At 66.2% G+C, this 52584-nt stretch carries 59 protein-coding genes, 1 tRNA gene, 1 rRNA gene and 1 pseudogene (1 of these 62 only partly in view); 31 read left to right on the forward strand and 31 right to left on the reverse strand.

The annotated features are described in order from the left end of the window. Positions 1-96 (forward strand): 5S ribosomal RNA (rrf, locus tag ACSBP4_RS14680); the annotation flags it as partial. A gap of 461 nt (positions 97-557) precedes the next feature. On the opposite strand, the gene coxB is transcribed toward rrf, so the two are convergent. Then, complete coding sequence (coxB, locus tag ACSBP4_RS14685) at positions 558-1325, reverse strand: cytochrome c oxidase subunit II (protein WP_049966876.1); 768 nt, start codon at positions 1323-1325, stop codon at positions 558-560. 219 nt (positions 1326-1544) lie between these two features. Between coxB and ACSBP4_RS14690 the strand changes: the two genes are divergently transcribed. After that, complete coding sequence (locus tag ACSBP4_RS14690; protein ID WP_435552631.1) at positions 1545-3827, forward strand: DUF6789 family protein; 2283 nt, start codon at positions 1545-1547, stop codon at positions 3825-3827. Next, a complete protein-coding gene (locus ACSBP4_RS14695; RefSeq protein ID WP_049966874.1) occupies positions 3824-4408 on the forward strand; it encodes a hypothetical protein in 585 nt (194 codons plus the stop codon). Before ACSBP4_RS14690 ends, ACSBP4_RS14695 begins: the two co-directional genes overlap by 4 nt. Positions 4409-4450: 42 nt before the next feature. Here the strand turns inward: ACSBP4_RS14695 and ACSBP4_RS14700 are convergent, their stop codons facing one another. After that, a complete protein-coding gene (locus ACSBP4_RS14700) occupies positions 4451-5275 on the reverse strand; it encodes a manganese catalase family protein (RefSeq protein WP_373632617.1) in 825 nt (274 codons plus the stop codon). 323 nt (positions 5276-5598) lie between these two features. Between ACSBP4_RS14700 and ACSBP4_RS14705 the strand changes: the two genes are divergently transcribed. Further along, positions 5599-5775, forward strand: coding sequence for a hypothetical protein (locus ACSBP4_RS14705; RefSeq protein WP_162834905.1), 177 nt, complete (start codon positions 5599-5601; stop codon positions 5773-5775). Between the two features lie 16 nt (positions 5776-5791). Here ACSBP4_RS14705 and ACSBP4_RS14710 read toward each other — a convergent pair whose 3' ends face one another. The 3 genes from ACSBP4_RS14710 to ACSBP4_RS14720 form a co-directional block, all read right to left on the reverse strand. Beyond that, the gene (locus tag ACSBP4_RS14710) at positions 5792-6700 is read right to left on the reverse strand and encodes a cytochrome c oxidase subunit 3 (RefSeq protein ID WP_435552632.1); all 909 of its coding nucleotides are present in this window, start codon (positions 6698-6700) and stop codon (positions 5792-5794) included. 78 nt (positions 6701-6778) lie between these two features. Further along, positions 6779-8170: an NAD(P)/FAD-dependent oxidoreductase gene (locus ACSBP4_RS14715; RefSeq protein ID WP_435552633.1), complete on the reverse strand. Its 1392-nt coding sequence runs from the start codon at positions 8168-8170 to the stop codon at positions 6779-6781. A 71-nt stretch (positions 8171-8241) separates the two neighbouring features. Next, positions 8242-8370: a hypothetical protein gene (locus ACSBP4_RS14720; protein ID WP_006180473.1), complete on the reverse strand. Its 129-nt coding sequence runs from the start codon at positions 8368-8370 to the stop codon at positions 8242-8244. A gap of 155 nt (positions 8371-8525) precedes the next feature. Here ACSBP4_RS14720 and ACSBP4_RS14725 point away from each other — a divergent pair, with 155 nt between their 5' ends. Next, positions 8526-9494 carry a D-2-hydroxyacid dehydrogenase gene (locus ACSBP4_RS14725; RefSeq protein WP_435552634.1) on the forward strand — a complete coding sequence of 323 codons (969 nt, stop codon included), beginning with the start codon at positions 8526-8528 and terminating at the stop codon, positions 9492-9494. A gap of 132 nt (positions 9495-9626) precedes the next feature. Further along, a complete protein-coding gene (locus ACSBP4_RS14730; RefSeq protein WP_006651272.1) occupies positions 9627-10058 on the forward strand; it encodes a universal stress protein in 432 nt (143 codons plus the stop codon). A gap of 18 nt (positions 10059-10076) precedes the next feature. Here ACSBP4_RS14730 and ACSBP4_RS14735 read toward each other — a convergent pair whose 3' ends face one another. The 3 genes from ACSBP4_RS14735 to asd form a co-directional block, all read right to left on the reverse strand. Beyond that, the gene (locus tag ACSBP4_RS14735; protein WP_435552635.1) at positions 10077-10385 is read right to left on the reverse strand and encodes a HalOD1 output domain-containing protein; all 309 of its coding nucleotides are present in this window, start codon (positions 10383-10385) and stop codon (positions 10077-10079) included. Between the two features lie 53 nt (positions 10386-10438). Next, positions 10439-11083, reverse strand: a complete 645-nt coding sequence (locus ACSBP4_RS14740; protein WP_435552636.1) for a helix-turn-helix domain-containing protein — start codon at positions 11081-11083, stop codon at positions 10439-10441. Between the two features lie 124 nt (positions 11084-11207). Further along, a complete protein-coding gene (gene asd, locus ACSBP4_RS14745; protein WP_006651269.1) occupies positions 11208-12242 on the reverse strand; it encodes an aspartate-semialdehyde dehydrogenase in 1035 nt (344 codons plus the stop codon). Between the two features lie 206 nt (positions 12243-12448). Here asd and ACSBP4_RS14750 point away from each other — a divergent pair, with 206 nt between their 5' ends. After that, positions 12449-12730, forward strand: coding sequence for a hypothetical protein (locus ACSBP4_RS14750; protein WP_006651268.1), 282 nt, complete (start codon positions 12449-12451; stop codon positions 12728-12730). A 153-nt stretch (positions 12731-12883) separates the two neighbouring features. Here ACSBP4_RS14750 and ACSBP4_RS14755 read toward each other — a convergent pair whose 3' ends face one another. The 3 genes from ACSBP4_RS14755 to ACSBP4_RS14765 form a co-directional block, all read right to left on the reverse strand. Next, positions 12884-13075, reverse strand: coding sequence for a 30S ribosomal protein S17e (locus ACSBP4_RS14755; RefSeq protein WP_006651267.1), 192 nt, complete (start codon positions 13073-13075; stop codon positions 12884-12886). 110 nt (positions 13076-13185) lie between these two features. Then, positions 13186-13782 (reverse strand): DUF447 domain-containing protein, encoded by a 597-nt coding sequence (locus ACSBP4_RS14760; protein WP_435552637.1) that lies wholly within the window; start codon positions 13780-13782, stop codon positions 13186-13188. Then, on the reverse strand, positions 13779-14630 hold the full coding sequence (locus ACSBP4_RS14765; RefSeq protein WP_435552638.1) for a triphosphoribosyl-dephospho-CoA synthase: 852 nt from the start codon (positions 14628-14630) through the stop codon (positions 13779-13781). Before ACSBP4_RS14765 ends, ACSBP4_RS14760 begins: the two co-directional genes overlap by 4 nt. 141 nt (positions 14631-14771) lie before the next feature. On the opposite strand from ACSBP4_RS14765, the gene ACSBP4_RS14770 reads away from it, so the two are divergent. Further along, positions 14772-15116 carry a cupin domain-containing protein gene (locus tag ACSBP4_RS14770; RefSeq protein ID WP_006180483.1) on the forward strand — a complete coding sequence of 115 codons (345 nt, stop codon included), beginning with the start codon at positions 14772-14774 and terminating at the stop codon, positions 15114-15116. Positions 15117-15122: 6 nt separating this feature from the next. On the opposite strand, the gene ACSBP4_RS14775 is transcribed toward ACSBP4_RS14770, so the two are convergent. From ACSBP4_RS14775 to ACSBP4_RS14790, 4 genes are all read right to left on the reverse strand, one after another. Further along, entirely contained in the window at positions 15123-16385 is a 1263-nt protein-coding gene (locus tag ACSBP4_RS14775) for an NRAMP family divalent metal transporter (RefSeq protein ID WP_049966865.1), read from the reverse strand. A gap of 338 nt (positions 16386-16723) precedes the next feature. Continuing rightward, positions 16724-17485: a tRNA-dihydrouridine synthase gene (locus ACSBP4_RS14780; protein WP_435552639.1), complete on the reverse strand. Its 762-nt coding sequence runs from the start codon at positions 17483-17485 to the stop codon at positions 16724-16726. Continuing rightward, positions 17482-18474, reverse strand: a complete 993-nt coding sequence (cofD, locus tag ACSBP4_RS14785; RefSeq protein WP_435552640.1) for a 2-phospho-L-lactate transferase — start codon at positions 18472-18474, stop codon at positions 17482-17484. The genes ACSBP4_RS14780 and cofD overlap by 4 nt, the downstream gene beginning before the upstream one ends. Before the next feature lie 99 nt (positions 18475-18573). After that, positions 18574-21027 carry a DUF5059 domain-containing protein gene (locus tag ACSBP4_RS14790; RefSeq protein WP_435552641.1) on the reverse strand — a complete coding sequence of 818 codons (2454 nt, stop codon included), beginning with the start codon at positions 21025-21027 and terminating at the stop codon, positions 18574-18576. 309 nt (positions 21028-21336) lie between these two features. Here ACSBP4_RS14790 and ACSBP4_RS14795 point away from each other — a divergent pair, with 309 nt between their 5' ends. After that, positions 21337-22734, forward strand: coding sequence for an FAD-binding oxidoreductase (locus ACSBP4_RS14795; RefSeq protein ID WP_435552642.1), 1398 nt, complete (start codon positions 21337-21339; stop codon positions 22732-22734). A gap of 34 nt (positions 22735-22768) precedes the next feature. Here the strand turns inward: ACSBP4_RS14795 and ACSBP4_RS14800 are convergent, their stop codons facing one another. Next, positions 22769-24322: a hypothetical protein gene (locus ACSBP4_RS14800; RefSeq protein WP_435552643.1), complete on the reverse strand. Its 1554-nt coding sequence runs from the start codon at positions 24320-24322 to the stop codon at positions 22769-22771. Positions 24323-24454: 132 nt separating this feature from the next. Here ACSBP4_RS14800 and ACSBP4_RS14805 point away from each other — a divergent pair, with 132 nt between their 5' ends. The 9 genes from ACSBP4_RS14805 to ACSBP4_RS14845 all read left to right on the forward strand — a co-directional run bounded on the left by ACSBP4_RS14805 (position 24455) and on the right by ACSBP4_RS14845 (position 32694). Next, on the forward strand, positions 24455-27211 hold the full coding sequence (locus ACSBP4_RS14805) for an ATP-dependent DNA ligase (RefSeq protein ID WP_435552644.1): 2757 nt from the start codon (positions 24455-24457) through the stop codon (positions 27209-27211). A 63-nt stretch (positions 27212-27274) separates the two neighbouring features. Further along, on the forward strand, positions 27275-27643 hold the full coding sequence (locus ACSBP4_RS14810; protein ID WP_435552645.1) for a rhodanese-like domain-containing protein: 369 nt from the start codon (positions 27275-27277) through the stop codon (positions 27641-27643). Between the two features lie 108 nt (positions 27644-27751). Beyond that, positions 27752-28897, forward strand: coding sequence for a histidinol-phosphate transaminase (gene hisC / locus ACSBP4_RS14815; RefSeq protein WP_435552646.1), 1146 nt, complete (start codon positions 27752-27754; stop codon positions 28895-28897). Further along, positions 28894-29466 (forward strand): adenylate kinase family protein, encoded by a 573-nt coding sequence (locus ACSBP4_RS14820; RefSeq protein ID WP_435552647.1) that lies wholly within the window; start codon positions 28894-28896, stop codon positions 29464-29466. Before hisC ends, ACSBP4_RS14820 begins: the two co-directional genes overlap by 4 nt. Next, entirely contained in the window at positions 29463-30077 is a 615-nt protein-coding gene (locus ACSBP4_RS14825) for a CDP-alcohol phosphatidyltransferase family protein (protein ID WP_006180493.1), read from the forward strand. Before ACSBP4_RS14820 ends, ACSBP4_RS14825 begins: the two co-directional genes overlap by 4 nt. 84 nt (positions 30078-30161) lie before the next feature. Then, positions 30162-30704, forward strand: a complete 543-nt coding sequence (locus ACSBP4_RS14830) for a multiprotein bridging factor aMBF1 (RefSeq protein WP_435552648.1) — start codon at positions 30162-30164, stop codon at positions 30702-30704. A 78-nt stretch (positions 30705-30782) separates the two neighbouring features. Beyond that, positions 30783-31427, forward strand: a complete 645-nt coding sequence (gene tpiA, locus ACSBP4_RS14835; protein ID WP_373632641.1) for a triose-phosphate isomerase — start codon at positions 30783-30785, stop codon at positions 31425-31427. A gap of 129 nt (positions 31428-31556) precedes the next feature. Continuing rightward, positions 31557-31997: a hypothetical protein gene (locus ACSBP4_RS14840; RefSeq protein WP_435552649.1), complete on the forward strand. Its 441-nt coding sequence runs from the start codon at positions 31557-31559 to the stop codon at positions 31995-31997. A gap of 58 nt (positions 31998-32055) precedes the next feature. Beyond that, positions 32056-32694 (forward strand): toll/interleukin-1 receptor domain-containing protein, encoded by a 639-nt coding sequence (locus ACSBP4_RS14845; protein ID WP_435552650.1) that lies wholly within the window; start codon positions 32056-32058, stop codon positions 32692-32694. On the opposite strand, the gene ACSBP4_RS14850 is transcribed toward ACSBP4_RS14845, so the two are convergent. Beyond that, complete coding sequence (locus ACSBP4_RS14850) at positions 32667-33347, reverse strand: J domain-containing protein (protein WP_435552651.1); 681 nt, start codon at positions 33345-33347, stop codon at positions 32667-32669. The two genes, ACSBP4_RS14845 and ACSBP4_RS14850, sit on opposite strands and share 28 nt — an antisense overlap. Positions 33348-33695: 348 nt before the next feature. Between ACSBP4_RS14850 and ACSBP4_RS14855 the strand changes: the two genes are divergently transcribed. The 3 genes from ACSBP4_RS14855 (at position 33696) to ACSBP4_RS14865 (ending at position 35685) form a co-directional block, all read left to right on the forward strand. Further along, positions 33696-34121, forward strand: a complete 426-nt coding sequence (locus ACSBP4_RS14855) for a DUF3054 domain-containing protein (protein WP_006651250.1) — start codon at positions 33696-33698, stop codon at positions 34119-34121. 296 nt (positions 34122-34417) lie between these two features. Beyond that, positions 34418-34633 carry a hypothetical protein gene (locus ACSBP4_RS14860; protein ID WP_049966852.1) on the forward strand — a complete coding sequence of 72 codons (216 nt, stop codon included), beginning with the start codon at positions 34418-34420 and terminating at the stop codon, positions 34631-34633. Between the two features lie 53 nt (positions 34634-34686). After that, a complete protein-coding gene (locus ACSBP4_RS14865; RefSeq protein ID WP_435552652.1) occupies positions 34687-35685 on the forward strand; it encodes an ornithine cyclodeaminase family protein in 999 nt (332 codons plus the stop codon). Between the two features lie 428 nt (positions 35686-36113). On the opposite strand, the gene ACSBP4_RS14870 is transcribed toward ACSBP4_RS14865, so the two are convergent. Next, positions 36114-36239 carry a hypothetical protein gene (locus ACSBP4_RS14870; protein ID WP_435552653.1) on the reverse strand — a complete coding sequence of 42 codons (126 nt, stop codon included), beginning with the start codon at positions 36237-36239 and terminating at the stop codon, positions 36114-36116. Between the two features lie 273 nt (positions 36240-36512). Between ACSBP4_RS14870 and ACSBP4_RS14875 the strand changes: the two are divergent. Next, positions 36513-37037: pseudogene (locus tag ACSBP4_RS14875) on the forward strand (ATPase); the annotation flags it as partial. 21 nt (positions 37038-37058) lie between these two features. On the opposite strand, the gene ACSBP4_RS14880 reads toward ACSBP4_RS14875, so the two are convergent. After that, positions 37059-37637 (reverse strand): MBL fold metallo-hydrolase, encoded by a 579-nt coding sequence (locus tag ACSBP4_RS14880; RefSeq protein ID WP_049966690.1) that lies wholly within the window; start codon positions 37635-37637, stop codon positions 37059-37061. A 158-nt stretch (positions 37638-37795) separates the two neighbouring features. Between ACSBP4_RS14880 and ACSBP4_RS14885 the strand changes: the two genes are divergently transcribed. Continuing rightward, complete coding sequence (locus ACSBP4_RS14885; protein WP_435552654.1) at positions 37796-39022, forward strand: helix-turn-helix transcriptional regulator; 1227 nt, start codon at positions 37796-37798, stop codon at positions 39020-39022. A 120-nt stretch (positions 39023-39142) separates the two neighbouring features. After that, positions 39143-39217, forward strand: a tRNA-Glu gene (locus ACSBP4_RS14890). A 118-nt stretch (positions 39218-39335) separates the two neighbouring features. Here ACSBP4_RS14890 and ACSBP4_RS14895 read toward each other — a convergent pair. The 6 genes from ACSBP4_RS14895 to ACSBP4_RS14920 all read right to left on the reverse strand — a co-directional run bounded on the left by ACSBP4_RS14895 (position 39336) and on the right by ACSBP4_RS14920 (position 43680). After that, positions 39336-40409 (reverse strand): CNNM domain-containing protein, encoded by a 1074-nt coding sequence (locus ACSBP4_RS14895; protein WP_006650736.1) that lies wholly within the window; start codon positions 40407-40409, stop codon positions 39336-39338. A 166-nt stretch (positions 40410-40575) separates the two neighbouring features. Continuing rightward, a complete protein-coding gene (locus ACSBP4_RS14900) occupies positions 40576-41004 on the reverse strand; it encodes a universal stress protein (protein WP_435552655.1) in 429 nt (142 codons plus the stop codon). Between the two features lie 152 nt (positions 41005-41156). Next, a complete protein-coding gene (locus tag ACSBP4_RS14905) occupies positions 41157-42071 on the reverse strand; it encodes a universal stress protein (protein WP_435552656.1) in 915 nt (304 codons plus the stop codon). Positions 42072-42129: 58 nt separating this feature from the next. Further along, positions 42130-42531 (reverse strand): universal stress protein, encoded by a 402-nt coding sequence (locus ACSBP4_RS14910; RefSeq protein WP_049966925.1) that lies wholly within the window; start codon positions 42529-42531, stop codon positions 42130-42132. 92 nt (positions 42532-42623) lie between these two features. Next, positions 42624-43085, reverse strand: a complete 462-nt coding sequence (locus ACSBP4_RS14915) for a DUF2267 domain-containing protein (protein WP_049966694.1) — start codon at positions 43083-43085, stop codon at positions 42624-42626. Between the two features lie 100 nt (positions 43086-43185). After that, complete coding sequence (locus ACSBP4_RS14920) at positions 43186-43680, reverse strand: universal stress protein (RefSeq protein ID WP_049966695.1); 495 nt, start codon at positions 43678-43680, stop codon at positions 43186-43188. 233 nt (positions 43681-43913) lie between these two features. On the opposite strand from ACSBP4_RS14920, the gene ACSBP4_RS14925 reads away from it, so the two are divergent. After that, the gene (locus tag ACSBP4_RS14925; protein ID WP_435552657.1) at positions 43914-45170 is read left to right on the forward strand and encodes a cytochrome D1 domain-containing protein; all 1257 of its coding nucleotides are present in this window, start codon (positions 43914-43916) and stop codon (positions 45168-45170) included. A 24-nt stretch (positions 45171-45194) separates the two neighbouring features. Here the strand turns inward: ACSBP4_RS14925 and ACSBP4_RS14930 are convergent, their stop codons facing one another. From ACSBP4_RS14930 to ACSBP4_RS14945, 4 genes are all read right to left on the reverse strand, one after another. Then, positions 45195-45695 (reverse strand): molybdopterin-dependent oxidoreductase, encoded by a 501-nt coding sequence (locus ACSBP4_RS14930; RefSeq protein WP_435552658.1) that lies wholly within the window; start codon positions 45693-45695, stop codon positions 45195-45197. Between the two features lie 81 nt (positions 45696-45776). Next, positions 45777-46301 carry a carboxymuconolactone decarboxylase family protein gene (locus ACSBP4_RS14935; RefSeq protein ID WP_049966698.1) on the reverse strand — a complete coding sequence of 175 codons (525 nt, stop codon included), beginning with the start codon at positions 46299-46301 and terminating at the stop codon, positions 45777-45779. Between the two features lie 2 nt (positions 46302-46303). Next, the gene (locus ACSBP4_RS14940; RefSeq protein WP_435552659.1) at positions 46304-46759 is read right to left on the reverse strand and encodes a MaoC family dehydratase; all 456 of its coding nucleotides are present in this window, start codon (positions 46757-46759) and stop codon (positions 46304-46306) included. Positions 46760-46839: 80 nt separating this feature from the next. Further along, positions 46840-48162 carry an MFS transporter gene (locus tag ACSBP4_RS14945; RefSeq protein ID WP_435552660.1) on the reverse strand — a complete coding sequence of 441 codons (1323 nt, stop codon included), beginning with the start codon at positions 48160-48162 and terminating at the stop codon, positions 46840-46842. Positions 48163-48347: 185 nt separating this feature from the next. Here ACSBP4_RS14945 and ACSBP4_RS14950 point away from each other — a divergent pair, with 185 nt between their 5' ends. Together ACSBP4_RS14950 and ACSBP4_RS14955 are read left to right on the forward strand one after the other, a co-directional pair. Next, positions 48348-49277 carry an NAD-dependent epimerase/dehydratase family protein gene (locus ACSBP4_RS14950; RefSeq protein ID WP_435552661.1) on the forward strand — a complete coding sequence of 310 codons (930 nt, stop codon included), beginning with the start codon at positions 48348-48350 and terminating at the stop codon, positions 49275-49277. A 296-nt stretch (positions 49278-49573) separates the two neighbouring features. Continuing rightward, complete coding sequence (locus tag ACSBP4_RS14955) at positions 49574-49705, forward strand: hypothetical protein (protein ID WP_435552662.1); 132 nt, start codon at positions 49574-49576, stop codon at positions 49703-49705. A 145-nt stretch (positions 49706-49850) separates the two neighbouring features. Here the strand turns inward: ACSBP4_RS14955 and ACSBP4_RS14960 are convergent, their stop codons facing one another. Next, positions 49851-50264, reverse strand: coding sequence for a hypothetical protein (locus ACSBP4_RS14960; protein WP_435552663.1), 414 nt, complete (start codon positions 50262-50264; stop codon positions 49851-49853). Between the two features lie 248 nt (positions 50265-50512). Here ACSBP4_RS14960 and ACSBP4_RS14965 point away from each other — a divergent pair, with 248 nt between their 5' ends. Both ACSBP4_RS14965 and ACSBP4_RS14970 read left to right on the forward strand, forming a co-directional pair. Then, positions 50513-50767 (forward strand): winged-helix domain-containing protein, encoded by a 255-nt coding sequence (locus ACSBP4_RS14965; protein ID WP_435552664.1) that lies wholly within the window; start codon positions 50513-50515, stop codon positions 50765-50767. A 116-nt stretch (positions 50768-50883) separates the two neighbouring features. After that, the gene (locus ACSBP4_RS14970; protein WP_435552665.1) at positions 50884-51009 is read left to right on the forward strand and encodes a hypothetical protein; all 126 of its coding nucleotides are present in this window, start codon (positions 50884-50886) and stop codon (positions 51007-51009) included. Between the two features lie 234 nt (positions 51010-51243). On the opposite strand, the gene ACSBP4_RS14975 is transcribed toward ACSBP4_RS14970, so the two are convergent. After that, positions 51244-51498 (reverse strand): hypothetical protein, encoded by a 255-nt coding sequence (locus tag ACSBP4_RS14975; protein WP_435552666.1) that lies wholly within the window; start codon positions 51496-51498, stop codon positions 51244-51246. 160 nt (positions 51499-51658) lie between these two features. Between ACSBP4_RS14975 and aglF the strand changes: the two genes are divergently transcribed. Next, complete coding sequence (gene aglF, locus ACSBP4_RS14980) at positions 51659-52408, forward strand: UTP--glucose-1-phosphate uridylyltransferase AglF (protein WP_435552709.1); 750 nt, start codon at positions 51659-51661, stop codon at positions 52406-52408. 59 nt (positions 52409-52467) lie between these two features. Continuing rightward, positions 52468-52584, forward strand: the start of a protein-coding gene (gene aglM, locus ACSBP4_RS14985) for a UDP-glucose 6-dehydrogenase AglM (RefSeq protein ID WP_435552667.1). Its footprint extends 1170 nt past the window's final position; only the first 117 of its 1287 coding nucleotides appear in the window; its start codon is at positions 52468-52470; its stop codon lies off the right edge, out of view.

Raw genomic sequence — 52584 nt, forward strand, 5'->3', positions numbered from 1 at the left:
TCCCGTACCCATCCCGAACACGGAAGATAAGCTCGCCTGCGTTTCGGTCAGTACTGGAGTGGGCGACCCTCTGGGAAATCTGATTCGCCGCCACCATTCATACTCACTTTCACCCCCGAGCAGCCACTGCTATCCAGTGGCCGTCGGGGGTTTCTGTATTTATCAGAAACCGAGACAGTTCCGATACTTCGATCGGTGCTATTAGAAATCGGGTAGCTACTGCACCGGACTGAGTACCGAAAATTGATTCCCGCCTATTACATGCCCGTTCTTTCCTGCAGTCGGTAGCGAAGGATCTCAGTAGTAGTGGAAATGTCGCCCGGAACACTAACGTCCAGCCTCATCCCGTGGCGGCGTGCCGCGTCGGCTGGCTAACCCTCGTGCCGGGCGGAAGGACTCGAGGAGCCCTCCAGTAACTGACTGTCGCGTGCCCGGGTTCGCCGTGCTGTCATCGCACCCGAAACGGGTTTGCTCGGACGGGGACTGAAGGCACGCACCGGACCTATGCGCGTGGCCCGTTTAACTCTTGTAGCTCAGTCCCGTCCGCGAACGGAGGGTCAACCGGGGTCGGGTGCGTCCGTGATGGTGCCCTCGTTCGCTGCCAGCCATTCGTCGTAGGTGTCGCGCTCGACGACGACGATGGAGCCGTCCATCCGGGAGTGACCGGCCCCACAGAACTCGGCACAGACGGCGTCGTAGCGGCCGGGTTCGGAGACGGTCGTGCGGGCGCGAGTGTAGTCGCCCGGGAAGGCGTCCTGTTTGACACCCAGATCGGGGACGAAAAGCGAGTGGACGACGTCGTCGCTGGTGAGCCAGAACGTGACGTCCGTGTCGGCAGGGATCACGATCTCGGATTCGGTCGTGACGTTGGCCTCTGGGTAGGTGGCCTGCCACTCCCACTGGTAGCCCCGGACGTGAACCTCTTCGTCGTCGGTGTCGGGGAGGTCCGCGAACGAGTCGAACCCGTCCTGACTTGTGTCCTCGCCCTCGAGGGCCTGCGACGGGGAGACGTAGGGGTTGACGAGGACGCTGTAGCCCGAGAGGCCGACGAACAGGAGGATGAGCGCGGTCGCGACGGTCCAGGTGATCTCGAGGGCGGGATCCTCGGTGGTCGGTTGGGGGTCGTCGTTGTCGTGGAACTTGACGGCCGCGTAGACGAGGATCAGGAGGACGAAGAGCGTGAGCGGCAGGGCGACGTAGAGCAGTTGGTACTCGAGGCCGTCGATGAGGTCACGGTTTTCGGACTGGGCGGCGACCGTGCCCATCGCGAGAAGCAGCGAGAGCGCCGCGACGACGAGCGCGACGAGCGTGCGTCGACGGTCCATTGACGGGGCTTCGACGACTGGCGGGATATACGGCCTTCGTGGTTCGGTAAACTGTCACGACCGCGTAGTGGTCGTAAGCGGTGAATACTCCCAAACGGCGTATTACGGGCGGTGACAGTCAGGGAAACGCCGGCCCATATTTATTGGAACCGATGGTGAGGCAACCGCTATGTGCGGCCGAGAGCGGGGCGCTCGAGCGATGGGGGGTGACCGGTGGCGATGAACCGTGCGCTCGCGGAGGTGTCGCTGTTCGGCCTCGTCCTCGCGGGCTGTCTGCTGACGGTCGCGCTCGCCAGCCGGTGGCGAGCGGAGACGTCGCCGGACGGCGGGTACGTCCGGGAGCAGCGGCGACGGATTTCGCTGGCCGACGCGAAGGCGGCGGCCGTTCGTTGGACGACGACGACGAATCATCGCGAGATCGGACTGCTCTACATCGCGCTCGGTACCGTCGCGGCGATCTGGGGCGGGATCGACGGGATGATGATCCGGACCCATCTGCTGACGCCCGAGGCGACTCTCTGGACGGAAGGGACGTACAACGAGCTGTTCACGATGCATGGGCTCACGATGTTGATCTTCTTCGTGACGCCGGTGTTCTTCGGGATCGGGAACTACTTCCTGCCGCTGTTGATCGGGGCAGACGACATGGCGTTTCCGCGGCTCAACGCCGTCGGGTTCTGGCTGTTGCCGCCGTCGCTGTTGCTCGCTCGGTTCGGTATCATCGCCGAGGTGACGGGGGCGCTACTCGCGGTCGTGGTCTCGGCGGATCGGTTGTCGGTCTTGTTCGCGTTCAAGGAGCCGGCGATCGGCTGGACGGTGTATCCGCCCTTGTCGCTGGCACCGAACCCGCAGACGAACTTCCTGCTGCTAGGACTGCATCTGAGCGGGATCGCAACCACGATCGGCGCGCTCAACTTCATCACGACGGTCGTCTACGAGCGCGACGAGTCGATCGGGTGGGCGAACCTCGATATCTTTTCGTGGAATATTCTCGTCACGAGTGCGATCATCATCTTCGCGTTCCCGTTGCTCGGCACCGCCCTGTTGATGCTGTTGTTCGATCGTAACTTCGGGACGACCTTCTTCGCGGTCGAGGGCGGGGGACCGATCCTCTGGCAACACCTATTCTGGTTCTGGGGTCATCCGGAGGTGTACATCATCTTCCTCCCGGCGACTGGGCTGATGAGTCTGATCTTGCCGAAGTTCGTCGGCCGCAAGCTGTTCGGGTTCAAGTTCATCGTCTACTCGACGATCGCCATCGGCGTCCTTTCCTTTGGTGTTTGGGCCCACCACATGTTCGTCACCGGCGTCGACCCTCGAGTCCGGGCGAGTTTCATGGCGACGTCGATCGCCATCGCCGTCCCCAGCGCGATCAAGGTCTTCAACTGGATTACGACGATGTGGAACGGTGACGTTCGACTGGCCGCGCCGACGATCCTCTGTGTCGGCTCGATCGGCCTGTTTATCGTCGGCGGCGTCACCGGTATCTTCCTCGCGGTGATCCCGATCGACGTGGTCTATCACGGCACCTACTACGTCGTCGGTCACTTCCATCTCATCCTCATGGGGATCATCCCGCTCATGATGTTCGCCGCCAGCTACTACTGGTATCCCCTGCTTACGGGTCGGATGTACGACCGCCGACTCGCAATCTTCCAGTCGTCGCTTTTGGTCGTCGGGTCCGCGCTCACGTTCATGACGCTGATGGCGCTCGGTTTCCTCGAGTTACCTCGCCGGTACGCAACCTATCCGGCCGAGTACTCGGGGCTGCAGGTCGTCGCGACGGTCGGTGCCTTCCTCATCGGCATCAGCGTCCTCATGTGGCTGTACAACATGCTCTGGTCGTACTTCCAGGGAACGCCGGTCGAGACGGCGGATCCCTGGGACCTGAAAGCGACCGAGCAGTTCACCCCCGAGTGGCAGTGGTTGGAGGACCGCCTCGAGCGCGAGCGCGGCGTCCCGCCCAGCGAACCCGAGGCGGTCCGGCCATCGTACGTTCCGGCACAGGGGGAGCGCCCGCTGTCGCTGTACGGCCGGATCGTCCCGGTGGCAAAGCGGGTGGCGAACGACGCCGGGACGGGCGCAGCCGGTGGGTTCGTCGGCACGATGTTGTTGACGGGTACCCTTCTCGTGGCAGTAGCCTTGGGATCGTTCGATCTCGAGGCGTTCGCGACGCTGGCGACGTTCGTCGGGCTGCCGGCGAACCTCGCGCTCGGCTACGGCCTGTTCCTCCTCGGGGGGATGACGGTCTGGCCGCTGCTCTTTCTCTCGCTGGGCGAGTACCTGCCCGGCGAGTTGACCCTGGTGACGGGGCTGTGGTACGCGACGGTCATTGCCTCGGGCTTCGCGCTTGCCTTCTACACCGGCCAGTCCGGCCTCGAGCTGGTGACCTACGTCCTGTTCGTGATCGTCGCCCACTGGGTCTACGGGCTGGGTCTGGCCGGGACGATCGCGGTCTTGGGCGGCCGCCAGCGCCGTCCGTCGACGGGGGACGACGGATGAGTGCGGACGACGAGCGGGCGGCCGACGGGACGGAGACCCCTGCCACCGACGAGACGGGGCCGCTCGAGCCCACGGCGGCCGCGGAGTCGCTGGTGTTGACCTACGCTGTGCCCTTTCTCGGTGTCGTCCTGATCGCAGTAGGACTGCCGCTGGCGATCGTCGGCGGCTACGTCGTGGTTCAGGACGGGATCGGACTCTGTGGCGAACCGACGATCTCGGCGACGTCGGTCGACGAACGCGAGGGCTCGCCCTCGACCGTCGAAGAACTGCCCGCCGCGGCGCTTTCAACGGCCGAGCAACGGGCCCTCGAGGAGGCGATCGACAGCCCGCTTCGGGAGGCGAAAGTCGACGGCGAGGTGAGAAACCGGGCGGCGCTGCTCGAGGGGGCGATCGTCGAGTACGAGGGGCAGCGCTACTACGTCCGGATCACGTCCCAAAACAGCTGTCTCGAGGTCGCGCCGCTTTTGTTCCCGATCGGGGCGATCGCGATCCTGATCGGGATCGTGAGCGTGTTGACGCCGCCGATCTATCGGAAGATGGCTGGCTTCGAGGAGCGGGTCGGCCGCGACCGGTCGGACTGAGATGACGCTCGCGTTCGGCGGCGGTCACTCGGCGGGGCGGCGCTACTGATCCGTCCGGTTCGGGTCGTCGTTTGTCATCGGATCCGGATCGGGGGCGGCGACGTCGCCGTCACCCGGCTGCTCGGCGGCATAGGAGAACTGGCCTTTCCCGTCGGGAGCCTCACCCTCCGTCCAGGGGTAGCCGGGGTCGGGCTGTTCCTCACGGCGGGTCGACATGAACGTGTAGTTGACGTCCTGATTCTCCTGTTCTTGCGGGAAGCTTGCGGGAACTGGAACCGGGTCGTCGAGGGTCTCGAGGGCCTGAAGCCACTGGTTCTGGTGCATCGTGTCCCGGGCGATGAGATAGGAGAGCATGTCCTTCATCCCGGGGTCGTCGGTGTAGTTCCAGAGCCGCGTCGCGAGGGTACGGCCGGTCGCCTCGGCCATCACGTTCGCGTAGAGGTCGCCGGCGAGGTTGCCGGAGGCGACGATGTAGTTGCCGGTAAAGGGTGCGCCGTTGCTGTCGACCGGCATCGCCGACTCGCCCGCCGAGAGGAACTGTCGCGGGCCCTGCGCGGTCATCGACTCGGCCATGTCTGCGGTCTCTCGGACTTCCTCGCTCATGCTCTTGGCGGACCCTCTGAGGTTCTTCGTGACTGCCGTCGCGAGCATCTCGATGTGGCCGAGTTCCTCCGCGGCGGTTTCCATCAGCAGGTTCCGATACTCCTCGTGCTGTTCCGGCACCGCCCACGCCTGGAACATGTACTGGAGCGCGACGCGCATCTCGCCTTCCTGTCCGCCGATCGCTTGCTGGAGGAGCTTCGCGAAGTGGGGGTCCGGTTCTTCGACGGTGACCTCGTACTGGAGTTCCGGTTCTTGGAAGAACATCCACTGGTCCTGCCCACGACTGAGGTGATAAACCACTGTTACGACCGGTGCTGAACGTGTAACCGACTGGTAACTAATCGATACGAACCACTCGGATGGCGTGGCAGACGGATCGAAGGCGGCAATCTCGAGCCACGCCTCGTCGCCGACTCGCCGCGGGGGGAGATCGCTCGAGCCTCAGTGTCGGGGGGCGACATGGCCGTGAACTCGCCGGGCCCGAGTCCCGATACGCGTTCCTCGAGACGACGCGGTCCCCCGTCACGGAACGGCGGCCGGGGTTTTTCAACGGTGGCTGTGGTACGGTTCGCCGCGAGGTGACCCCGGTGGCTAACACCGATGAGAAACACAGAGCCGCCGCGACGTGTCCGCGTTGCGGGGAGATCGGTATCGTGCAGGTCTGGCCCGACGGAACGCTTCAACCGCTCGGCCAGTCGGACTTCTGTGAGTGTCCCTCGTCGACGCTCCGGGTCCTCGAGACCGACGCCGACGAACTCCCGTAGTGGCGGCCCCTGCCGATCAGACCGACGCCCCGACGTAGAGGACGGCCACGAGGACGAGCCAGACGAGATCGACGAAGTGCCAGTACAGCGAGACGGTCGCGACGGAGGTGTCCCGGTCCGGCCCGTAGTGACCCCGTAGCGCCCGCCAGCACAGGACCCCGATGGCCCCGACCCCGAGCGCGACGTGAAACCCGTGGAGCCCGGTCAGGCCGTAGAAGGCAGTCCCGAAGGCACCGCTATCGAGGGAAAAGCCCTCCACGGCGACGAACTCGTAGTACTCGTAGGCCTGCCCAGCGAGGAAGACGAGCCCGAGGACCAGCGTCGTCCCGAGTAACCCGAGGAAGCGCCGCCGGTTCTCCGCCTCGAGGGCCGCGTGCGCGTAGTGAACAGTGACGCTGCTGGCGAGCAGGATCGCGGTGTTGACGGCGACGAGCGAGCCCACGAGCGGCGGGAGTTCCGCGGGCGGCCACGCGCCGACTCTGACGAAGGCGTAGTAGACGAACAGCGCCCCGAACGTCGAGACGTCGGTCGCCAGGAAGAGTACGGTCGTCGAGACGTACGACTCGCGGGACTCGGGGGACGCCGTCGCGTCGTGGTCGCGGGCCGGCACCAGAAACGCCTCCCGGAGCCAGCCGCCGACGCCGGACAGCAAGAGGCCCGCCCCGAGGACGGCGAGGGCGACGCCGACGAGCGGTGGCACGAGCCCGGTTTCGGTACCCAGAACGGCGATCGCGACGCCGGCGTAGAGCCCGGCGGCTCCGGCGGCGGCGATCAGCGGCCACCGGCTTCGATGCTCGTGGTCGTCGCCGTCACCGTGTCCGCGGTGGTCGCCGTACTCCTCGGGTGCCTGCCCCTCGGGGACGTGATGGCCGGAGCCGTCGGCTCGAGGGGGCGGAGTGCGGTCGGAGCCGTCACCGGTTCCCATAGGCGCGCTTCCACGCCGACGCCGAAAAAGGGTCGCTGCGGACGCGTGGGTAGGGTCGGCGTACGGCGACGGTGCCGATCAGTAGAAGTAGTCGTCCTCGGCGAGCTGGACGTAGCCCCCGTCGCGGTACGTGAACTTCGTACGCTTGTAGGTCGCGGCGATCTTCGCGGCGTCGAACCCGGCAGTGTACTTCCGCGCGATCAGGCCGTCGTCGGTGCCGTTGCCCTGCATGTCGTTGACGGTCGAGAACGCCCAGTCCCAGTCGTCGGGGCCGTAGTCGGCGACGATGTCAGCGAAAGCGACGTTGCGCAGGATCTCGTCGCCGATGGCGTCCTTCCAGATCTCGTTGTAGTTCTCGAGCGAGTCAGTGCCGGCGAGTCGACCGGCGATCTTGCCGGTGCGGACGGCGACGTGGTAGCCACCCTCGTGAAAGGCCGAGGTAGTGCCCATCGCGCCGCCGGCGACGGCGATGTTCGCGCCGACGGGCGAGTCGATCGGCCGCGTCGAGGAGATCGGGTAGGTCTCGGTCCCCTTGGACTTGCCGCGGTCCTCGACGCGGGGGATGTCCGTCTCGATATCGTACTCGTCGCCGTACTCCTGCTCGAGTAGGCGGCTGATGTACTCGGCACCGGAGGGGATCCGGTCGTCGTCCGGCCGCAGGAGCTTGTAGGAGCCGGGATCCTCGACGTCCTCGAGCGTCATCCCGATCGGCATCGTCAGCCCGACGCGGGCGACAGTACCGTCGTTGGGGAAGACCCACGGGTAGGCGGTTTCGCCGGGCATGTATCCCCACCAGAACTTGAGTCGGTCCTCGAACTCCGCGAACAGTTCTTCCGGGAACTCCCGGTACTCCTGGTAGGCGATATGATTCGCCTCCGGCGGCGAGAGGTGGTCGGAGACGCTGCGGCCGGGCGCGGTGAACTGATCGAGGGCGTCGAGCGTGATCCGGCGCTGGGGGCCGTCGGCCAGCACGACGTACTGGGCCTCGATCTCGTCGCCGTTCGACAGCGTCAGGGTATGGGTGGGCCCCTTCGGGCTCGAGGCCCGGAGGTCCGTCTCGAGGTCCTTGACGCCGACGCCGACCCGGAGATCGGCCCCGGCGTCGGTCGCACGCTCGTGGAGCCAGTCATCCATGCGGGCGCGATGGAAGGTGTAGCCGAACTTCGGATAGCTGGCGTCCATCCCGGTCGAGGTCAGTTCGACGGCGCTGTTCGGGCCGATGAACTCGGTGCCCTCGAGTTCCCGGTGGATGACGTCGTCGGGAATCTCGCGGTAGTCGAACTCCATGAGGTCGATCCAGTAGTCGAGCATTCCGGCGGCGTCGGTCGAGTCGGGACCCACTCCTTCCCGATCCTCTCGGGGGACCCCCTGCTCGAAGAGCACGGTTTCCGCGCCGTGGGCTGCCGCTTGCTCGGCCGCGGACGCACCGGCGGGGCCGCCGCCGACGATCGCGACGTCTACGCGTTCCATACGACGTTCGGACTCAGCGCGTCATTATAAAAACTGCGAGGCGGACTGTCCGGCGAACGGACCGGTCGCAGTTAGAAGAGGCCTCTGGCCAGGACGAGCAAGACGCCGGAACCGATGATGAACCCGAGAAAGCCCGCGAAGATGATCGCCGCCTGTCGTCCGGTGAGCGATTCGCCGTCGAGAAACTCGTCTGAAGGCATACTGTCGGCGTTCGTGGCTCGCTCGCTTAAACGTGATGGTCACGTCATTTGATGGGTGGGACGCTGCCAGTGACTCGATCCCTCGAGGGGCGGCCCCGACCGCCCGCAGTGCCGCGAGACGAACGCTTTTGATCGCACTGGACGAGGATGGGGACATGAGTGAGGCCGACGCGCCGGACGTGCTGGTCCTCCGGCGTGGCACCCACGGGATGCCGGTCGAACAGTACGCCGACGCGATCCGCGAGCGGCTCCCCGACCGCAGCGTCGAACTCGCGCGGACCCCTGCCGCGGAACGCGAGGCGATCCGGTCGGCGACGTTCGCGACCGGTATGAGACTCGAGCGTGATCTCCTCGAGTCGGCCGACGCGCTCGAGGTCTTCGCCTGCGCCTACGCGGGGACGGGCCATCTCCCCCTCGAGGAACTCGAAGAGCGGGGCGTCGCGGTGACCAACGCCTCGGGCGTCCACGGGCCGAACATCGGCGAACACGTGCTGGGCGCGATCCTGGGGTTCGTCCGGCGGTTCCACGTCGGCCGGCGGCGACAGGATCGCCGGGAGTGGCGCCACTATCAGGCCCACGAACTGCAGGGGTCGACGGTGACGATCGTCGGTCTCGGCGCGATCGGCGAGGCGGTCGCCGAGCGGCTCGAGCCGTTCGGGGTCGAGACGATCGGAGTGCGATATACGCCCGAGAAAGGCGGGCCGACCGACGAGGTGATCGGGTTCGAGGGCGAGGGGTTCGACGATGCACTCGCGCGGACGGACTACCTCGTCCTCGCGTGTCCGCTCACCGAAACGACGCGGGGGCTGATCGACCGCGAGGCGCTGGTCACGATCGACCCCGAGGCAGTGCTGGTCAACGTCGCCCGCGGCCCCGTCGTCGACACCGACGCGCTGGTCGCGGCGCTGCGCTCGAACCGGCTCCGCGGGGCCGCGCTGGACGTTACCGATCCCGAGCCGCTGCCGGAGGATCACCCGTTGTGGACCTTCGAAAACGTACAGATTACGCCCCACAACGCGGGCCACACGCCCGAGTACTACGAGCGACTCGCGGATATCGTCGCCGAGAACGTCCGTCGGCACGCGAACGGCGACGACGCCCTCGAGAATCAGGTCCGTCCCTGAGACGCGCCGGCCGTGCCGTCCGCCGCCAGTCGATTCGACGCACCTTTTTGCCCCTTTGCGACGAACGGCGCGTATGGACAGCACAGACTGTGTGACTCGAGCGAACGCGTCCGTGTGGACGGGAGGCGGACGATGGTACTGACGTTCGACGGCCGGGTCCTCGTGCCCGTCGCCGACCCCGACGACGGCGAACGAACGGCGGCGGCGCTGGCACCGTATCTCGGCCCCGAGAGTTCGGTACTCTTCGTCAATGTCATCGAGAAGGCGGGCGGTGCGCCGGACAAGGCCTCGGTCGAACAGCGCGAGGACTACGCCGAGGAGATCTTCGAGCGTGCCCGCGGGCCGCTCGCGGATCGAGCGGCCTCGGTCGAAACGGCGATCCTCTTCGGGACGGACGTCGTCGAAACGATCTTCGACGCGGCCGAGGAGCGCGATGTCGAAGCCGTCGTCTTCGAGCCTCGCGAAGGGAACCGGTTCGTGGAGCTACTTACCGGTGACGTGGCTCGACGACTGGTCAAACAGGCCACGATTCCGGTGGTCGCGCTCCCGCGAACGGACGACTGACGGAGCAACGTGAAACACTCACTCGAGGGCGGCGAGTTCGACGCGGCCGGTCTGGTCGACGCCGACCCGGTAGCCCGCGTACTCGAACGTGACCGACCCGACACAGCGGTCGGCCCCCGCCGTCGACTGGAAGAGCGAATCGAGCGCAGACGGGTCGATCACGTCGTACAACGGGCCGAACTCGTCGGCGAGTTCGAGGGCGTCGAACGACGAGTCGGCCGCGATCGCGTCGATGACGGCCTCGCTCGGGGGCGTGTCCGGGTCGGCCTGGTGCGTACTGGTAGATTCGTGAAGCGTCAACCGGTCGGTGGTAGGCTCAGTTTCCATACACACGATACCGGCCGGCCGCGGGAAGCAACCACGATTGGAGGGCCAACCCTTCAAGTGGGGGCCGGTCCGCCGATCGTGTTCCGCAGGAGGTTGGCCTGCCCCCGCCGGAGGCGGGCGGACAGCGCCTGATCCGAGATGTCGAGTTTCGCGGCGACCGCGGAGAGCGTCGTCTCGCGGGGTACGTCGAAGTAGCCCTCCTCGAGAGCGACGATCAGTGCCTTCCGCTGGCGTTCGGTGATCCCGTACCGGTCCCCGGCGGCGGCCGATTCCTCGAAGATACGCTGGATCCGGAACGGAATCTCTTTCTCACGACAGACGTCCCGATATGCGAACAGCGCCTCTCGGGTCGGTACGCGGGCCCGAATGCTCGTCTCCTCGGTGACGGTGATCTCCTGATACCCGATGTCGTACTTCGCCGCCGTCGGATACGTCAGATGGGCCTGTCCCCGCTCCGACAGCGTGACGCTGTAGAGACGGCGATCGCCTGGATCCTCGAGCAGCGAGACGGCTGCGACGGTGGTGTCGTCGGCGAGCGCGGGTTCGACGCTCTCGAGGTCGTCGCCGTACATCCAGCAGACGAGTTTCGTCGACCCCGTCTCCGACTGATAGATCTCCTCGACGTCGATCCGGGAGACGGCGTCGACGGTCTGTCGGAGGATCGGCGTCCCGATTTCGAACTCGACGATGAGTACCATGGGGCCTTCGCTCGAGGTACGTCGCCGGGACTGTTATACTACGGCACTAACTGGGTTGGTGCGTGTCGACGAGAGAACCGATCGGCCACTCGGCGGACGATCGAGGGGGAACGGCGTGTGCCGTTCAGATGTAGCCGTGTTCGAGCAGCAGTTCGCCGTTGAGAACGCTCGCGCCGGCGGCACCGCGGATCGTATTGTGGGCCAGACAGTTGTACTGCAGGCCGAAGGGCGACTCCTGCAGCCCGCCCGCGGCGATGGCCATGCCGTCGCCCAGCGTACGGTCCATCCGGGGCTGGGGTCGGTCGGGCTCCTCGAAGACGTGGATGAGCGGCTCGGGTGAGGAGCGGAGATCGAGCGACGGATACTCCCGCATGGCCTCGGCGGCCGCGTCGGCGGTCAGGTCGTCCGCGGTCTCGACCCAAACGTTCTCGAGGTGGCCGTCGATGGTCGGGATGCGGTTGCAGGAGGCCGCGACCGACATGTCGTTGTGCGATAGTTCGGCCCCGTCGAACTCGCCCAGCAGTTTGCGGGACTCGGTCTCGAGTTTGTCCTCCTCGCCGCCGATGTAGGGGATGGCGTTGTCGATGATCTCCATCGAGGACACGCCGTCGTAGCCCGCGCCGGAGACCGCCTGCAGCGTCGAGACGTGAACCTTCTCGAGGCCGAAGTCGGTCAGGGCGGCAAGCGTGGGGACGAAGGTGATCGTCGAGCAATTGGGGTTTTTGACCATCGCGCCGTCCCAGCCGCGCTCGTCGCGCTGGACCTCGAGCAAGTCGAGGTGGTCGGCGTTGACCTCCGGAATCACGAGGGGGATGTCGTCGTCCATCCGGCCATTCGAGGAGTTCGAGGAGACGACGTAGCCGGCCTCACAGAAGCCGGGTTCGACTTCCGCACCGACGCTCGACGGGAGCGACGAGAAGATCAGGTCGACGTCGTTGGGGACCTCGTCGGGGTCGGTCGCCGTGACGGTCGTCTCGGCGACGTCCTCGGGAATGGGGCTGTCGACGCGCCACTTCGATGCCTGTCGATACGTCTTGCCGGCGCTTGCGTCGCTCGCGGTCAGGGCCGCGATCTCGAACTCCGGATGGGGGTCGAGCAATTGAATCAGTCGCTGTCCAACCGCACCGGTCGCACCGAGTACGCCTACTCGTACTGCCATTTTCCGGCACTCCGAGTCGTGTCCGCAAAACCGTTTGGGTTTTCGGTAGCGAGTGTCAATCGTCGAAGTTGCACACGTCGCCAACGCCGGCCGCCGACCGGCCGCGAGGATGGCGCTCCGAACGGATAGAAGATATTAAGAAAACGGAGCGGTACCTATCGATCGATGTACGACCGACAGGACCGACTCGAGGCGGCAGGCCAGAGGTGGTTCCGATGACGAGTTCGACCGCGAGTACTGGCGGGCTGTTCGATACCCCCTTTAGTATCGGTGCGACGGTGCTTGCGGCCGTCGCGGCGCTGGTCGGCGTCCTCTTCGCGTGGACGGGCTACTCCGCCGCGGGCACCGACGAGGCGACGGCGGCGCTCCCGCTTTTGGGCTTCGAACTGAACATTCTGACCGGCTTCGTCGGGCTGCTGTTCGCCTTCGGCATCGCCTTGGTGGCGCTTGTCGCCGCGCTCTACATGGAACCCGGCTTCGGCGAGTAACTCGGTTTGCCGGCCCGGCCGTCGACCACCGAGCGGCCCGGTCACAACGCGCGACGACAGCGTTACGATGACTCACAGTAGCCGCGACAGCGGTCGCGGCGGAGACGCGTCGCTTCTCGGCTTGTGCGATCGATCTCGAGGTGAGAAAGCGAGTTATGCGGGGACTTCCGAGCCCTTCTTCCGGGTGACGTAGCCGGCGATCCGGTTGCGAACGCCCTTGGACTCGACGTTGGTGAGCTTTGCGACGCTTTCCTTGTTCTGTTCGAAGTCGGTCGTGAACGCCTCCGGGTACCGCTCGAGGAGGAGGGTCCCCGTCTTCTTGACGTAGGCCGGCTTGATTGCCATATCGAGTGGTTCATGGAGCGCGCCCTAAAGCCATTCGTTCTGCGGCGGCGACCGGTCGCCCACGGCCCCGCCACGACCGCGGTCGTCCGCATCGGTTCCGCGCCGTCCCCTCACCACCGCGACTGGTCGCGAACCCGCTCGAGAGCCTCCCGCTCTCGGGGGCCGCCGGCCCGCTCGACGACCGCGGCACAGTACTCGAGGCGGTCGCGTAACTCGCCCTCGTCGTATTCGTCGACCCCGAGCCGTGAGGCGGCGACGGTCGCCTCGACGACGGCCCCGAACCCGCGGTCGATCGTCGGGACCGTCTCGCGCTCGATTGCCGACTCGACGGGGCGAAGCGTCCACTCCTCCCAGTCGGTGCCGCCTTCGCTGCCCGCGTCGATCCGCTCGACGGTGACCCGCGCCCAGGCGCTGGCCGACTCGAGGATCGGGTCCTCGCGCTCGAGGATCGCGCAGGCGGCGTCGGCGAAGACGACGGGGTCGTCGACGAACTGGACGTAGGCCTCGCCTTGTCGGTGGAAGTTCCGCCGGGTGCGGGTGTTCCCCCACGTCCGCGCGGTGACGGGATCGCCCGCGTGGAGCCCGAGCGCTGCGGCGTTCCACAGCCCGTTCGGGCCGAGCGTGGTCACGACGGTTTCGGTGACGCCGGCGAGGTCGACGGGCCACGTCGCGGCGTCGCCGCTCTCTGATCCGCGCTCGCCGCTCATACCGTGATCGACCCCCGCTCGAGCGCGACGAACAGTCCCGCGGCCGTGATATCGGCCGTGGTCCCGGGGTTGATTCCCCGCTCGACCAGGTCGTCGGCGAACCGGTCGACGGTCCGGCGATCGGTCTCGAGGGCGCCGTCGGCGACCAGTGCCGCGGCCCGGTCGGTGACCTCGCGGGCGGTCGCCTCGCCGTGACGCGTCGCGACGAGGGTATCGGGTCGCCCGGCGAGCAGGGAGAGAAAGACCGCGGCGGTCCGGTCCGAGAGCGGCCCCTCGGCCGCGGCGAGTCGGTCGGCGGCCGCGAACGACCGCTCGAACCCGTTGACCCACTCGCGGGCAACGCCGTCGCCGGGAACCGACCGCTCCATGATATCCAGCAGCGTCAGCCCGCGCTCTTCGAGGGCCGGCACCGCGTCGGCCCCCCGGCGCACGTCGAGGGCGTCCAGTTCCGCCGGCGGGTCGTCGACGGCGACGTCGACGTGGTCGAACGCACGGTAGAACCCCGCCGCGTCGGCGACGGTCGTCTCGCGGACGACGGCTTCGGCGGCCGATCGATCGAAATCATCGTTGGCAGCCCGAACCAGCGGCACGAGCAACAGGAGCGCTCCGAACTGCGTGTTTCCGCCTTCCTGGGCGGCCATCCCCTCGACGGCCCGTTCGAAGGCCGACCCGATCGCCGCGCCCGATGCCGCCCGCTCGAGTCCGTCCCGAGCGCCGACGGCCCCGGCGAGGAAGTGTTCGAACCGCAGGTCCGCGAGGTCGCGCTCGCGGTCGACGTTGCCCGGCTTGGGCGTCCCCGCGACCTCGAGGAGCAAGGCCAGTTCCGCGTTCTGGGCCGACGTTCGCATACGGATCGCTGTGTGCCGAGGCGGCTTAGGGGTGGGGGTTCGCGGCGACTCGAGTCGCGTCGATCGACGGGGCGAGGGCCGTTCCCTGCAACGGGTTCGCCGTCCCATCGATTTAAGCCTCGAGGCAAGCATTCATGGCGTATGGGCTACGACACCGTCGCCAAGACCGATCCGGACTCAGTCATCGACGAGGAGTGGGGCGGCATGTGGTTCCTCAAGGAGCCACTCGCCACCGAGGAGCTGGGCATCTCGATCCTCGAACTCGAGCCCGGCGGCAAGGGGATGGAACACGCCGAGGCGGAGTCGGGACAGGAGGAAGTCTACTACGTTGTCGAGGGACGGGTCGACGTCGACCTGACCGACGCGGGCGAGACCGTGACCCTCGAGACAGACGAGGCGATCCGGCTCGACCCCGAGGAGTCGCGCCAGATCCTGAACCAGTACGACGAGCGAGCGAAGCTCGTGTTGGTCGGCGCGCCGCTGTAGTCCCCGTCAGAAACCGCCGCCGGTGAACAGGTCGAGGAATCCCTGCATGGCGAGCGCGCCCAGAGTGATCGCCAGCACCACCAGCGAGGCGTTGACGACGTTCAGCCACCGGGAGTTCCGGTACTCGCCCATGGTCTCGCGGTCGTTGACCGCCCAGAACAGCAGGGTGGCCGCGACCGGGAGGCCGAAGATGCCGTTGACCGTCGGGAACAGGATCGCCATATCGATGACCGAGAGATCGAGCACTCGACTGAATACCGGCGAGAAGACGCCGATCCCCGTTAGGGTCACGAAGACGATCGTGAATCGCCGGTCGCCCTTATTGACTTCGTAGCCGGCGGCCTGCGGAATCATGTAGGCGGGCGTCCACATAATCGGGATGATACTGTTGAACGCGGCCACGATGACGCCGATGACGAAAAGAACCATCGCCCACACGCCGAGGACCTCGACCAGCGCCTTTCCGGGGGTGATGAACGTGTCGAGTTGCGTAAAGCCCATCGGGCGCAGCAGCGCCGCGGCGGTGATCAGGATCGCGAGCGTCGTCAGCCCGCCGACGGCGTAGCCGATCGCCAGATCGGCCCGCGCGCCGGGCAGGTCGCTCTGGTCGGTCCATCCCTTCTCGTGGACGAGGATCGACTCGAGGAAGAAGTTGGGCCACAGCGCGGTCGTGCCGAGCAAGCCGGCGGCCATCGGGAGCGCGCCGAACGTTTCCGTCGTCGGGATGAACCCGAGGGCGACGGCATTCAAATCCGCGCCGCTGGGAACGGCGACGATGACGTACATGACCATCAACGAGAGCATCATGGCGATCATCAGGGTCTCGACGGTGTCGTAGTTCAGCAGTCCGACGCCGATCGCCGCCAGCGTCGCCACGACGGCGATCGGTTGCCAGCCGATCGCGCCGCCGACCAGGAACGAGAAGCCGGCCCCAACGGCCGCGACCAGTCCGATCGTCCACGCCACACAGCCGATCGACAGGAACAGTGCGATCGCCATCGCCGCGGGCCGGCCGACCTTTTCGCGGACGAACACCATCAGCGAGGTCCCGTGAATGCCCAGTCTGGCGCTCATATCCTGTGCCATGAACCCGAGCAGTGCAGCGCCGACGACGGCCCACAGCAGCGTGTAGCCGTGTATGACCCCCGCCTGACTGGCGATGAATATCGACCCGGAGCCGAAGTAGCTCGCGACCATCACGAACGCCAACCCGTACTGCTGTGCCTGCCCGGCGAGATAGTCGACTGCGGACAGGTTCCGGATACTCATTCGTGACCCTCCGTTTTCAGGCGGTCGATTCGGCGGAGTGGCCGAACCCTGACGGACGACCAGATGCGTTCGAACGGCTGTGCGTCGGGCGGTGTCGTGATCGTGCTAGTACTGATCGGTAACTCGGTTCTGTCGCGGCCACTGTTCGACGGCGAAACGACGCCCGGCGTTCGGTTCAGCGCCCCCATAATAGTCCGGCTACAGACAACGCTCCCATCGGGGAGAGGGCAGCGCCGGATACTTCAACCCGCTTTACCCATCGGGCCTCGCAGCGACCCGTTCACCGGGACCTGCAGAGCGGGCTCACGCGGCCCCGGCGCTCGGCGGCCGCGCCGTCGCTATCGGCTCGCCTCGAGCCCCAGTCGCCGGTCCACGGCGTCGTTGACCCGCTCGAGGACGGCGGGGGTGTCGCTTGGGCGGCCGACGCTGACCGCGTCCGCGCCGTAGTCGACGTACTCGCGGACGGTCTCGTCGTCGCGGACGCCGTTGTTGGCGATGACGAAGAGATCGGTCGCATCGACCACGTCGGCGACGACGGACTCGCTGTCCATCGCGTCGACGTGGACGAAGGCCGCGCCCGCGCGCTCGAGCCGGGCGGCGAGGGCGGGCAGGTCGACGCCGGGGACCTCTGCGCGGACCTTCACGCCGACGGTCGCGCCGGTGTCGGCTGCTCTGGCGACGTAAGTTGCGAGGCGCTCGCCGTCTCGCAGCAGGGTTTCGCCGCAGCCGACGGCACACAGCTCGTCTTGGCGGCAGTGGGCGTTGATCTCGAGGTACGCGTCCCGGTCGCGACAGCGCCGGGCGGCGTCGACCACCGGTTCGATCGTGGTACTGCGGACGTTGAACGCCGGCTGGATCGGGACGTCCGCGAGCGCGTCGAGTTCGCCCTCGAGAAAAGAGAGCGGATCGTCGGGGAGGAACTCCGTCCGATCGCGGGCAACGAGTTCTCGCGCGGCCGCACGTGAGTCGTCGTCGAGTGCGATCCCGCCGAGGAACGCGGCCCCCGCGTACTCGGCCCCGGCCCGCGCCCAGTCGGCGTCGGCCTCGCCGCTGAGGCTGGCCAGCGCGAGCGGCGGTGTGAACGATAGCTCGTGGCTCATGCCACGCGCTCGATCGCCGCCTCGATCGCGCGGATCACGCGGGCGGCGTCCTCTCGGGAGTCGATCCCGATGTCGGTCCTGACCGCCGGAGCTTCGAGGGTAGCGTCGTCGCTCTCGTCGATCACGAAGGCGTCGGCGAAGGGATAGGCGGTCGCCAACCCCGCAGTGCTTGGCTTTGCGTTGACCGCCGCCATGAGGTCGCCGGCGGGCCCGGAGAACGCGTCGTCCCCGAGGAACGGCGAGACGGCGACGACCGTGGTCTCGGCGAGCGCCTCGGCGACGCCCGGCAACGCGAGCATCGGTCCGATACTGGTGACCGGATTCGAGGGGCCGATGACGACGGTGTCGTCGAGCGCCTCGAGGACGCCCGGTGCGGGCTCGGCCTGTGAGGAGCCCCGAAACTCGACGGTGTCGACGGTCGGCTCGCCCCGGTGGGCGACCCAGTACTCCTGAAAGTGCATCAGCCCCTCGTCCGTGTGGACGAGGCTGGCGACGGGATCGTCGCTCATCGGGAACAGGTCGATCGTGAGTCCGAACCCGTCGGCGAGTTGCCGGGTCGCCTCGCTCAGCGTGTACCCCTCGTCGAGGAGGCTGGTCCGCGTGATGTGGACGGCCCGGTCGCGATCGCCGATCGTCATGAACTCGGCGACCCCCGAAAAGCGCCGCCAGTTCGCGAGGTCGCGGCCGTCGGTCTGTTTCTCCTCGGGGAGGTACTGCGGGCCGTCGGGGAGGTCCGCGGCCGACGCGATGTCTTTCAGCGCCGAGTTCGTTCGATGCGTATCGCCCTCGATGCCCCACCACGTCTCCCGGTCGAGGATCCCACCGCCCTGAAACAACAGCGTATCGACGTCCGGCGAGACGAAGAGTCCGCCGAGTTCGATGTCGTCGCCCGTGTTGGCGACGACCGTGGTCTCCTCCGGCGAGAACGCGGCGGCAGCGCCGTCTAACAGCTTCGGCGTGCCGGTGCCCCCGGAGAGGAAGGTTACCATACCCGCAACTCTCGAGCGAGGGTACTTAATCGCTTTCGGCCGACCGCGGGCGTGGCCGGTGACGGAGTGTACGTGGTCGGATCGACGCGACCCGGCCGGTCACTCGACGACGACGGTCCCGACCATTCCGGCCTTCTCGTGAGGAATACAGACGTACTCGTGTTCGCCGGTCGTCTCAAAGGTGTGGACGTAGGACTCGCCCGACTGAACCGCGCCCTTGCCGTTCTCCCAGCCCTCGCGGGCGGCGTCCTCGCCGTCGAACCCACCCGAGGCCCAGTAGTCGGCATCGTCCGGAATCCGGTCCTCGTAGGCCGTGACGGAGTGGGGTTCGCCGGCCGCGTGTTTCCAGGCGACGGTGTCGCCCTGCGCGACGGTGAGCGTCTCCGGCTCGAACGCGACGGCCTGCATATCGACGACGTGGTCGGCGTCGTCCGGAACGCCTTCGACGACGTTCGGCCCGCCCTCGAGGTCGGTCTCCGAACCGGGCCCCTCGCCGGAGTCGCCCGTTCCGTCGCCGCTCGGGGCGGCGTCGGGCGCGCCGGCGACCGCGAACTGCGCTCGCAGTGCCGCCGTCGCGAACGTCTCGGCGGCCGTCTCGACGTCCGACCCGTCCTCGAGCGCACCGATGTAGTCCTCGAGCGCCGCCTCGAAGCCCTCGTAGATATCGTGGTCGGCCTCCTCGAGGAGTTCGTGGGCCCGCGCTCCCTCGAACGACGCGAGCGCGTCCGATGCGAGCGACGCGGCGGCGTCTCCGAACGAGCCGCCCGCGTCCGCGACGACGGTATAGGTCGCTTCGATCGCCTGCTCGTTGAACGCCCGGGCCGCCGCGCTCACGTCCCCGCCGTCGGCGGCGGCGTTTCTGGCGTCGCCGAGCGCGCCCTCGAACGATTCATACCGATCGTGGTCGGCCTCCTCGAGCGCCTCGTGGAAGCCGCCGGCACCGCGCTCGAAGTCCTCGAAGACGTCCTGCAGCACGGTTTCCGCACGATCCGCCGCACCGAGGACGTCCAGTGCGCCCGCGTCGAACGCCCGAGCCGCCATCGCACCACTCTCGACGGCGCTGACCTGTGCGGTCGTGCCGGCGGTCGTCTCGAACTCGAGCAGCGTCGCCGCGAGGCCGTCGGCGTGGTCGGCGACGGCCGCGTCGTCCTCGTTTTCGAACGCGTCGATCAGTCCGTTCAGGTGTTCGTCCTCGAAGGTCTCGTAGAGGTCGTGGTCGGTTTCCTCGAGCGTCTCGTGGAAGTCGGCCTCGTTCGCTTCGAAGGTCTCGAACAGCCCGCTGGCGATCTCGGCGGCGACCTCGCTCTCGCCGAGTCGGTACCGCTCGACGGCGTCTCCGAGCCGGGCTTTGAAGAACCCCGCCTCGAGCAGGGCGGGTTCGACGCCGGTCCCGAGTGCCTCGATCCCGGTCACGAGCCCCTCGTCGACGGCGGTGACGGCACTCTCGACGCCTTCTAGGTCGTCGTTTTCGATAGCCGTCGCGAGCGCGTCGAGTCCGTCCTCTTCGAACCGGTGGTAGGCGTCCTCGCTGGCTTCCTCGAGGGTCTCGTGTGCGCGAGCGCCCTCGAAGTGGGCGAAGGCGTTCTCGACGATTCGCCCGGCCGCGTCTCCGTGTCCGCGCTCGAAGAGCCAGACGGCGTCGTGGGCCCGTGCCCGATAGCCGGTCAGTGCGGCCGCGTGTGCGAACGCCGTCGACGGCCCGCCTAGTCCCGAAAGCGCCGCGGCGTCCCAGCCACGGGCCTGATAGGTAGCGATCTGACCGGCCCCCGCCGCCGACTCGGACGGTGCGAGGGCGTACGCGCCGTCGTTGGCCGCCGCGAGCGTGTCCGTCGCGCTCGAGCGGACGCCCTCGAGGTCTTCTTCTCCCGCGGCCGCCGCGACGGCCTCGAGGGCGCTCTCGAACCGCTCGTAGATCTCGCCGTCGGCCTCCTCGATCGCGTCGTGGACCGCGGCCTCCTCGAACCGCTCGAGCGCGTCGGTCGCGACCGTTTCGGCGGCGTCGAAGGCACCGGCCTCGGCGGCGACGACGGCGTCAGCCGTCGACGTACCGATCGACTGGAGGTCGAGCGCCTGTGCCGTCTCCTCGCCGACGAGCGCCGTTTGGGCCTGGCCGAGTTCGTCACTGCCGATGACGGTCTCCTCGCGTGCCCGGCCGATGTCCCCGCGATCGAGGCCCTCCGTCCGGAGTTCGCCGAGGGCTTCCTCGAACGCCTCGTAGCGGTCGTGATCCGTCTCCTCGAGGAGTTCGTGGGCGTTGTACTCGCCGCTTGCGGTCTCGAACCGTTCGAACGTGTCGCCGGCGATGGCGGCACCCGTTCCGACCTCCCCGGCTTCACCCGCCGTGAGTGCGTCCCACAGGCGCGCCCGCATCGCGTTCCACTCGGCGGCGACGGCCCGCTCGGCCGGCTCGACGGTCGCCGATTCCTCGTCGCTTGGACCCCCGTCGTCCGTCGACTCGTCGTCCCCGTCGCCGTCGCCGGAACAACCGGCGAGACCGAGAGTTACGAGTGCAGCGCCGCTCCCCTTCAACCACGTCCGTCGTGTCTGTCGCATATTTTTAGGCTGGCCTAAAAGTATAAATGGTCTTCGACACTTTCCGGACAGAGAGGCAGAATAATAGTGCAGGCGGCGCTCTCAATTCCTCGTCCGCGATCGGGACGGCGGATCCTTCTCCGAATATTTAGGTCTACCTAAATAACCTATCGGAAGAATTGCCGGTAGCAACATGAACGTTTTCCCGAATATGTTGTGAGAATCGCGTCGTCGGGGTCATGTACGAGTCTCTCCCGCCGGCGGACTTACCTTAATTATTAATAATGCACAACCACATGTCCAAGCGAGGCGTATAGATACCGAGGGACAATGGCAGTAACAACCACTCCCGTAGACGACGGTGCAATAGACGGATTCAGCGAGGGGCTTCACGGCGAGTTGCTCCGTCCCGGGGATCCGAACTACGACGAGACTCGAGCGATCTGGAACGGCATGATCGACAGGCGGCCAGCGCTCATCCTCCGCGCGATGGGCGTATCGGACGTGATGGCGGCGGTGAACTTCGCCCGCGACCACGACGTGGTACTCGCGGTCCGCGGCGGCGGACACAACATCGCGGGGAACGCGGTCTGTGACGACGGACTAATGCTCGACCTCTCGGTGATGCGGTCGGTTCGCGTAGATCCGACAGAGCGGACGGCTCGAGTCGAGGCGGGGGCGACCCTCGCGGACGTCGATCACGAGACGCAAGCGTTCGGGCTGGCGACACCGTTTGGGATCAATTCGCCGACCGGCGTCGCGGGGCTCACGCTCGGCGGCGGCTTCGGCTGGCTGACTCGCAGGTACGGAATGACGGTGGATAACCTGCGGTCCGTGGACATCGTCACTGCCGACGGCGAACTGCGTCACGCAAGCGAGACGGAAAACGCGGATCTCTTCTGGGGGATTCGGGGCGGTGGCGGCAACTTCGGCGTCGTCACCTCCTTCGAGTTCGACCTCCACGAAGTCGGTCCCGAGATTCTGTCGGGACCGATCGTCTACGCGGGCGAGGACGCACGGGACGTCATCCGGCACGTCCGGGATTTCAACGAGGACGCACCGGAGGAAGCCGCTGTCTGGATCGTCCTCCGGAAGGCACCGCCCCTGCCGTTCCTCCCCGAAGACGTCCACGGCGTCGGCGTCGTCCTCGTCGTGACGTTCTACGCCGGTGACATGGCGGAGGGAGCGGCGGTCTTGGCCCCGCTCCGGGAGTACGGCGACCCGATCGCGGACGCCGTCGGCCCCCACCAGTACGCGGCGTTTCAGCAGGCGTTCGATCCGCTACTCACCGAGGGGTCCCGGAACTACTGGAAGTCACACAACTTCAGTGAACTCTCCGACGACGCCATCGATACAGCAGTCGAGTACGCAGCCGATCTCCCGTCGCCCCTGTCCGAGATCTTCTTCGCACAGCTCGGCGGCGCGATGGCCCGCGTCCCGTCGGACGCGACGGCGTACCCCCACCGGGACGCCGAGTACGCGATGAACGTCCACACGCGCTGGGAGGATCCCGCCATGGACGACGAGTGCATCGCCTGGTCGCGGGCGTTCTTCGACGCGATGGCACCGCACGCGACCGGCGGCGTCTACGCGAACTTCATCAGCGAGGCGACGGGCGAAGAGGACCTCGCTTACGGGCGGAACGGGGACCGGCTGGCCGAGGTCAAGGCCGAGTACGATCCGGAGAACCTGTTCCGGCTGAACCAGAACGTCGAACCGGCCCGGTAACCTTTTTCGTCCGCGACCACCGCGCTTCGAGTCGCTACTCGCCGATCCAGTCCGCGAAGCTCCCCTCGAGCAGCGTCTCCGACTGGCGGGCGACGTACGTCTGCTGCATCGTCTCGATTGCCGCCTCGAGGTCGGCTCCGTCCGCGAGCGCGGTCTCGACCTGCTCGCGCTTCCAACTGGCCGGGGTCACGCCCTGTCGGACGCGTCGCCGGAGCGGGTAGAGGTACTTGGCGGCGTCTTCCTCGCTCAGCCCGCGGTTGGTCAGCCCGTCCTCGGCGTGGGCCAGCAGGTCCTCGTAGAGCGCGAGCGAATCGGACGTTTCCTTCCCGTCGTTGGTGATCCAGGTGAGATCGGCCTCGAGTCCGTCGACCATCGCGGCGTAGAAGTTTTCCCGGGCAAGCTGCCAGTCGAGTTCGACGACGGGATGCTCGAGTCGGGTGAGACTCTCCATCAGGCCGGCGAAGGCCGCGAGGAACGCGACCGAATCGCGGACCGTCGGCTGGGCGGGAATGGGGCGGAACTCGATGCGGGCGTTGGCCGCCGAGCGCGTCGGACCGCCGAAGACCGGGCGGATCCACCGCCAGTAGGTGCCGTGTTTCCGGCTGAAGTGGGGGAACTGGTCGTCGAAGCGTTCGCCGGGCTCGACCGGCATCGGGACCATGGTGTCGTCGGCGGCGATCCGATCGATCGCCTCGTCGACGGACGCGAGATCGCGCGGGAACCGGACCTTCCCCTCGCCCGTCGTCGGATCGTTGAGGACGGTCTCGAAGACGCTGATACGGTGTTCCATCCAGCCGTCCCGGAGGATCGCCTCGGGGCTCGCGTCGTCGTCGTAGAGATCGGCCGGGAAAAACGGCGAGTTGACTCCCAGCGCGAGCAGCGGGCCCGCGACTCGCAGCGCGTAGTTGAAGTAGTCGGGCAGGTCGGGGGCGTGGGGTACCTGGTAGTGGGGCTGGATCGACGTGATCAGGCTCTCGGGCATGACGGTGTCGCCCTGCAGCGAGACGTGGGGCGCTTCGATTCGCATCCCCGCGGCTTCGGCCCGGTCCGTGTTCGCCATCGCGTGATACCGGGCCGAGTCGCTCATGTTCGTCGCGACCCGGACCGCGCGTTCGGTTCCATCGTCGTCCGTCGTCGTCCGCTCGACGCTGTCGGTGAGATAGGTCGCCGCGTCTTCGCCTTCCGGCGGGAGCGTCCAGAGCGCGTCGCTGACCAATCGCATCCGCTCGGACTGGGTCACGTCGAGCGCCGTCCGCAGGCGGGCCTTGACCTCCGCCTCCTGGGCCGTCAGCCCGTCGGCGTTCAGCGGCTGCGGGCTCGTCGTCATCTCGGCGTTGTGCAGCCCCAACTCCTTCTCGAAGCCGATCAACTCGAGCAGCCGGCGCGGAACCCGCCGTAGGGCGCAATCGTCGGCCTTGACCGCGTAAAACTCGTACTCGAGGCCGACGATCGCCTGCGGATTGTCGAAGACTCCCTCCTCGACGCCCTCTTTGATCACCTCGGCGTCCGCTTCGGCCGACCGGCGGAAGTCGTCGGCATCGACCGACAGGACGTCCGCGACCCGCGCGGCGAGTTCCTCCTCTGACATACCACCGAGTGCGTACCCGATCACCTTTAAAGGCGGCCATCGGGCTCCTCTCCGCTGCCGCGCGTCGGTCCGGTCCCGACGCTCCGTCCGCTCTCAGAACCGTTTTACTCCCCCCGGCGATACACACCGCCGATGGAGTTCGCCACGTTCGCCGACCGTGCCGGGACGATCGACGCCGAACCCGCCGACCTCGAGATCGTCGCCCACGTCAGGGACCTGCTCGCGGCGGCCGACGACGAGATCGAGGTCGTCGCGCGGTTCGTCCAGGGGCGGGTATTCCCCGCCTGGGACTCGACGACGCTCGATATCGGCCCGAGCGCGTGTTACGAGGCGATCGCCCGCGCAGCGGGGCAAAACGTCAGCGGCGACGACGTCGAGGAGCGACTCGCCGACGTGGGCGAGATCGGCGACGTGGCGGCCAGCTACGAGTTCGGCGGTCAGCAGGGCCTCGGTGCGTTCACGGACGACGCCGGCGGCACCGGTGACGATCTCACCGTCCGCGAGGTCGCCGATACTCTCACCGAACTGGCCGCCGCCGAGGGATCGGGCAGCCACGACCGGAAGGTCGACCTCCTCTTTGGCCTGTTCAACCGCGCCTCGAGCGAGGAAGCCCGATATCTCGCTCGGCTCGTCCTCTCGGAGATGCGCATCGGCGTCGGCGAGGGAACGGTCCGAGACGCCATCGCCGCGGCCTTCGAGGTCCCCGAGGACCGCGTCGAACGCGCCCTGCAGGTGTCGAACGACTACGGACGGGTCGCCCGAATCGCACGAGACGAGGGCGTCGCGGGGCTCGACGCCATGGACCTCGCGGTCGGCCGCCCCGTCCAGGCGATGCTCGCACAGGCCGGGACCGTGACCGACGCCCTCGAGGAGTGGGACGAGGCGGCGGTCGAGTGGAAATACGACGGCGCTCGTTGCATTTCTGGGTATACGCCGATTTACACTCGCGAACGAGGACAAATCGCCGTTCGTGACGTCGAAGTCGGGGACAGCGTTCTCACACACGAGGGTCGCTTCAGGGAGATCGTAGCAAAAAATAGACGAAGCATAGATAGCAAGGAGAAAGTGTTTGAGTTCTCAACGTATTTCGGTACAGAGTTTAAAATAACAGAGGGACACGAGATGTTGGTTTATGATTCAGGTGATACCGAGTGGGTTCCGATCGAAGATGTTTCCGAGAATGAGACTCTCGCCTTTCCGGTCCCTACCATCCGTCCTACTTCGACACCCCCCGACCGCCTGCAACTCAGTACCATCGATAATTACACGAAGGAGTTCGAACTATCGCCGTCTTTCTACCGGTTTCTCGGCTATTGGGTCGGCGACGGCTCTACGAACGACTACAACGGCAACAACCGAATCGGATTGATGTTTAGTAACACCGATGCGGATTTATTAGAAGAATACCGGTCGATTGTCGTCGATGCTCTCGGAATCTCTCCTGAGAACGTCCACACCTATGACCACGGTAGTGCGACCGATATATATTGGACAGACGGTCCACTATTCAAATGGCTATGCGGAAATTTCAGAAAAAAGGACCAAGATGGATTGAGAGACAAAACAGTACCTGACTGGTTTTGGAACTTGTCGGAGGACCAGTTTGATGCATTTCTCACGGGTTGGGAGGAAGCAGACGGATACGAAGACCCACAAGAGAGACGGTATATCACCACGAAGGAACGATATCTCGCGTCCGTAATACAGCTTATCGGATTGACGTTCGGACGAATTTTCGGAATTCGACGAGTGAGAAAGAACGACAAAACGTACTATCGACTGACGATATCTCAGTCCGACCGGTATGCACGAATCGAGGACGACTTCGTTGTCGTCGATATACTCTCTAAAACGGAACTCTCTCGAAAGAACCCACGAGAGGTAGACCCGCGCCAAAAGGTATACAATCTACAGGTCGCAGAAGACGAAAGTTACTGCGTTCCGCTCACCGCGGTACACAACTGTCAACTCCATTTCGATGGTGAGTCGGTCAGCGTCTTCTCGAGAAACATGGAGGAGGTCACCGACGCCCTCCCCGAGGTCGTCGAGTTCGCCGACGAGACGCTCGAGGCCCCCGCAATCCTCGACGGCGAGGTCGTCGCCGTCGACGACGACGGCTCACCGCTGCCGTTCCAGGAAGTCCTCAAGCGGTTCCGCCGGAAACACGACGTCGCGAAGGCCCGCGAGGACGTCTCGGTGCGCCCGGTCTTTTTCGACTGCCTGCACGCCGGTGGCGAGGACCTGCTCGCGGAACCCCTGACGACCCGCCACGACCGGCTCCGGTCGGTACTCGCGGCCGCCGATTCCGACGGCGACGACGGCACCGATGGGACGGCAGACGCCGACATCGAGGGCCTCTCCCTGATCCGACTGACCGACGATCCCGACGAGATCGAGTCGATCGACGCCGCAGCCCTCGAGGCCGGCCACGAGGGGATCATGCTCAAGGATCCCGAGTCGACCTACTCGCCGGGCCGACGCGGGAAACACTGGCGCAAGCGCAAGCCGGACGTCGAGACCATCGACTGCGTCGTCACCGGTGCCGAGTGGGGCGAGGGGCGACGGGCGACCTTCCTCGGGACCTTCGAACTCGCCGTGCGCGCGGGCGACGAGTTCGAGACCGTCGGCAAAGTCGCGACCGGGATCACCGACGAGAAACTCGAGGAACTGACCGAGTTGCTCGAGCCCCACATCGCCGCCGAGGACGGCCAGGCGGTCGACCTCGAGCCGGCGGTCGTCTTCGAGGTCGGCTACGAGGAGATCCAGTCCTCGCCCACCTACTCGTCGGGCTACGCCTTGCGGTTCCCGCGGTTCCAGGGCGTGCGGTCTGACAAGGACCCCGACGACGCTGACTCGCTCGAGCGACTCGAGCGGCTTCACGGGCGGTAGCTCGCGGCCCGACGGGTCGCTCGAAGCGCCACGGTTTTGTGTACTTAAGACAATATTCGGCCGATGAGCAGCATTCGCCCGGACGAGCTGGACGAGCGACTCGAGTCGGGAGCGCAGCCGTTTATACTCGACATCCGTCCGCGGTCGGCCTTTCAGTCGAACGCGATCGAGAACAGCCACAACGTCCCCGTCTACGAGGCGTTACGCGGCGGTGACGACGACGCGTTGCGCAGTCGGCTCGAGGAGATCCCGGCCGACGAGGACGTGGTCGTGGTGTGCAAGATGGGAATGGTAGCCAAGCGCGCCACCGCCGTGCTGACGGACGAGGGGTACGACGCGGCGACGCTCGCGGGCGGGATGAGCGGCTGGACCGGCTATCGGAACGGTTCGATCGGATACAAACTGCGGTCGTTGCTCTGGAAGCTCCGGTAGGCGCTCCCGTCGCCGCCAGCATACAGCGGTCGAATAGCGTGTCGGTCGGCGCGGACGGACCGACCACATGTAAGCACCCTTAAGAGCCGTGGGAAACTGGAGTCGCGTATGCAACCGCGCGACCTGTCCGATCACGTCGCTTACGAGGCGGGTCGAGGCATCGAGGAGGTCGCCCGCGAACTCGACCGGGACCCCTCGGAGTTCATCAAACTCGCCTCGAACGAGAACCCCCACGGCCCCTCGCCGGCCGCCGCCGTCGCCATCCGGGAGACGGCCTCGAGCGTGAGTTCCTACCCCAAAGCCGCCCACGCCGATCTCACGACCGCCGTCGCCGGCCGCTGGAACGTCACCGACGACCAGGTCTGGCTGGCAAACGGCGGCGACGGGGCGATAGATTACCTCCACCGGACGGCGCTGGAACCGGCCGATGACGTCCTCGTTCCCACGCCCGGCTTCGCCTACTACGGGATGAGTGCCCGATTTCACCACGGCGGCGTCCGTGAGTACGCTCTCTCGAAAGCCGACGACTTCACGCAGGACGCCGACACTGTCCTCGAGGCTTACGACGGCGAGCGCGTGATCTGGGTCACGAGCCCCCACAACCCGACGGGCTCGACGATGCCCCTCGCGGAGATCGAACGCCTCGCCGACGAGACCGACGAGGAAACCCTGATCGCCGTCGACGAGGCCTACGGCGAGTTCGCCGACGAGGAAAGCGCCATCGCGCTGCTGGACGGCTGGGACGAGTTCGAGGCCCGCGACGACGTCGCGGTCCTCCGGACGTTCTCGAAGGCCTACGGGCTGGCCGGCGTTCGTCTCGGCTACGCCGTCGTGCCCGACGAGTGGGCCGACGCCTACGCCCGCGTGAACACGCCCTTCGCGGCGAGCGAACTCGCCTGTCGGGCCGGGCTCGCGGCCATCGACGACGAGGAACACGTCGTCCGGACCGTCGAAACTACCCGCGAATCCCGCGCGTACATGCGCGACGCCATCGACGCCCACGTCTGGGAGAGTCAGGGCAACTTCGTCCTCGTCGACGTCGGCGACGCTTCGGCCGTCGCCGCCGAGATGCAGGAACGCGGCGTCATCGTTCGTGACTGCTCGAGTTTCGGGCTGCCGGGCTGTGTCCGCATCACCTGCGGAACCGAGGACGAAACGGAACGGGCCGTCGCAACGCTCAACGAGGTCCTCGCCGACCTCGACGTCGAATCGTCCCCGGCGGACGAGTCGGACACGGAGGTCGCCGACACATGAGAGTCGCCGTCACCGGCACGCCCGGCACCGGGAAGACGACCGCGACGGAACTGCTCGCGTCGCGGCTGGCCGACGAGGAGGCCGCTCCGAACGCGGCGACGGACGCCGACGGCGAATCGGCTCCCGATCTCGAGGTGATCCACCTCAACCGCGTCCTCGAAGAAGAGGGCCTCTACACCGAGGTCGACGCCGACCGCGAGAGCAAGGTCGCCGATATCGAGGCCCTCTCCGAGTGGCTCGCCGGCCGGGACGACGCCGTCGTCGAGTCCCACCTCGCCCATCACTTCGACGCCGACCGTGTGGTCGTCCTGCGGTGTCACCCCGAGACGCTCGAGAAGCGCCTGCTCGAGCGCGGCGAGACCGCCGCGAAGGCCGAGGAGAACGCCGAGAGCGAGGCGCTGGACGTGATCCTCTCCGAGGCGGTCGAGGAACACGGCCTCGAGTCGGTCTACGAGGTCGACACGACCGATCGCGACCCCGAAGCGGTCGCGGCAGCACTCGAGGCGGTCGTCGCGGGCGAGCGCGAGCCAAGCGCCGGCGAGGTCGACTTTATGGGGTATCTGACATGACGCTCGACAAGTTCCGGCCGTACGTCTCGCGGTTTCTCGACCCCTTCGTCAAGGGGTTCGACCGCGTCGGCATGACGCCAAACGGCGTGAGCGTCGTCGCCTTCGGGATGGCGATCCTCGCCGCGGTCGCGTTCGCACTGGGCGGGCTCGAGGACCCGGTCTGGTACGCCGTGGCGGCCGCGCTGGTCTTTCTCAATGGCTGGCTCGACATCGTCGACGGCGCGCTCGCGCGCGAACAGGAGGTTGCGTCGGCCGGCGGCGACCTGCTGGATCACGTCCTCGACCGCTACGCCGACATCGTCGTCATCGCGGGGCTGGCCGCGGGCGTCGAGGACTATCTGCTCGGCTTCGCGGCCGTGACCGGCGTCGTGATGACCTCGTATCTCGGCACGCAGGCACAGGCCGTCGGCCTCGATCGGGTCTACGGCGGGCTCGTCGGGCGCGCCGATCGGCTGGCGATCATCGGGATCGTCGGCTTTCTGGCCTATCCGATCACGGGGCCGATCGTCGGCGGGTTCACGCTCGTTGGGCTCCTGTTGGTCTTCCTCGCGGTCGTCGGCCACCTGACCGCACTCCAGCGCTTCTATTACTCCTGGCAAGCCCTCGAGTGAGCGCCGCTGTGGCCCGCTTCCGCCCTTTTTGACGGGCGGGAGCGCGCCGCATGCTTTATCCCTGATCACGATATAGGAACGGACATGGTTCAGTGTGAGATGTGTGGGGCCGAGACGTCGTCCCCGAAGACGATCAAAGTCGAGGGCGCGAAGCTAGACGTGTGTTCCGACTGTACGGACTTCGGCACCGAGGTCAAACAGCCCTCGAGTTCGAGTTCGTCGACGAAGTACTCGACCGGCTCGAGTTCGTCGTCCTCGAGCGGGAGCGGCCAGTCGTCCGGCTCCACGAGTTCATCGAGTTCGGGTGGCTCGAGCCAGCGCCGCTCGGACATGTTCGACGACATGGACGAGCTGGCGACCGACTACGACGACCGGGTTCGCAACGCCCGCGAGAGCAAGGGTCTCAGCCAGTCCGAACTCGCGAACGAACTCAACGAGAAGGCGAGCCTGATCCGCAAGATCGAACGCGGCGATACCCTCCCGAGCGACCGAGTGCAGTCCGAACTCGAGAGCTTCCTCGAGATCAACCTGAACGCCGAAGGGGCGTCCGGCGAGGACTCGGAGTGGTCCGGCGGCTCCTCGACCGGCAGTTACACGCTCGGCGACGTCGTCAAGCGCAAGGACTAACGGCGATGTCCGGTCCGCCCTCGGTTCCCGTACCGCCGACTCGCAAGCTATTTCTTTCGTGCGGGTGGGGTTGCGGATATGTTCGTCCTCGTCAACCTGAAGACGTATCCGTGTGATCCGGTCGCGGTTGCGGAAGCCGTCCGCGACGTCGACGAAACGACCGACGCACGCCTGGCGGTCGCACCCGCGGCGACCCACATCGAACGGGTCGCCGAGACCGGAGCCGAGACGTGGGCCCAGCACGTCGATCCGATCGATCACGGGAGCAACACCGGCCACGCCCTCGCGGAACACGTCGCCGACGCGGGCGCGGTCGGGACCCTGGTCAACCACTCCGAGCGGCGACTGAAACTGGCCGACATCGACGGGACGGTCCGTGCGGCCCAGCGGGCCGACCTCGAGACGATCGTCTGTGCGAACAATCCGGCCCAGATCGGTGCCGCGGCGGCGCTCGGCCCCGACGCCGTCGCCGTCGAGCCCCCCGAACTCATCGGAACGGGAACGCCGGTCAGTCAGGCCGACCCGGACGTCGTCGAGGACGCGGTCGCGGCCGCGGCCGACGTCGATCCCGACGTCTCGGTCCTCTGTGGAGCCGGCATCAGTACGGGCGACGACGTCGTCGCCGCGGGCGATCTCGGTGCCGGCGGGGTCCTGCTGGCAAGCGGCGTCGCGAAAGCCGACGACCCGAAGGCTGCCCTCGAGGATCTCGTCGCCCCGCTGTAATACGGTCTGCTGTACCGATTTGCCGGCGTGACCGCGACTCGTCCCGCGGTCGCGCCGGAAATGACTTACAGCAGTCCGTATAACGCGCCCGCCGTCCCACTTTTCTCCCTGTCGCTCGAAGGTGTGTGTATGAGTGACAACAACTCCGCGTCCGACGGCGGGACGGAGACGGCGACGCATCCGGTCTCGGTCGCACTCGAGAATCGACTGATGAGTCACGGCTACTACGTGACGTCGTTCGAGTGGCTGGACAGCGAGGGCGAGGCAACGACACCCGCCGACGGCGCCGGGATCTCCCTCGAGTACGAGGCCGTTTCCGACGCGCCCGCGGTCACGCGCGACGAGGTCGGGGCCGTCCTGCGGACGCTGCTGTCGATCGGCGAGGAGCGGTCGTGGACGCCGGGGCGGCTCGAGGTGACCTCGTTCGCGACCGACGGGGCGGTTCGGGGGCGCTGGCACGTCGAGCGCGAGTGGTTCGACCGGCTCGGGACCGACTTCTCGCAGGTGGAGTTCTCGGGGTTGGTCCTCGGGACGGTCCGGGACCGACCGAGCGGACGTGACACCGATTAAATACGTCCCGGAGATAGATTAATAATGGTTCGCGTCAGTCCTTGTCGTAGACGATTCCATGACCGGAGAGCAGGTGTACGTCTCCCACGCGCCCGACGATCTCGACCTCGTGCAGGACCTGTTCTCGACGGTCAAGAACTTCCCCTTCGGCGTCCACATTGCACACGAGGAAGTCGAGTCCGGCCGCTCGCGAACGCGACTCGAGGGACGACTCGCCAACAGCGACCTCGTCGTCGCGGTACTGACCGAGGCGGCGGCCGACGACGAGTGGATCAATCAGGAAATCGGCTACGCGGTGGCCAAGGGAATTCCCGTACTGCCGCTGTTCGACGAGGGGATCGACCGGCGAGGGTTCGTCAGCGATGTCGACGGCGTGACGATCGATCGCGGTGATCTCTCCGCGACGATCTTCAACCTGCTGTGTCAGCTCCGAAGCGAACTCGCGCCGCTGGGCGCGCTGTCGGTTCCGAACTGGTATATCCGGTTCCCGTGTACGATCCCCGACTGCAGGGGGCCGGTCACGCTCGAACTCGAACACGATCAGTCCAAGCTCTGGAAGCTCCATGCACACGGCAAGTTCCTGACGGCCTCGTGTGCGGACTGTGGGATCACGTACTACTTCGAGCCGGCGACGATCGGCTTCATGGGTCGTGAGAACGTGCCGGCGTCTCAGCCCTCGTCCCGAAGCCGGTCGTAGGCGTCCCGAACGAGTTTGAACGCCGATTCACTGCCGCTCTTGCGGTCGGGGTGGGCGCGTTTGACCTGCTCGTGAAACGCCTCCCGCAGCCGCTCGTCGCTGACGGCCCGCTCGAGGCCCAGTACGTCGCGGGCCTCGGTCTTTCGCATGGCGACGTCGGCGACGATGCCGCGCTCCTCGGCATCGGCTTTGCAGTCCGAACACAGCCGTTCGGTCCGCTCGTCGATCGTGGTCACGCGAAACCGCTCCTCGTCGACCCACTCCCGGCACTGTGTGCATCGGGTTCGCTCGTCGGTGTCGCCGGTATCGGTCGCGTCGGCGTTCCCGTCGGTCGCCGGGCCATCTCCTTCGGCCCCAGCATCGGGACCGGGGGCCTCGGCCGCACACGACGGACAGCAGGTCAACACGGTGCCGTCCGACAGCACGACGTCCTCGAGTTCGGTCGCGAGGAACGTGCCGGTACACCCGTCACAGGCGGCCCGCCGCTGATCGAGCGACGCGCCCTTTCGGGCGGCTGCCCTGGCGTGTGGCTCACACTCCGGACAGCACGCCACCCGTTCGCCGTCCGGCATCGTCACTGTCGTGAGATCCTCGAGCGCGACCGTCCGGCCACATCCGTCGCAGCCGGCCTGTCGTTCACCGACCACTGCCATTACCCGGGCGGTTCGGGTTCGTCCCATATTAGTTCTTCTGCTGACAGTCACGGGTTCGGACGGCTCGGTTCGCCCGGAGGGAGGCCCCGATCGTCGGTCGGGGCCGGTGTGTAGGCTCCGACTACGTGGTGAAACGAGACCGGGCGGACAGCCGACCGGTCCGAACGGAACGGATAACGAAGTAGTCGGCCGGCTATGGACCGGACGTGCGAGGGTCCCCTCGCACGGAGACGCGCTGTCCGTTGGACGGCACTCGGTGGCCGACGGCCGCCGAGTTCCTCCTCTCCTGTCAGGTATTTCGACGATCGAACCGGGACACCAATGGGCTCGCAGTCGTGAGTATCGCGTATGGACACAGCAGTTCGGACGGATACGCACGATGGCGCGGCCGACCGCGACCGCCTCGTCGCCGGAATCGTCGACGTCCTCTGTATCGTCGGGATCGTCCTCCTCGGCCGCATCAGTCACAGCGGCAATCCGATCGCCGAACCGATCGCCTCGCTCGAGACGGTGACGCCGTTCGTGGTCGGCTGGCTCGCCGTCGCGGCGCTGGCGGGGGTCTACGCGACCGAACGGGCGGGAGCGAGCCGCGAGTTCCGACTGCCGGCCGTCGCGTGGATCGCGGCGGCGAACGTCGGGCTCATGCTCCGTGGCTCGCCGCTGTTCGATGGCGGGACGACGTGGCCGTTTCCGGTCGTTATCACCGCGACCGGGCTGGCCGTGTTGCTCGGTTGGCGACTGGTCTATACCCTCTATCTATCAGCGACGAGGTAAATTGTCGACGCGCCGGTTCGCGATCGATATCGGTTCGAGAGTATAGTCATCCGAAATTCGATACGTTATTCGGGACCGCGTTTCTGACGGCCTGTCTCTCGAGAACGTAATCGATCAGAGACTGTGTCTGTCCGTCACGTCTCTCGAGCGAGCGGTGATCCGATCCCTCGTCCGTTCCGTTCCTTCGATATAACTTATGCAGATTCACTCCCGATAATGCAAATCAGAAACTCATCCACCATGGGCTAATTATGGGAAACACTTATATGGCTATTCCTCATACTATAGGATAGATTATGACTGGATATTACGACATTGTTCTCGGCCTCATCCCAGTCGCACTGCTCGGTATCACCGCGGCCCTGACGTTCGTGGGGGTGTCGCTGACCGCGGCAGTGCCGCTCGGGGCAGTCGTCGCGATGGGGATCATCGGCCACGCAATGTTCGTCAATACGCCAGCTGACACCGCCGACGAGACCCGGTCGGCGCGTCCGCCGATCAACGCGGACTGATCCGTTCTTCCGCTTTCGGTTCCTTTTCCCATCTCCGCCGCGTTCGATCGTCTATGACTGAGACGCTGTTTCTGACCAGCGACGCCGTCGATGACCTCGCAACGCCGGCCGAATACGTCGACGCCGTTCGTGAGGGGTATCGACAGCGCGGCGAGGGCGCACCGGCCCACCCACGGTCGAAGTTCCTCCGTGCGGATCCCGCCGGGATGTTCACGAGCTACGCCGCCATCCTCCCGGAGACGGGCGCGATGGGTGGCTACATGTACAGCGCAGGGTTCGGTGCCGGCGACGGCTGGTTCATGACGCCGCTTTTCGACGCCGACAGCGGCGCGCCGCTGGCCCTGCTCGACGGCGCGAGCATGAACCCGTTCAAGACCGGCGCGGCCGGTGCCGTCGGCGTCGACGAACTCGCCCGCGACGACGCCGACACCCTCGCGATAATCGGGAGCGGCGCTCAGGCCCGCGGCCAGCTCCATGCGACCGCCACGGTCCGTGACTTCACCGAGGTGCGGGTCTACTCGCCGACTCCCGAGAACCGCGAGGCGTTTGCCGCCGACTTCGACGACACGCTCGCGGCCGACGTCCACGCGGTCGACTCGAGTACGGCCGCCGTCGCCGATGCGGACGTCGTGATCACGGCGACGCAAGCCAGCGAGCCGGTCGTCGACGGCGACGATATCGCACCCGGGACCCACATCACCGCGATGGGCCAGTACTCGGCGGACGCACGCGAACTGGACACGGACACGATCGCGAACGCGACCTACGTTCCGGACCTCCGTGAGCGGGCGACGTTCGACGCCGGCTCGTTCATGCAGGCTCTCGAGGCGGGCGCGATCACCGAGGACCACGTCCACGCCGAACTGGGCGAGGTCGTCGCCGGCAACGCACCGGGCCGGACGAGCGACGACGAGATCACGGTCTTCGACAGCGGCGGGACGGGCATCGAGACGGTCGCCGCGGCGTATCTCCTCTACGAGCGCGCCAGCGAACGGGGACTCGGACAGACGATCGAGTTCGCCCCGGCGAGCGAGGCGCTGACGGGGAACTAGGGACTCGAGGGACGCGGGGGACTGGAGTGTGACATCCTCCCCACGCTAAAGGGCGGGGCTTCCCGAACCGCACAAGTGGCGGTTCCCGTCAATTCGGAAGGTTGGGAATCTAAGGTTTGCGACCGACGGCGCTGGCTCTGCCACGAAGCCGTTACTCCTACCGTGTTGACGGCTTGGAGGTATCTTGTTTTGTGTCGGTCGGCGCGGTCGGCTCACTTGTTTGATTTCGGCTCTCGTCGTGGCAAACACCGAGTCAACTGCCAGTTTCCCGCGCACAGTCCACAATACACCGCGTGGGACTGTGAAACTGCCGATTCACACGAAAGACAGACGATGACGGCGCTGTATCCCCGCCCTGAAAGACGGGGTTTTAGCGCCTGCAATTCAGATAAATAACTGTTTTCGAGCCGACGGGCGACTCGAGCCGGTTACTGCTCGGCCGGTCGCACTTTGAACCCGTAGCGAGTGACGCCCTCCTGCGTGTAGACCCGGCGGATCGTCGTCTCGATGCGATCACCGACTCCGAACGCGTCGGGGTCAGCGTCGGTACCCATCGCCGGGGCACTGACGGTTTCGTCGCCGCCATCGGTCTCGAGCGCGACGATCGCGGCCGCGTAGTCGCCCGACTGGGCCTGCTGTTCGGCGAACTCCGGCGGTGCGCCGCCCTGGGAGATGGTCGTAACGGCCTCGATGGTCCCCTCGCCAGCAAGTTCGATGGGGTCGTACTCGGCGAGCGCCCCGCAGTCGTCACACGCGCCCTCCGGCGGGAACGACAGCGCACCGCACTCCGAACAGCGGCCGGCCTCGAGCCGGTAGCGCTGGGGGAGATCGACCGAATCGGCCGGGACCCCGACGACCCGCTGTTCGTTCGCAACGCCACCGCCGACGTTCCGGACCGGGTCGCCGAGGCGCTCCCGCTTTCCGACGCCGTCCCCGTCGAGACCGTCGACGAGTTCAACGCCCTCGCCGAGCGCGAGTACGTCCCCGCCTTCGAGCGACTGGCCGCCGAGATCGAGGCCACGGAGGTGGCCGTCGTCGAGTCCTACAGCGACATCGCGCTCCCGCTCGACTCCCTCGAGCCGGCGTCGATCGCGGCCGTCGCGGCCGTCGAGCCGGGCCGTGCCCGGATCTATCCGGGTGAACGCTACTGTCGCGCCTGCGAGGTCGCCAGTTCCAGTCCCAGGGACGGTGCCGTCGAGAAACGCGTCCCCGACGTTCTCGAGTATCTCGATCCCCTCGAGCGGGTTCGACTGCCGGCGCTCGGGGGCGACGAACGGGACGATTCCGCACGGATCGCTCGCGCGTATGCGGACGCGTACGACGCACTGCTGGACGCCGCCGGGCGGGCGTAGCTCGCAAAAAACGCCCGCAGGTCAGGACTGTCGGGCCATCCGCCCCGAGAGTTCGACGTGATCGTACGGATCCGTCGTCACGCTCGGGCCGTGGCCGGTGTGCATCTCTGCAAGGTCGGGATCGATCCGCTCGCGGACCCGATCGATGCTCTCGACCAGCGTCCCACGGTCGCCCTCCTCGAGGTCGGTGCGGCCGAAGCTCCCGTTCTGGAAGATCAGGTCGCCGGCGAAGAGGACGCCGGCCGATTCCGAGTAGAAACAGAGGTGGTCGTTCTTGTGGCCGGGCGTATGCAGTGCGACGTACTCGTGGTCGCCCAACCGGACCGTCTCCTCGTCGGCGATGGCGTGATCGACGCCGTCGATCGACGGGTCGAAACCCCATGCGTCGACGCCGAAGGCGTCTTTGACCGCCGCGAGGTTCCCGACGTGGTCGCGGTGAGTGTGAGTGAGGATCACCGCCTCGAGGTCGTCGACGTGGTTACGAGCGGCCGCGACGACGTCGAAGTTCGCACCGGTATCGATGACGACGGGTCGGTCGCCGTCGACGAGGAAGACGTTGCTGGTAAACACCTGGACGCCCTGCGCGAGATTGGCAATCATAGCCAGCGGTACGCGGCCGATCGGTTTGTGGGTATCGACACGCAGCCGTGGCGTCCGACACGACAGGTACGCCGAGCGTACCGACCGAACTGTCGACCCCATCGGTTCGGTAGCGATATTCACAAGCATTTTTAGCTCCGGCACGTAGTGGAAGACGAATGAATCGGCCGGGATCCGTCGGACTCGTCGTCCTTCTCGTTCTCTCGTCCGTCCTCGCCGTCGGCACAACGGCATCGCTGGCGGCCGGCGGGCCGGGCGACGCCGTCTCGACGACGCCGGTCGAGCCACAGACTGGGGCCGCGATCGCACCTCAAGACTCACGGGGATTGCTCAGACAGGAGACGCGGGAGTTCGACAATACGACGTTCGAGATCCGCGTCCACGAGAACGGCAGCGCGACCTGGACGTTCCGTTACGAACAGCGGTTTACCGACGACGAGAACGCGACCAGAACCCGGGAGAACTTCGAGGCCTTCGCCGAGGAGTTCCGGGCGAACGAAACGGGCCTCTACGATCGGTTTACCAACCAGTCACGCGAACTGACCCGGGCTGGCATGCAGGAATCCGGCCGGGAGATGGAAGCGACGAACTTCCGGCGATCGGTACGGGTCGAAGACCAGTTCACGCCGACCGGGGTCGTCGAGATGTCGTTTACGTGGACGAACTTCGCCGACGTTCAGGACGACCGGATCGTCGTCGGGGACGTCTTCGACGGGGTTCCGCTCTCCGCGGATCAGGCGATCGTCATCGAAGCCGCCGGCGATCTGACCTTCCGGTCGATCGAACCCGATGACGCCCAGTACGCCGGCGGCTCGCTCACGGACGCGGAGTCGGTTCGCTGGAGCGGCAAACGGGAGTTCATCGACGGCCGGCCGCGGGTCGTGTTCGACCGTCCCGATTCGGCCGCCATCGGCGACGGCAACGCGGGGCTGCTCGGCGGGAACCTCGTTCCGATCCTCGTCGGTGTCCTGCTGCTCGTCGTCGGCGTCGTGGCCGCCGTCTGGTACCGACGATACGGCCCGATCAGCGGCGGAAAATCGGCGTCTGACGACGACGAACCGACGCCTCCTGCCGGAGGGGCGGCCGCCGGTGCCGGCTCGACCGCTGATCCGGCCACCGACGCCGCGGACGACTCCGAGTCGATCCCCAACGAGGAGTTACTGACCGACGAGGACCGCGTCGTCAAACTCATCCGCGAGAACGGCGGCCGAATGAAACAGGTCAACATCGTCGAGGACACCGGCTGGTCGAAGTCCAAAGTGAGCATGCTGCTCTCCGACATGGAAGAGGAAGGCACGATCAGCAAACTCCGCGTCGGCCGCGAGAACATCATCAGCCTCGAGGGGTTCGAACCCGAGGCGACCAAGTCGCCGTTCGAAGAGTAGCTCGATCGACAAATACCTGCGTGAGAGCGTTCAACACCCCCGGGACGAAACGGAATGCTTAAACGTCAGACGGCGCTACGATGGAATGCACTCGCGACGCGTCGGGACACGACGCAGCGCGCTCCGATGGTGTAGTCCGGCCAATCATATTGCCCTCTCACGGCAATGACCAGGGTTCGAATCCCTGTCGGAGCATTTCTCTCACTCCGAATCGACCAGTGATATTTGGAGGCGGACTCCAGTTTTGATCCCGTTACCGACGCGACTGCGACGGGAGACGAGTCGATGACAGCCAAAGCGAACGCTGTCGGAACTACGATCGTCCCTGTAGCAAGCCGTCGTTCACGACGAGCGGGTCCTCGAAGTCACCGACCAGCGCCTCGAGGGCGTCGGTCGCCGTCAGGAGTCCGACGACGGTCCCGTCGGCCTCGACGAGCGCGAGTTCCTGCTGTGCTGCCTGTAGTTCGTCGATCGCGTCGCTGACGTGCATATCGGCGGGCAGTGTCATCGGCGGCGTCGCGATGTCGGCGAAGGACACGTCACCGTTTCGCAGGTCGTCGATTCGGTCGACGACCGTCGGGGCGTAGACGATCCCGACGAACGACTCCGGACTCTCCTCGATCAGTGGAAACCGGGTGTGGGGACTCGAGCCGATCCGATCGACGTTCTCCGCAGTGGAGGCCGTCGTCGAGAGGAACGTGACGTCCTCGACGGACGTCATCTCGTCCTCGACCGGCCGATCGCCGACCGTCAGGGCGTTGATGATCTCCTCGCGTCGGTCGTCGGGGACGTCGCCCCGCTCGAGGACCGACGCGAGTCGGTTCCGGAGTTCGGCACGCGTTTCGATGATCTCCGTCTCGGTCTCGAGCCACGCACCGGTCATCTCGATCCCGAACCGGTGTAGCGTCCACTTCGCGACGGCGTCTCCGAACCAGATCACGGGCGAGAGGAGTTTTGCGAACCAGTACAGCGGGGTGGCCCCATACCTCGCGACGAACTTCGTTCGCTCGACGCCGAGATAGGTCGGCGTCTGCTCGCCGTGAGTGAGATGAAGGAGATTGATGATGACGAACGCGAGGACGGCACCCGCGCCTGCGGAGGCGAGTGCGGTGTTCTCGAAGACGGGACGGATGATCGTCGCGAGGGCCGGTTCGGCGACGATACCGACGGCGATGCTCGTCCCGCTGATGCCCACCTGACAGCTGGTCAGGTAGATCTCGAGTTCGTTGGTCATTTCCCACGCACGCCGCAGCCCCGGTTCGTCGAACTCCGACTCGGGGTACTGTCGGACACGAGTGAGCGCGAACTCGATCGCGACGAAGAAGGCGTTCGCCAGAATGAGGGCGATGCCAGCGATCAACCGTCCGCCGATTTCGATCGGCTCCATGAACTGACGATTCGTCGAGAGTTCATATAAAAACACTTCTACTTTCCGGCAGGCTGGAACGTCGGTATCTACCGGCGGCACTGCCAGTACACTGTCACTTCGATCGGTGGCCGGCCGTCCTCGTTCGACCGACGGGCGTCGGTCCCGAGGAGAGCTGTCGACCGATTCAGTCGCGAACGACGATGACTGGCACCGGTGATCGGCGGACCACCTTTTCCGCGACGCTGCCGAGCATGATACGCGACATTCGCTCGCGGCCGTGGCTTCCGATAACGACCGTCTCGTAGTCGTCCACCGTCGCCAGCTCGACGATCTCCTGGTCGGGTTTCCCCGTCGCGATTTCGGTATCGATATCGTGGCCGTGGTCTGCGGCGATATCGACTGCTTCGTCGAGGATATCGCGCCCGTCATCGCGGCCGCGTTCGACGGCCGGAACCCGATCCTCGGGGTCCTGAAACGCCGTCCAGTACCCGTCCGGAACCGGAACGACGTACAGGGCGGTGACGTCCGCATCCGGGAACTTCTCGAGCGCGTACTCGAGTGCGTCTTTCGCCGGCGCTGACCCGTCGTAGGGAACGAGGAGTCGGTCACTCATACCGGCCGCTACGACGACCGTCGGTATAATACCGGCACCGTGTTCGAACCGCCGGCCGATCGGCCGGCGACAGCGACCCGTCGGCCGGACTCGCCGACTGTCTCCGGTTGACGGGGTCGGCAGGGGGACATCCGGCGTCCCGGTTATCGCTCTCAGGTGGCGTTCATCGGAACACAAAACACCGGCAACTCGGCGTTCCGGACGACGTTTTCGGTCACGCTCCCGAGGAAGTGGCGCTCGAGGCCCGAGCGGCCGTGTGTCCCCATCGTGATGAGATCGATATCGTTGCCGTCGGCGTAATCCAGGATGACTCTCGCCGGCGGCCCCGTCGCGACGGTTCCCGTGAGGGTGCAGCCGCGCTCGCGCGCTCGTTCGCGGACCGACTCGAGGGCGTCCTCCCCGGGGCGCTCGAGTTCGGACAGGACCTCACTGGGCGCTCGCCGTGGCGAGAACCGCCTCGTGTCGACCGAGTAGACCGCGTGGGTCATCGCGTCGAAGGCCGCCGCGAGCGCCAGTCCCCAGTCGACGGCGACCGCCGCACCGTCGCTCCCGTCCGTCGGCAGGAGGACGTTCCGGACGGTGTCCTCGGTAAGCGGCTCGTCACTTGCCGCCGGCGGCACGACGAGTATCGGGGCCCCGACGGTCCGGAGGACGTTTTCGGTCACGCTTCCGAGAACGACTCGTCTGACACCCGTTCGTCCCTTCGTTCCCATCGCGACGGCGTCGATATCGTGTTCGTCGACGTAGCGATCGATGACCCGAAAGGGCGTCCCCTGCTCGGTCGCCGTCGTGACCTCGAGGTCCGGCCGCCGGTCGCGGACCATCGACGAGACGGACGCGACGGCCGACTCGGCGTCGGCCTCGAGCGCGGCCCGTTGTTCGTCCAGATCCGACTCGAGAACGGACGCGACGCCCTCAATCGCGGAGGTGTCGACGGCCGAGAGGACGTGGACGGTCGCGTCGGCCATCGCGGCGAGATCGACGCCCCGTTTCGCCCCCGCGAGCGCACCGTCGCTGCCGTCGGTCGGCAGGAGGACCGAATCGATCGCATCGGTTGTCGGTGACATGGCGAAAGACTTCGGTTCCTCGGTGATTAATGGTGTGGGTACGGGGCCCGGCTGACGGTCACTCGACGAGTAACACCGGGACCGTCGCCGCCTCGGAGACGCGTTTCGAGACGCTCCCGCGAACGAGATGGTCGAGTTCCCGATGGCGACCGATAACGATCAGGTCGATATCATGGTCGGCGGCGTAGTCGAGGATCGCGCGATGGCGAAGGCCATGTGTCACGTCACCCGTGACCCGATCGACACCGGCGGCCGTCGCCCGATCACGGACGTATTCGACCGCCTGTCTGCCGACGTCCTCGAGATCGCTAAAGTCGATGCCGGGAGCGATCGCAGCGGAGTTGACCACGTACAGCGTGTGCAGCGTCGCGTCGTGTTCGGCAGCGAGCGCGATCGCTTCGTCGATCGCCCGTTCGGTCTCCTCGCGCCCGTCGGTCGGAACGAGAATTCGGTCGTACATACCGTCTCCTTGGTCGACGTGATCATTAATCGCTGGGCTCGGTGACGACGTTCGGACGACGGGCTCGCCTCCCGCCTCGAGTCGGCCGGCGATCACTCGCGTTCGGGTTGTGGCCCGCCGCCGGTCTGGGCCTCTTCGGCGTCGCCCCAGCCGCCAGCGTCGACGACGTCGAACAGTTCCGCCCAGTTCTCGTCCGACTGGTCCTCGGGAAGTTGGTCGCGAAGTTCACGGAAGTCGGACGCCGGCACCTGCGTCCGGACGAGATCGACGATGACGCGGGCGTGGTAGGCGGCCTCGGACTCGTCCGTTCTCTCGATGTCGCTTACCCGCGAGACGAACTCCCGCCAGTCGAACCGCTGGCCGTGTTCGTCGACTGCCCCGGTCAGGTACCAGTCGATTTCCATCGGCAGCGAGGCCGCGAGGTCCGCGGCCGCGCCCTCGGGAAGCCGTTGGCCGAGCGTCACGAGCGTGGCCCTGATCGCGCGGACGGTCTCGCCGGTACCGGGTAGCTCGAGTCGGTGCTGGACGTCGCCGGTGAACTCGTCGAAGTTCATAGGTTCGGTGATCGCACATCGCTCGGCAGCATAAACCCACCACGTCGAGTCGATCCGTCGAAGGCCGCCGATCGGACTCTCACACCGGGTATCGCGATCGCTACGTCGACTCCGTGTCCCGGTAGAAGTCGGGATGGGGGTCGAGGGCCTCGAGCGCTGGCGGTGTCGGCTGGCGAACGATGAAGACGTCGTACGCTTCATCGGCGGCGACGTGAACGCCGACGCTCGTCAACGGCGTGACGACGCGGCCGACGTTGTCGCTGCCGAGGAACACGACGCTCGGATCGTGGTTCCGTATCAGTCGCTCGATGTGGCCGGCCAGTTGGGCCTCGGGCGGAAACTCGCGGATCCGTTCGCACTCGAACGCCGCCGACGGTGCGAGCGTCCGCACTCGTTCGCGAAGGCGGTCGACGACCGCATCGACGTCGTACGGTTCGTCCTCGTCGATCCAGCCTTTCTCCCGTGCGTATCCTTTTCGCTCCGGGACGACAGCGACGGCCGCGACCCCCTCCTCGAGGGCGGCGTCGTACTCGACGGCTCTGACGAGCGCGGCTTCCGCGAGTTCCGATCCGTCAAACGGGACGACAAAGGTCATACGGTCCGTCTCGACGCCGCGGCCAATAACTCCGAGGGTAATCGCCGCCCATCCGGACGCCCGCCGCGCGCTCGTGTTTCGCGTGCTTTTCCGTCCGCGGCTGGGCCGTGGCCCCCTCGAGCGGACATCACGATCCACCCCGACCCGGCTCGGCTCACTGTCCGTCGTCCGTCCCGAACGTCTTCGCGGACGTGTATTTTCGAGTCAGGTCGAAAGGAGTACCGAGAGACTCGATGAGCGAGCAACTCGCCGCCAGCACCGTCAGACCGCCGTCGTTTCGCGAATTGGGGCTCGAGGAGATCGCCGATTCCCTCGAGGTTCACCGTGAGGAGACTGACCCACCGGCAACGCCACAATACGACTGTCCGGACCTGCGGGACCTGCTGCTCGTCGCGGAACGCCAGCCAGGGTCGGTAGCAGTGATCGATACCACGCGTCACGAGCGGCTCGGTCGCATCGAGAACGTGGGGAGAGCGCCCCATTCGATCGTCTTCCACCGGTCTCTGGCCGAAAACGACCCCGGAGCGTCCGCGTACGTCCAGTCCCGGCAAGGGTGGGTGAGCAAGCTCGATCTCGCCAGCGGCGACCTCGTTCGCCGCGTCCGGGCCGGCACCTCCGGGCGGGCCATCGCGATCTCCGCGGACTCGAACTACCTCCTCGCGGGGTACTACAACCCCAACCACGCGGTCGTCCTCGATGCCGAGACGCTCGAGCCGCTGCATCGGCTCCCGGCCCACGCGGTCGATCCGGACGGTCAGTCGATCGCCTCGCGGATCTGTACCGTCCGGGACGTGCCGGGCGAGCGCTGCTTTCTGGTCGTCCTGAAAGACGCCGGCAGGGCCTGGTTCGTCGACTACGACGATCCCTCGTTCCCGATCGTCGACGAGGTCGCCGTCGGCCGGACCCTCCACGACGCCGTCTACGGCCCCGACGAGCGGTACTGCTACCTCGCCTCGCAGGGAGACGAGTGCCTGTACGTCCTCGACGTCCGGGAGCGGGCGGTCGTCGACCGGGTACCGACGGCCGGCCCGCCGCATCCGACCCCCGGCGCGATCGACGAGTCCCGCGGGCTCGGCTTTACGGGGACCGTGATGAGCGACGCGGTCACGGCGTGGGACCTCGAGAGCCGCGAACCGGTCGCCGACATCGAGGTCCCCGGCCACGGCATGTTCTGCAACTCCCACCCCGACAGCGACTACGTCTGGGGCGACGTGATCTTCGACGACACGGATCGGGACAACGAGGGCGTCATCTACGCGATCGATCCCGACGACCTGCGCGTCTCGACGGTCATCGACACGACCGAGTGGGCCCCCGGCCGGTCGCTGCATCCCGAGTTCACCCGCGACGGCGAGGCGGTCTACGTCAGCTGCTGGGACGCGGGGAAACTGTTGGTCTTCGACAGTTCGACGGGAGCGTTGACCGCCGAAATCGACGGGCTCGAGACCCCGACCGGGACCTTCCTCGGTAACCGGGCCACGGAGCCCTGACCCCGGCCTCGTCGCACCGCCAGCTCACTCGAGCCGCGACAGCGCCACGTCCTTCGCAGTGTCGTCCGCGGTCGGTTCCGTCTCGCGGACCTCGATCTCGCGTACCCACTTGATACTCTCCCAGCAGTCGGCCGCCTCGCCGGTGGGGACGAGCCGCGCCGGCCCGCCGTGTTCGACCGGGAGCGCGTCGCCGTCGAGCGCCACGGCCAGCACCGCCTCGGAGAGCCGCCCGAGGGGGAACGCGCAGGCGTAGCCCTCGTCCATCCCGTCGACGAGCGCGTACGCGCTCCCGTCGGTCGGCTCGACCCGCTCGAGCAGTCGGGCGACCCGAACCCCGCGCCACGATAGCCCCTCGGCAACCCACCCCTCGGCGCAGGCAAAGTCGTCCGTATTGGTCTCGAGCGGAAGGTCGGTGAGGTCCTCGAGCGCGAAGTCGATCGGGTGCCGGACCGCGCCGGTCACCGACAGCCGCCACTCGTCGGGCTCGACGCTCTCGGGCACGTCGAACTGCCTGAGATCGGCCATACCGACGGAACGGCGGCGAATCGGATAAGAGACGATCCGAACGGGTTCGGGCCGAAATCGACCCGCGGTCGCCGCGGGGGATCAGGGCCGCCAGCCGACGAACGCCTCCTCGGTCGCGACGTCGAACGCGTCGAGTACCCGGGCCGTCGCGACGTAGTGGGCCGCGAGCATGGCGACGCCGACGACGGTCTCGACGCCGTAGTACTCGCCGAGTCGGTCGTGGTCCCCGTCGCGGGGATCGCCGAGGGCGACGCTACGGGCGTAGGTGACCAGCGCCGCGTCGCGGTCCGAAAGCGCCGCGAGGTCGCCCTCGCTGATGGCGGTGATCTCTGCGTCCGTCACGCCGGCCTCGCGGCCCAGCCGAACGTGTTGGTGCCACTCGTACTCGTGTTCGAGGGCGCGCGCGGCCGCCAGGATGACCACCTCGCGCTCGCGGGCCGGCAGGACGTCCCAGAGCCGCGTCGAGTAGCGCATGTACCACTGGAGCAGCTCCGGGGCGTTGGCCATCGCCTGAAAGATGTGGGCGTCGCCCACGTCGTTCTCGGTGAACAGATAGCGGTACTCCTCGGGGAGGTCGTCGGCCTCGAGCAGCGGCACCCGGGCCATCCTCACTCCTCCGCGTCGCCCGGCCGGCGGGCGATCATGCCCAGCCCGATCCAGGAGATGACCACGTCGCCGTCCTGGTTGATCCCCTCGAGTTTACTGTCGACGTAGCCGCGGGTCGGATCGCTCTCGGAGACCCGCTTGTCGACGATTTCGGTCCGGACAGAGAGCGTATCCCCGGGTTTGACCGGCTGTTTCCACCGGAGTTCGTCGACGCCGCGAGCGCCCATGCTGGCGCGGTCCTGGATCGGCCCGTCGACGAGCATCCGCATACACATCGCGGCGGTATGCCAGCCCGAGGCGACCAGTTCGCCGAACGCGGACTCTTCGGCGGCCTCTTCGTCCGTGTGGAACGGCTGCGGGTCGTACTGCTCGGCGAACTCGAGTACCTCCTCTTTGGTCACGTGGTACTCGCCGAACTCCCGGGTCTCCCCGACCTCGATGTCCTCGTAGTAGCGCATGACCGTGTGGTGTGGTACGTATCGGCAAGTAGCTGTGGGCTGAGGCAGGCGACGGTGTGTGGTCGTCCGGAACTCGAACGTCAGTCGGTCGGCTGCTCGAGGTCGGTCCCGGTCTCGAGGGGCCGTTCGGCCCGCGTCCGGACGTGAAGCAGGATCGCACAGGCCGCGGCGAGCAATCCCGCAGCGGCCGCGATGGCGAACGCGACCCGGTAGCCCAACTCGGTGTAGACCCGCGTCCCGTTGACGGTGTCGCCGGTCCAGTAGGCATCCAGTGCGGCCCCGAGGACGACCGGGAAGACGGCCGCGCCGATCCAGCCCATCGTGTTGACGATGCCGATCACGGTCCCGCTGGCTCCCTCCGGGTGGCGCTCTTTGATGACGGTAAAGGCGAGCGGCACGCCGCCGCGCAGGACGCGAGAGAAGAGGAAGATCGCGCCGACGAGCAACAGGGGGACGGTCCCGAAGGCGGCGAAGACCGCCCAGGTCAGCCCGAACACGACCGTCGAGAAGACGATGAGGCCGGTTCGCTGCCCCCACCGGTCCGAGAGCCAGCCGAAGGCCGTCGGCCCGATCATGCCGCCGACGTTGCCCACCAGCAGGTAGACCGACGCCTCCGTCACGGAGATCCCGTGGGTCTGGACGAGATAGGGGATCCCCCACAGACCGAAGATCGTGATCCCGATGCCGGTCATGAAAAAGAGCATGATCCCCAACAGCCACGTCTCGGGCTCGCGAACCGCGTCCGAGACGTACCGCTTGAGCGTCGCGGCGTCGGTCACGTCCGGTCGGTCCGGCACGTCGTCGATCGGCTCGAGGCCGGCGTCGGCCGGCGAGTCGTGGGAGACGAGGAGGATGCCGACCGCGGCCGCGAGGCCGGCCACGCCGAGGCCGACCATCGACCCCCGCCAGCCGAGCCGCGAAATGGCGATCGCGAGCGGCGTCGTCGCCGCGAGGCCGCCCAGAATGCCGACGCTGAAGGTCGCGCCGGTCATCGTGCCGAACTCGTCGGGTCGGAACCAGTTCGCACAGAACCGCAGCGCCGCGACGAAGAGGACGCTGGCCCCCAGCCCGACCAGCACGCGGCCGCCGAACGCGACCGAATAGGTCGACGCCAGCCCGAACGCGACCGCGCCGGCGCTCATCACGGCGGTCCCCGTTGCGGCGATCGCCCGCGCACCGTATCGGTCCGTCAACAGCCCCGCGGGCACCTGAAACGCCGCGTACAGGTAGAAAAACGAGGAATGCAGCAGTCCGAGGCTCGTCGCCGTCGTGTCGAACGCACGCATCAGTTCCCCCGAGAGGACCGCGGTCGACGACCGGTGGAGGCTAACGAGGAAGAACGACGCCACGAGCAGTCCCCAGCCGATCCAGCGCCGTCGATACGGGTTCGAGAGCAGTCTCACTGTTTGGGGTATGGTATCATATACATTAAAGCTACGTTCGGCGGTCGGTCGGCGGCGTCACTCGAGGCGACTCGAGCGTCGATCGCCGGCCGGTCGTCGACTGCTGGCCGGTCGCGTCAGTCGCAGTCGTTGCCACCGCTCGGGCTTTCAAAACACCTATGGATCACCGACCTGGGATTTTCGATATGACTCTGGACGATCGGACCGTTCTCGTCACCGGCGGGGCGGGATTCATCGGCTCGAACCTGGCGAACCACCTCGCCGCGGACAACGACGTGACCGTCGTCGACGACCAGTATCTGGGCACGCCGGAGAACCTCGACGAGGACGTCGACTTCGTCGACGCGAGCGTCCTCGAGGACGACCTGCCGACGGACGTCGACGTCGTCTTCCACCTCGCGGCGCTGTCATCCTATGCGATGCACGAGGAGGACCCGACCACGGGCGCTCGCGTGAACGTCGAGGGCTTCGTCAACGTGGTCGAACAGGCCAGACAGGACGGCTGTGACACGGTGGTCTACGCCTCGACCTCGTCGATTTACGGGAGCCGGACCGAGCCCTCGCCCGAGGACATGGACGTGGGCGTCGACACCGGCTACGAGGCCTCGAAGCTCGCCCGCGAGCGCTACGGCGAGTACTTTGCGAACCACTACGACATGTCGATGGCCGGCATGCGCTTCTTCTCGGTGTATCAGGGCTACGGCGGCGCGGAGGAACATAAGGGCGAGTACGCCAACGTGATCGCGCAGTTCGCCGACGACATCGCCAACGGCGAGTCACCGGTACTGTACGGCGACGGCACCCAGACGCGGGACTTCACCCACGTCTCCGACGTCGTCCGCGGACTCGAGGGGGCCGCAGCGGCCGAACTCGACGGGATCTACAACCTCGGGACCGGTGAGGCCTACGACTTCGAGACGGTCGTCGAGATGATCAACGACGAACTCGGCACCGCGGTGGAGCCCGAATACGTCGAGAACCCCATTCCGGAGGACGTCTACGTCCACGACACTTGCGCGGACATTTCGAAGATCCGTGAGGCGATCGGCTGGGAGCCCGAGATCGACTTCGAGGAGGGGATCCGGCGCGTCTGTGCGCAGTACGCCGAGGACTGAGCCCAGCTCGTTCACAGGCCCTGCAGTTCGCTTTCGGCCAGTGGGTACGGTCCGCCACAGGCTGTCGCCGCGGCGTCTCGTAGCCCGGACGGCCTACCGTAGACTCCGCACTCGAGCGAGTCGCCGACACAGCGCGGACACGGCTCGCCCTCGAGCCGCGACAGTAGCCCGGGCAGAGACGCGACGTCGTGTATGTGGACGACCTATCGGTTCGACGGACGCTTTAGATATCGTGTGGTATTCGGCCAGAATATTCAAGGACGGCCGGGTTGGCGTTCGAAACTGTGGGGGAGGACATGGAAGAGAACACGGAAGCGGAGACGAGACACTGTCACCACTGCGGTACCGAACGGGAAGTCCAAATCACAGTCCCCTGGCAGGACGACCTCTGTACGCACTGTGGGCGGGCCGTCGACGACCAGGGCTAGTCGGGCACTGATCGGGCGGCGCTGACGGCGGGTCGTGGTGAGTCGGTACTCGCCCTCGAGGACCCGCCGTCGCGTCCGCACTGCCTTTACCGTCGCCGACCGAGTAGGGAGAGTCATCGCCGGGCAGACAGTCGACGCGGACCGGTTACCCGTCCCGGCGATCGGGAGCGACGCTCTCGTCGTCGGAGGCGGACTCGAGGGCGTCGTCCGCGGCTCCGGGGGCCGGCCCGCGATAGGCCGTCGCGAGCGATCCGCGACCGACGATCGTCGCGGGATCGTCCGGGAGCGACGCCAGCGGCGAGCCGAACAGTTCGAGGTCGACGCGCTCGGCCTCGGCACGGATTTCTCGGAGCCGCCGCGTCGCCGCCCGTCGCGTCTCGGACTCGAGGTCCAGGCCCGTCTCGTCGGTCGCCCGAACGTCCGCGAGGACGCTCCGTGCCAGTCGGTCGATCGCCGCGAGCCGTTCACGGACCGAGCGATCGGTATCGGCTCGAGCGGTCGGTGTCGATGCGTCCGATCGGTCGGGAGCTTCATGATCCCGTGACTCGTCGTTCGTCATGCTTCCGTGGGGCGTACGGGAGCTACTCGCGGACTCGGTGGACCAAGCACCGGTCCGCTATTTCCGAACCCTGAGCGCCGCGTCCGTACTTCTGCTCCCGTATCTTGCACTGTCGACTGCCACGTACTTATTTCTTAGCGTATATGCGCTATTTATAGATACAATATGGGCCAAAATATCGGCGAACCAAATCAAGTTAATGCCCATCAGTGGGACAACAGCGGCGAATGCGCCCCCGGCCGGAGTGGATGTCACTGAAGGATGGTCTCATTCTCGAGTTCCTCGAGGAATACGATCTGGAACTCCCGGCAAAGCCGCTCTACCGGAATCTGAATCGCCACGGGCACGAGATCGGCTATTCGACCGTTCGCCAGCGGCTCGGTGAGCTCGAGGCCCACGGGTTGATCGAGAAAGTCGACGACGCCGGATACTACCAGGTGAGTCAGAGGGGGAAAGCGTATCTCGAGGGCGACCTCGACGTGAGCGAACTCGAGGACGACTAACCGATCGCTCGAGTCTCTGCGTCTTTCGGTCCGAGACGGACCACGACATCGAATCGGTGATCTCTTCGTGAGAAATCTGACCGGACGCTGAAGGGGCTCGCCGTGGTAGCCGCGGTATGGCCAGTACCGAAACGTGTCCGAACTGCGGCGAATCGGACGTCTGGCTTGAGGAGCGGGCCCGCTTCGTTGAGTACGGCTGTAAGCTCTGTGATCACGTCTGGAAACAAGAGAAGGAAAGGTAGTCACTACGCCAGTGGGTGGGTCGACCAGTCGCAGGTCGGCCGCACGACCCTGCTTGTCGCTGCTAGCAGACCGACGCTGATCGCGCACCGAAGTCACGGAGTGACGGGCGGTTACGGCGTTTCAGGGGCCGTTGCCGGCAGACAGGCGTCGCTACAGTAGTGATACCGAAAGACATCACCGCCGTCGCGCACCCGCCAGGTCATCACCAGTCACCTCGGCGGCCACTTCCAATGTCACGAGATTAATGCTGCCATTTTCGTTCCACGGTGTGCCGATCGCCAGGAACCTGATGTCGGAGTCGGGAACAGCGTCGTAGGAGGTCGTTGCCGCAAGGCGATCCCAACATGTGTTGCAAGAAGTTCGTCTAACTCCGACTCAGTAATTGGGGCCCGGCCATCATTGAGCGGCGTGACGATCTCCTCGTCGATATCGATCACCGTCACTTCATGGTCAAACTCAGTGAAATAGGCTGTGATCGTAATCCCCATGTAGCCGGTACCGATCTCCGTAATACGTACTAACTTACATAGGTAGTTTTATGTAAATGCCTTTCTGATTAATCTTCATCCTAGAGGTGTTATTTCGGCGGAAACCCAACCCCAATTCGGCCAGAAAATCTATGTGGCATCCATATTCATGTAAACGATGATGAAGGCAGTCGTACTTGCGGCGGGGGAGGGGACACGGCTCCGACCACTAACAGAAGACAAACCTAAAGGGATGGTTGAGGTCAATGACAAACCGATTCTCACACACTGTTTCGATAATCTCGTCGAACTCGGAGCGGAGGAGTTTATCGTGGTTGTCGGCTACCTGAAAGAAGAGATTATCGACCATTACGGTGACGAATATCGTGGTGTGCCGATCACATACGCTCATCAGCGCGAGCAGAAAGGTCTCGCCCACGCGTTGTTGACCGTTGAAGAGCATATCGACGATGACTTCATGCTGATCCTGGGCGACAACGTCTTCGATGCGAACCTCGAGGACGTCGTCCGTCGCCAGCAGGAAGACCGCACGGACGCGGCGTTCCTCGTCGAAGAAGTCCCCTGGGATGAAGCCTCGCGGTACGGCGTCTGTGACACCAACAAGTACGGTGAGATCACGGATGTGGTCGAGAAGCCCGAGGACCCACCGTCGAACCTCGTGATGACCGGGTTTTATACGTTTACGTCGGCGATTTTTCCCGCTTGCCACCTAGTGCAGCCCTCGAACCGGGGAGAGTACGAGATCAGCGAGGCGATCGACCTGCTAATCCAGAGCGGGCGAACGATCGATGCAATCGGCCTCGACGGCTGGCGGGTCGACGTCGGCTACCCCGAGGATCGCGACGAGGCTGAGCGACGCCTACAAGAAGATGAGGAGAAGCCAGTGGCTACAGCGGCCTCGAACGATTAACTGTCGTTCGGTGAAGAGTACACAAAGTTAATACGGTACGGATCACCAGTCCTCGGATAATGAAAATAAATGTCGTGGGGAGCGGTTACGTCGGAACGACGCTGGCTGCCTGCCTCGCTGACCTCGGTCACGAAGTGACGGCGGTTGATATTGACGAGGACGTAGTCAACACCATA

It is taken from the genome of Natrinema sp. CGMCC1.2065, assembly GCF_051225675.1.
Classification (GTDB): domain Archaea; phylum Halobacteriota; class Halobacteria; order Halobacteriales; family Natrialbaceae; genus Natrinema; species Natrinema thermotolerans.

What these genes read in the sequence shown, in the direction of transcription:
- coxB (WP_049966876.1), bottom strand. Translation starts at nt 1,325, where the DNA reads ATGGACCGTCGACGCACGCTCGTCGCGCTCGTCGTCGCGGCGCTCTCG.
- ACSBP4_RS14690 (WP_435552631.1), top strand. Translation starts at nt 1,545, where the DNA reads ATGAACCGTGCGCTCGCGGAGGTGTCGCTGTTCGGCCTCGTCCTCGCG.
- ACSBP4_RS14695 (WP_049966874.1), top strand. Translation starts at nt 3,824, where the DNA reads ATGAGTGCGGACGACGAGCGGGCGGCCGACGGGACGGAGACCCCTGCC.
- ACSBP4_RS14700 (WP_373632617.1), bottom strand. Translation starts at nt 5,275, where the DNA reads ATGTTCTTCCAAGAACCGGAACTCCAGTACGAGGTCACCGTCGAAGAA.
- ACSBP4_RS14710 (WP_435552632.1), bottom strand. Translation starts at nt 6,700, where the DNA reads ATGGGAACCGGTGACGGCTCCGACCGCACTCCGCCCCCTCGAGCCGAC.
- ACSBP4_RS14715 (WP_435552633.1), bottom strand. Translation starts at nt 8,170, where the DNA reads ATGGAACGCGTAGACGTCGCGATCGTCGGCGGCGGCCCCGCCGGTGCG.
- ACSBP4_RS14720 (WP_006180473.1), bottom strand. Translation starts at nt 8,370, where the DNA reads ATGCCTTCAGACGAGTTTCTCGACGGCGAATCGCTCACCGGACGACAG.
- ACSBP4_RS14725 (WP_435552634.1), top strand. Translation starts at nt 8,526, where the DNA reads ATGAGTGAGGCCGACGCGCCGGACGTGCTGGTCCTCCGGCGTGGCACC.
- ACSBP4_RS14730 (WP_006651272.1), top strand. Translation starts at nt 9,627, where the DNA reads ATGGTACTGACGTTCGACGGCCGGGTCCTCGTGCCCGTCGCCGACCCC.
- ACSBP4_RS14735 (WP_435552635.1), bottom strand. Translation starts at nt 10,385, where the DNA reads ATGGAAACTGAGCCTACCACCGACCGGTTGACGCTTCACGAATCTACC.
- ACSBP4_RS14740 (WP_435552636.1), bottom strand. Translation starts at nt 11,083, where the DNA reads ATGGTACTCATCGTCGAGTTCGAAATCGGGACGCCGATCCTCCGACAG.
- asd (WP_006651269.1), bottom strand. Translation starts at nt 12,242, where the DNA reads ATGGCAGTACGAGTAGGCGTACTCGGTGCGACCGGTGCGGTTGGACAG.
- ACSBP4_RS14755 (WP_006651267.1), bottom strand. Translation starts at nt 13,075, where the DNA reads ATGGCAATCAAGCCGGCCTACGTCAAGAAGACGGGGACCCTCCTCCTC.
- ACSBP4_RS14760 (WP_435552637.1), bottom strand. Translation starts at nt 13,782, where the DNA reads ATGAGCGGCGAGCGCGGATCAGAGAGCGGCGACGCCGCGACGTGGCCC.
- ACSBP4_RS14765 (WP_435552638.1), bottom strand. Translation starts at nt 14,630, where the DNA reads ATGCGAACGTCGGCCCAGAACGCGGAACTGGCCTTGCTCCTCGAGGTC.
- ACSBP4_RS14770 (WP_006180483.1), top strand. Translation starts at nt 14,772, where the DNA reads ATGGGCTACGACACCGTCGCCAAGACCGATCCGGACTCAGTCATCGAC.
- ACSBP4_RS14775 (WP_049966865.1), bottom strand. Translation starts at nt 16,385, where the DNA reads ATGAGTATCCGGAACCTGTCCGCAGTCGACTATCTCGCCGGGCAGGCA.
- ACSBP4_RS14780 (WP_435552639.1), bottom strand. Translation starts at nt 17,485, where the DNA reads ATGAGCCACGAGCTATCGTTCACACCGCCGCTCGCGCTGGCCAGCCTC.
- cofD (WP_435552640.1), bottom strand. Translation starts at nt 18,474, where the DNA reads ATGGTAACCTTCCTCTCCGGGGGCACCGGCACGCCGAAGCTGTTAGAC.
- ACSBP4_RS14790 (WP_435552641.1), bottom strand. Translation starts at nt 21,027, where the DNA reads ATGCGACAGACACGACGGACGTGGTTGAAGGGGAGCGGCGCTGCACTC.
- ACSBP4_RS14795 (WP_435552642.1), top strand. Translation starts at nt 21,337, where the DNA reads ATGGCAGTAACAACCACTCCCGTAGACGACGGTGCAATAGACGGATTC.
- ACSBP4_RS14800 (WP_435552643.1), bottom strand. Translation starts at nt 24,322, where the DNA reads ATGTCAGAGGAGGAACTCGCCGCGCGGGTCGCGGACGTCCTGTCGGTC.
- ACSBP4_RS14805 (WP_435552644.1), top strand. Translation starts at nt 24,455, where the DNA reads ATGGAGTTCGCCACGTTCGCCGACCGTGCCGGGACGATCGACGCCGAA.
- ACSBP4_RS14810 (WP_435552645.1), top strand. Translation starts at nt 27,275, where the DNA reads ATGAGCAGCATTCGCCCGGACGAGCTGGACGAGCGACTCGAGTCGGGA.
- hisC (WP_435552646.1), top strand. Translation starts at nt 27,752, where the DNA reads ATGCAACCGCGCGACCTGTCCGATCACGTCGCTTACGAGGCGGGTCGA.
- ACSBP4_RS14820 (WP_435552647.1), top strand. Translation starts at nt 28,894, where the DNA reads ATGAGAGTCGCCGTCACCGGCACGCCCGGCACCGGGAAGACGACCGCG.
- ACSBP4_RS14825 (WP_006180493.1), top strand. Translation starts at nt 29,463, where the DNA reads ATGACGCTCGACAAGTTCCGGCCGTACGTCTCGCGGTTTCTCGACCCC.
- ACSBP4_RS14830 (WP_435552648.1), top strand. Translation starts at nt 30,162, where the DNA reads ATGGTTCAGTGTGAGATGTGTGGGGCCGAGACGTCGTCCCCGAAGACG.
- tpiA (WP_373632641.1), top strand. Translation starts at nt 30,783, where the DNA reads ATGTTCGTCCTCGTCAACCTGAAGACGTATCCGTGTGATCCGGTCGCG.
- ACSBP4_RS14840 (WP_435552649.1), top strand. Translation starts at nt 31,557, where the DNA reads ATGAGTGACAACAACTCCGCGTCCGACGGCGGGACGGAGACGGCGACG.
- ACSBP4_RS14845 (WP_435552650.1), top strand. Translation starts at nt 32,056, where the DNA reads ATGACCGGAGAGCAGGTGTACGTCTCCCACGCGCCCGACGATCTCGAC.
- ACSBP4_RS14850 (WP_435552651.1), bottom strand. Translation starts at nt 33,347, where the DNA reads ATGGCAGTGGTCGGTGAACGACAGGCCGGCTGCGACGGATGTGGCCGG.
- ACSBP4_RS14855 (WP_006651250.1), top strand. Translation starts at nt 33,696, where the DNA reads ATGGACACAGCAGTTCGGACGGATACGCACGATGGCGCGGCCGACCGC.
- ACSBP4_RS14860 (WP_049966852.1), top strand. Translation starts at nt 34,418, where the DNA reads ATGACTGGATATTACGACATTGTTCTCGGCCTCATCCCAGTCGCACTG.
- ACSBP4_RS14865 (WP_435552652.1), top strand. Translation starts at nt 34,687, where the DNA reads ATGACTGAGACGCTGTTTCTGACCAGCGACGCCGTCGATGACCTCGCA.
- ACSBP4_RS14870 (WP_435552653.1), bottom strand. Translation starts at nt 36,239, where the DNA reads ATGGGTACCGACGCTGACCCCGACGCGTTCGGAGTCGGTGATCGCATC.
- ACSBP4_RS14880 (WP_049966690.1), bottom strand. Translation starts at nt 37,637, where the DNA reads ATGATTGCCAATCTCGCGCAGGGCGTCCAGGTGTTTACCAGCAACGTC.
- ACSBP4_RS14885 (WP_435552654.1), top strand. Translation starts at nt 37,796, where the DNA reads ATGAATCGGCCGGGATCCGTCGGACTCGTCGTCCTTCTCGTTCTCTCG.
- ACSBP4_RS14895 (WP_006650736.1), bottom strand. Translation starts at nt 40,409, where the DNA reads ATGGAGCCGATCGAAATCGGCGGACGGTTGATCGCTGGCATCGCCCTC.
- ACSBP4_RS14900 (WP_435552655.1), bottom strand. Translation starts at nt 41,004, where the DNA reads ATGAGTGACCGACTCCTCGTTCCCTACGACGGGTCAGCGCCGGCGAAA.
- ACSBP4_RS14905 (WP_435552656.1), bottom strand. Translation starts at nt 42,071, where the DNA reads ATGTCACCGACAACCGATGCGATCGATTCGGTCCTCCTGCCGACCGAC.
- ACSBP4_RS14910 (WP_049966925.1), bottom strand. Translation starts at nt 42,531, where the DNA reads ATGTACGACCGAATTCTCGTTCCGACCGACGGGCGCGAGGAGACCGAA.
- ACSBP4_RS14915 (WP_049966694.1), bottom strand. Translation starts at nt 43,085, where the DNA reads ATGAACTTCGACGAGTTCACCGGCGACGTCCAGCACCGACTCGAGCTA.
- ACSBP4_RS14920 (WP_049966695.1), bottom strand. Translation starts at nt 43,680, where the DNA reads ATGACCTTTGTCGTCCCGTTTGACGGATCGGAACTCGCGGAAGCCGCG.
- ACSBP4_RS14925 (WP_435552657.1), top strand. Translation starts at nt 43,914, where the DNA reads ATGAGCGAGCAACTCGCCGCCAGCACCGTCAGACCGCCGTCGTTTCGC.
- ACSBP4_RS14930 (WP_435552658.1), bottom strand. Translation starts at nt 45,695, where the DNA reads ATGGCCGATCTCAGGCAGTTCGACGTGCCCGAGAGCGTCGAGCCCGAC.
- ACSBP4_RS14935 (WP_049966698.1), bottom strand. Translation starts at nt 46,301, where the DNA reads ATGGCCCGGGTGCCGCTGCTCGAGGCCGACGACCTCCCCGAGGAGTAC.
- ACSBP4_RS14940 (WP_435552659.1), bottom strand. Translation starts at nt 46,759, where the DNA reads ATGCGCTACTACGAGGACATCGAGGTCGGGGAGACCCGGGAGTTCGGC.
- ACSBP4_RS14950 (WP_435552661.1), top strand. Translation starts at nt 48,348, where the DNA reads ATGACTCTGGACGATCGGACCGTTCTCGTCACCGGCGGGGCGGGATTC.
- ACSBP4_RS14955 (WP_435552662.1), top strand. Translation starts at nt 49,574, where the DNA reads ATGGAAGAGAACACGGAAGCGGAGACGAGACACTGTCACCACTGCGGT.
- ACSBP4_RS14960 (WP_435552663.1), bottom strand. Translation starts at nt 50,264, where the DNA reads ATGACGAACGACGAGTCACGGGATCATGAAGCTCCCGACCGATCGGAC.
- ACSBP4_RS14965 (WP_435552664.1), top strand. Translation starts at nt 50,513, where the DNA reads ATGTCACTGAAGGATGGTCTCATTCTCGAGTTCCTCGAGGAATACGAT.
- ACSBP4_RS14970 (WP_435552665.1), top strand. Translation starts at nt 50,884, where the DNA reads ATGGCCAGTACCGAAACGTGTCCGAACTGCGGCGAATCGGACGTCTGG.
- ACSBP4_RS14975 (WP_435552666.1), bottom strand. Translation starts at nt 51,498, where the DNA reads ATGGGGATTACGATCACAGCCTATTTCACTGAGTTTGACCATGAAGTG.
- aglF (WP_435552709.1), top strand. Translation starts at nt 51,659, where the DNA reads ATGAAGGCAGTCGTACTTGCGGCGGGGGAGGGGACACGGCTCCGACCA.